Annotated in this window: 54 protein-coding genes (1 of these 54 cut by a window edge); 21 read left to right on the forward strand and 33 right to left on the reverse strand. The window is 66.4% G+C overall.

Translation table 11 applies throughout. The features are described 5' to 3' along the window. Nucleotides 1–388: 388 nt before the first annotated feature. Together tyrS and D6M19_RS24030 are read right to left on the reverse strand one after the other, a co-directional pair. Entirely contained in the window at nucleotides 389–1675 is a 1287-nt protein-coding gene (gene tyrS / locus D6M19_RS24025; RefSeq protein WP_123027785.1) for a tyrosine--tRNA ligase, read from the reverse strand. Nucleotides 1676–1693: 18 nt separating this feature from the next. Beyond that, nucleotides 1694–2305 carry a DNA-3-methyladenine glycosylase gene (locus D6M19_RS24030; RefSeq protein ID WP_123027786.1) on the reverse strand — a complete coding sequence of 204 codons (612 nt, stop codon included), beginning with the start codon at nucleotides 2303–2305 and terminating at the stop codon, nucleotides 1694–1696. Nucleotides 2306–2364: 59 nt separating this feature from the next. Here D6M19_RS24030 and D6M19_RS24035 point away from each other — a divergent pair, with 59 nt between their 5' ends. Genes D6M19_RS24035 through D6M19_RS24045 form a run of 3 tightly spaced genes read left to right on the forward strand, consistent with a single transcriptional unit; the run spans nucleotide 2365 to nucleotide 4500 of the window. Beyond that, on the forward strand, nucleotides 2365–3129 hold the full coding sequence (locus D6M19_RS24035; protein ID WP_123027787.1) for an ABC transporter ATP-binding protein: 765 nt from the start codon (nucleotides 2365–2367) through the stop codon (nucleotides 3127–3129). Further along, the gene (locus D6M19_RS24040) at nucleotides 3063–3881 is read left to right on the forward strand and encodes an ABC transporter permease (protein WP_123027788.1); all 819 of its coding nucleotides are present in this window, start codon (nucleotides 3063–3065) and stop codon (nucleotides 3879–3881) included. Before D6M19_RS24035 ends, D6M19_RS24040 begins: the two co-directional genes overlap by 67 nt. A 4-nt stretch (nucleotides 3882–3885) precedes the next feature. Next, nucleotides 3886–4500 (forward strand): TetR/AcrR family transcriptional regulator, encoded by a 615-nt coding sequence (locus tag D6M19_RS24045; protein WP_164478661.1) that lies wholly within the window; start codon nucleotides 3886–3888, stop codon nucleotides 4498–4500. 48 nt (nucleotides 4501–4548) lie between these two features. Here D6M19_RS24045 and D6M19_RS24050 read toward each other — a convergent pair whose 3' ends face one another. From D6M19_RS24050 to D6M19_RS24060, 3 genes are all read right to left on the reverse strand, one after another. After that, complete coding sequence (locus D6M19_RS24050; protein WP_123027789.1) at nucleotides 4549–4758, reverse strand: Trm112 family protein; 210 nt, start codon at nucleotides 4756–4758, stop codon at nucleotides 4549–4551. A gap of 7 nt (nucleotides 4759–4765) precedes the next feature. Further along, nucleotides 4766–5251 carry a hypothetical protein gene (locus tag D6M19_RS24055; RefSeq protein ID WP_123027790.1) on the reverse strand — a complete coding sequence of 162 codons (486 nt, stop codon included), beginning with the start codon at nucleotides 5249–5251 and terminating at the stop codon, nucleotides 4766–4768. Between the two features lie 85 nt (nucleotides 5252–5336). Then, nucleotides 5337–8303, reverse strand: a complete 2967-nt coding sequence (locus D6M19_RS24060; RefSeq protein ID WP_123027863.1) for an acyl-CoA synthetase — start codon at nucleotides 8301–8303, stop codon at nucleotides 5337–5339. An 85-nt stretch (nucleotides 8304–8388) separates the two neighbouring features. Here D6M19_RS24060 and D6M19_RS24065 point away from each other — a divergent pair, with 85 nt between their 5' ends. After that, nucleotides 8389–10137, forward strand: coding sequence for an ABC-F family ATP-binding cassette domain-containing protein (locus D6M19_RS24065; RefSeq protein ID WP_123027791.1), 1749 nt, complete (start codon nucleotides 8389–8391; stop codon nucleotides 10135–10137). A gap of 43 nt (nucleotides 10138–10180) precedes the next feature. Next, on the forward strand, nucleotides 10181–11482 hold the full coding sequence (locus D6M19_RS24070) for a hypothetical protein (protein WP_234835019.1): 1302 nt from the start codon (nucleotides 10181–10183) through the stop codon (nucleotides 11480–11482). Here the strand turns inward: D6M19_RS24070 and D6M19_RS24075 are convergent. Genes D6M19_RS24075 through D6M19_RS24085 form a run of 3 tightly spaced genes read right to left on the reverse strand, consistent with a single transcriptional unit; the run spans nucleotide 11460 to nucleotide 13134 of the window. Further along, a complete protein-coding gene (locus tag D6M19_RS24075) occupies nucleotides 11460–11969 on the reverse strand; it encodes a hypothetical protein (RefSeq protein WP_234835020.1) in 510 nt (169 codons plus the stop codon). The genes D6M19_RS24070 and D6M19_RS24075 overlap by 23 nt on opposite strands. After that, a complete protein-coding gene (locus tag D6M19_RS24080; RefSeq protein ID WP_123027792.1) occupies nucleotides 11966–12535 on the reverse strand; it encodes a hypothetical protein in 570 nt (189 codons plus the stop codon). The genes D6M19_RS24075 and D6M19_RS24080 overlap by 4 nt, the downstream gene beginning before the upstream one ends. Beyond that, nucleotides 12532–13134, reverse strand: a complete 603-nt coding sequence (locus tag D6M19_RS24085; RefSeq protein ID WP_234835021.1) for a hypothetical protein — start codon at nucleotides 13132–13134, stop codon at nucleotides 12532–12534. The genes D6M19_RS24080 and D6M19_RS24085 overlap by 4 nt, the downstream gene beginning before the upstream one ends. A 55-nt stretch (nucleotides 13135–13189) precedes the next feature. Here D6M19_RS24085 and D6M19_RS24090 point away from each other — a divergent pair, with 55 nt between their 5' ends. Further along, nucleotides 13190–13975 carry an alpha/beta hydrolase gene (locus D6M19_RS24090; protein WP_123027793.1) on the forward strand — a complete coding sequence of 262 codons (786 nt, stop codon included), beginning with the start codon at nucleotides 13190–13192 and terminating at the stop codon, nucleotides 13973–13975. Here the strand turns inward: D6M19_RS24090 and argH are convergent. Genes argH through argC form a run of 8 tightly spaced genes read right to left on the reverse strand, consistent with a single transcriptional unit; the run spans nucleotide 13970 to nucleotide 22275 of the window. Next, entirely contained in the window at nucleotides 13970–15361 is a 1392-nt protein-coding gene (gene argH, locus D6M19_RS24095) for an argininosuccinate lyase (protein ID WP_123027794.1), read from the reverse strand. The genes D6M19_RS24090 and argH overlap by 6 nt on opposite strands. After that, nucleotides 15358–16554, reverse strand: coding sequence for an argininosuccinate synthase (locus D6M19_RS24100; RefSeq protein ID WP_123027795.1), 1197 nt, complete (start codon nucleotides 16552–16554; stop codon nucleotides 15358–15360). The genes argH and D6M19_RS24100 overlap by 4 nt, the downstream gene beginning before the upstream one ends. Before the next feature lie 26 nt (nucleotides 16555–16580). Continuing rightward, nucleotides 16581–17078, reverse strand: a complete 498-nt coding sequence (locus D6M19_RS24105) for an arginine repressor (protein WP_123027796.1) — start codon at nucleotides 17076–17078, stop codon at nucleotides 16581–16583. Continuing rightward, nucleotides 17075–17998: an ornithine carbamoyltransferase gene (gene argF, locus D6M19_RS24110; protein ID WP_123027797.1), complete on the reverse strand. Its 924-nt coding sequence runs from the start codon at nucleotides 17996–17998 to the stop codon at nucleotides 17075–17077. The genes D6M19_RS24105 and argF overlap by 4 nt, the downstream gene beginning before the upstream one ends. Next, on the reverse strand, nucleotides 17998–19164 hold the full coding sequence (locus tag D6M19_RS24115; RefSeq protein WP_123027798.1) for an acetylornithine transaminase: 1167 nt from the start codon (nucleotides 19162–19164) through the stop codon (nucleotides 17998–18000). The genes argF and D6M19_RS24115 overlap by 1 nt, the downstream gene beginning before the upstream one ends. Beyond that, nucleotides 19161–20033 carry an acetylglutamate kinase gene (argB, locus tag D6M19_RS24120; protein ID WP_123027799.1) on the reverse strand — a complete coding sequence of 291 codons (873 nt, stop codon included), beginning with the start codon at nucleotides 20031–20033 and terminating at the stop codon, nucleotides 19161–19163. Before argB ends, D6M19_RS24115 begins: the two co-directional genes overlap by 4 nt. Continuing rightward, nucleotides 20030–21244, reverse strand: a complete 1215-nt coding sequence (gene argJ, locus D6M19_RS24125) for a bifunctional glutamate N-acetyltransferase/amino-acid acetyltransferase ArgJ (protein ID WP_123027800.1) — start codon at nucleotides 21242–21244, stop codon at nucleotides 20030–20032. The genes argB and argJ overlap by 4 nt, the downstream gene beginning before the upstream one ends. After that, nucleotides 21241–22275 carry an N-acetyl-gamma-glutamyl-phosphate reductase gene (argC, locus tag D6M19_RS24130; RefSeq protein ID WP_123027801.1) on the reverse strand — a complete coding sequence of 345 codons (1035 nt, stop codon included), beginning with the start codon at nucleotides 22273–22275 and terminating at the stop codon, nucleotides 21241–21243. The genes argJ and argC overlap by 4 nt, the downstream gene beginning before the upstream one ends. Nucleotides 22276–22431: 156 nt before the next feature. Between argC and lhgO the strand changes: the two genes are divergently transcribed. From lhgO to D6M19_RS24150, 4 genes are read left to right on the forward strand one after another with little or no spacing between them, the layout of a single operon-like run. Next, nucleotides 22432–23640, forward strand: a complete 1209-nt coding sequence (gene lhgO, locus D6M19_RS24135) for an L-2-hydroxyglutarate dehydrogenase (protein ID WP_123027802.1) — start codon at nucleotides 22432–22434, stop codon at nucleotides 23638–23640. Nucleotides 23641–23645: 5 nt separating this feature from the next. Then, nucleotides 23646–24542, forward strand: a complete 897-nt coding sequence (locus D6M19_RS24140) for a dihydrodipicolinate synthase family protein (protein WP_164478663.1) — start codon at nucleotides 23646–23648, stop codon at nucleotides 24540–24542. A gap of 11 nt (nucleotides 24543–24553) precedes the next feature. Continuing rightward, nucleotides 24554–25342, forward strand: coding sequence for an SDR family oxidoreductase (locus D6M19_RS24145; RefSeq protein ID WP_123027803.1), 789 nt, complete (start codon nucleotides 24554–24556; stop codon nucleotides 25340–25342). A 3-nt stretch (nucleotides 25343–25345) separates the two neighbouring features. Beyond that, a complete protein-coding gene (locus D6M19_RS24150; RefSeq protein WP_123027804.1) occupies nucleotides 25346–26185 on the forward strand; it encodes a fumarylacetoacetate hydrolase family protein in 840 nt (279 codons plus the stop codon). 9 nt (nucleotides 26186–26194) lie between these two features. On the opposite strand, the gene pheT is transcribed toward D6M19_RS24150, so the two are convergent. From pheT to D6M19_RS24170, 4 genes are read right to left on the reverse strand one after another with little or no spacing between them, the layout of a single operon-like run. Continuing rightward, a complete protein-coding gene (pheT, locus tag D6M19_RS24155; protein ID WP_123027805.1) occupies nucleotides 26195–28681 on the reverse strand; it encodes a phenylalanine--tRNA ligase subunit beta in 2487 nt (828 codons plus the stop codon). Beyond that, nucleotides 28681–29724, reverse strand: coding sequence for a phenylalanine--tRNA ligase subunit alpha (pheS, locus tag D6M19_RS24160; protein WP_123027806.1), 1044 nt, complete (start codon nucleotides 29722–29724; stop codon nucleotides 28681–28683). The genes pheT and pheS overlap by 1 nt, the downstream gene beginning before the upstream one ends. Before the next feature lie 36 nt (nucleotides 29725–29760). After that, nucleotides 29761–30567: a rhomboid-like protein gene (locus D6M19_RS24165; RefSeq protein WP_123027868.1), complete on the reverse strand. Its 807-nt coding sequence runs from the start codon at nucleotides 30565–30567 to the stop codon at nucleotides 29761–29763. 11 nt (nucleotides 30568–30578) lie between these two features. Further along, a complete protein-coding gene (locus D6M19_RS24170; protein WP_123027807.1) occupies nucleotides 30579–31445 on the reverse strand; it encodes an adenylate/guanylate cyclase domain-containing protein in 867 nt (288 codons plus the stop codon). A gap of 61 nt (nucleotides 31446–31506) precedes the next feature. On the opposite strand from D6M19_RS24170, the gene D6M19_RS24175 reads away from it, so the two are divergent. The 3 genes from D6M19_RS24175 to D6M19_RS24185 are packed head-to-tail and all read left to right on the forward strand — an operon-like array spanning nucleotide 31507 to nucleotide 34654. Continuing rightward, entirely contained in the window at nucleotides 31507–32574 is a 1068-nt protein-coding gene (locus D6M19_RS24175) for an oxygenase MpaB family protein (protein ID WP_123027808.1), read from the forward strand. Between the two features lie 9 nt (nucleotides 32575–32583). Then, nucleotides 32584–33834 (forward strand): acyl-CoA dehydrogenase family protein, encoded by a 1251-nt coding sequence (locus D6M19_RS24180; RefSeq protein WP_123027809.1) that lies wholly within the window; start codon nucleotides 32584–32586, stop codon nucleotides 33832–33834. Nucleotides 33835–33871: 37 nt separating this feature from the next. Next, a complete protein-coding gene (locus D6M19_RS24185) occupies nucleotides 33872–34654 on the forward strand; it encodes an SDR family NAD(P)-dependent oxidoreductase (RefSeq protein ID WP_123027810.1) in 783 nt (260 codons plus the stop codon). A 13-nt stretch (nucleotides 34655–34667) separates the two neighbouring features. Here the strand turns inward: D6M19_RS24185 and D6M19_RS24190 are convergent, their stop codons facing one another. From D6M19_RS24190 to infC, 5 genes are all read right to left on the reverse strand, one after another. Further along, on the reverse strand, nucleotides 34668–34994 hold the full coding sequence (locus D6M19_RS24190) for a hypothetical protein (RefSeq protein WP_123027811.1): 327 nt from the start codon (nucleotides 34992–34994) through the stop codon (nucleotides 34668–34670). A 68-nt stretch (nucleotides 34995–35062) separates the two neighbouring features. Further along, nucleotides 35063–35809: a TrmH family RNA methyltransferase gene (locus tag D6M19_RS24195; RefSeq protein WP_123027812.1), complete on the reverse strand. Its 747-nt coding sequence runs from the start codon at nucleotides 35807–35809 to the stop codon at nucleotides 35063–35065. Nucleotides 35810–35832: 23 nt separating this feature from the next. Beyond that, nucleotides 35833–36228, reverse strand: coding sequence for a 50S ribosomal protein L20 (gene rplT, locus D6M19_RS24200; protein WP_123027813.1), 396 nt, complete (start codon nucleotides 36226–36228; stop codon nucleotides 35833–35835). A 63-nt stretch (nucleotides 36229–36291) separates the two neighbouring features. Next, a complete protein-coding gene (rpmI, locus tag D6M19_RS24205; protein WP_123027814.1) occupies nucleotides 36292–36486 on the reverse strand; it encodes a 50S ribosomal protein L35 in 195 nt (64 codons plus the stop codon). A 12-nt stretch (nucleotides 36487–36498) separates the two neighbouring features. Continuing rightward, entirely contained in the window at nucleotides 36499–37104 is a 606-nt protein-coding gene (gene infC, locus D6M19_RS24210) for a translation initiation factor IF-3 (RefSeq protein ID WP_123027815.1), read from the reverse strand. 208 nt (nucleotides 37105–37312) lie between these two features. Here infC and D6M19_RS24215 point away from each other — a divergent pair, with 208 nt between their 5' ends. From D6M19_RS24215 to D6M19_RS24230, 4 genes are all read left to right on the forward strand, one after another. After that, the gene (locus tag D6M19_RS24215; protein ID WP_123027816.1) at nucleotides 37313–37675 is read left to right on the forward strand and encodes a DUF1844 domain-containing protein; all 363 of its coding nucleotides are present in this window, start codon (nucleotides 37313–37315) and stop codon (nucleotides 37673–37675) included. A 44-nt stretch (nucleotides 37676–37719) separates the two neighbouring features. Further along, nucleotides 37720–41022: a bifunctional lysylphosphatidylglycerol synthetase/lysine--tRNA ligase LysX gene (lysX, locus tag D6M19_RS24220; protein ID WP_123027817.1), complete on the forward strand. Its 3303-nt coding sequence runs from the start codon at nucleotides 37720–37722 to the stop codon at nucleotides 41020–41022. Between the two features lie 86 nt (nucleotides 41023–41108). Further along, nucleotides 41109–42437 (forward strand): alpha/beta hydrolase, encoded by a 1329-nt coding sequence (locus D6M19_RS24225; RefSeq protein ID WP_123027818.1) that lies wholly within the window; start codon nucleotides 41109–41111, stop codon nucleotides 42435–42437. A gap of 20 nt (nucleotides 42438–42457) precedes the next feature. Beyond that, on the forward strand, nucleotides 42458–42778 hold the full coding sequence (locus D6M19_RS24230) for a hypothetical protein (protein ID WP_123027819.1): 321 nt from the start codon (nucleotides 42458–42460) through the stop codon (nucleotides 42776–42778). Here D6M19_RS24230 and D6M19_RS24235 read toward each other — a convergent pair. Then, entirely contained in the window at nucleotides 42772–43860 is a 1089-nt protein-coding gene (locus D6M19_RS24235; protein ID WP_123027820.1) for a hypothetical protein, read from the reverse strand. The genes D6M19_RS24230 and D6M19_RS24235 overlap by 7 nt on opposite strands. Then, a complete protein-coding gene (locus D6M19_RS24240) occupies nucleotides 43857–45167 on the reverse strand; it encodes a hypothetical protein (protein WP_123027821.1) in 1311 nt (436 codons plus the stop codon). Before D6M19_RS24240 ends, D6M19_RS24235 begins: the two co-directional genes overlap by 4 nt. 83 nt (nucleotides 45168–45250) lie before the next feature. Here D6M19_RS24240 and D6M19_RS24245 point away from each other — a divergent pair, with 83 nt between their 5' ends. Further along, nucleotides 45251–45868 (forward strand): hypothetical protein, encoded by a 618-nt coding sequence (locus D6M19_RS24245; protein WP_123027822.1) that lies wholly within the window; start codon nucleotides 45251–45253, stop codon nucleotides 45866–45868. Nucleotides 45869–45870: 2 nt separating this feature from the next. Here the strand turns inward: D6M19_RS24245 and D6M19_RS24250 are convergent, their stop codons facing one another. The 3 genes from D6M19_RS24250 to D6M19_RS24260 form a co-directional block, all read right to left on the reverse strand. Further along, on the reverse strand, nucleotides 45871–47103 hold the full coding sequence (locus D6M19_RS24250; protein WP_164478664.1) for a CHAT domain-containing protein: 1233 nt from the start codon (nucleotides 47101–47103) through the stop codon (nucleotides 45871–45873). Beyond that, a complete protein-coding gene (locus D6M19_RS24255) occupies nucleotides 47085–48719 on the reverse strand; it encodes a hypothetical protein (protein WP_123027824.1) in 1635 nt (544 codons plus the stop codon). Before D6M19_RS24255 ends, D6M19_RS24250 begins: the two co-directional genes overlap by 19 nt. Before the next feature lie 73 nt (nucleotides 48720–48792). Further along, nucleotides 48793–49269, reverse strand: coding sequence for a lipoprotein LpqH (locus D6M19_RS24260; RefSeq protein ID WP_123027825.1), 477 nt, complete (start codon nucleotides 49267–49269; stop codon nucleotides 48793–48795). A gap of 118 nt (nucleotides 49270–49387) precedes the next feature. On the opposite strand from D6M19_RS24260, the gene D6M19_RS24265 reads away from it, so the two are divergent. Beyond that, nucleotides 49388–50554, forward strand: a complete 1167-nt coding sequence (locus D6M19_RS24265; RefSeq protein ID WP_123027826.1) for a winged helix DNA-binding domain-containing protein — start codon at nucleotides 49388–49390, stop codon at nucleotides 50552–50554. On the opposite strand, the gene D6M19_RS24270 is transcribed toward D6M19_RS24265, so the two are convergent. Both D6M19_RS24270 and uvrA read right to left on the reverse strand, forming a co-directional pair. Beyond that, entirely contained in the window at nucleotides 50537–51292 is a 756-nt protein-coding gene (locus D6M19_RS24270) for an SDR family oxidoreductase (RefSeq protein ID WP_206428623.1), read from the reverse strand. The genes D6M19_RS24265 and D6M19_RS24270 overlap by 18 nt on opposite strands. 68 nt (nucleotides 51293–51360) lie before the next feature. Then, nucleotides 51361–54261 carry an excinuclease ABC subunit UvrA gene (gene uvrA, locus D6M19_RS24275; protein WP_123027828.1) on the reverse strand — a complete coding sequence of 967 codons (2901 nt, stop codon included), beginning with the start codon at nucleotides 54259–54261 and terminating at the stop codon, nucleotides 51361–51363. An 86-nt stretch (nucleotides 54262–54347) separates the two neighbouring features. Here uvrA and D6M19_RS24280 point away from each other — a divergent pair, with 86 nt between their 5' ends. Together D6M19_RS24280 and D6M19_RS24285 are read left to right on the forward strand one after the other, a co-directional pair. Further along, nucleotides 54348–55028, forward strand: coding sequence for an MBL fold metallo-hydrolase (locus tag D6M19_RS24280; RefSeq protein ID WP_123027829.1), 681 nt, complete (start codon nucleotides 54348–54350; stop codon nucleotides 55026–55028). Then, nucleotides 55028–55891, forward strand: coding sequence for an SDR family NAD(P)-dependent oxidoreductase (locus D6M19_RS24285; RefSeq protein ID WP_123027869.1), 864 nt, complete (start codon nucleotides 55028–55030; stop codon nucleotides 55889–55891). Before D6M19_RS24280 ends, D6M19_RS24285 begins: the two co-directional genes overlap by 1 nt. Nucleotides 55892–56102: 211 nt before the next feature. On the opposite strand, the gene D6M19_RS24290 is transcribed toward D6M19_RS24285, so the two are convergent. Further along, nucleotides 56103–57037 carry the 3' portion of a cytochrome P450 gene (locus D6M19_RS24290; protein WP_123027830.1) on the reverse strand. It continues 373 nt past the right edge of the window, so only the last 935 of its 1308 coding nucleotides appear in the window; its start codon lies off the right edge, out of view; the stop codon is at nucleotides 56103–56105.

The raw sequence follows: 57037 nt of genomic DNA on the forward strand, positions 1-57037 counted from the left end.
CAACCAGTCAAAACTGGCACAAAAACAAACCACACCCCCTAAACGGGAAAAAGAGAGCATGGCAAAAACAAAAACAACAAACAAAAACCACCAAACACACTATTGAGTTCTCAAACAACACACCCGTTCCGCCCGCGCGACCAAACCCGCGGCAAGAGCCGCGTGCTAGTAGTGCGGACGTTCGGGAACCCCACCGAAGTGGAGCTTCCCTCTGGGACGCCGTCGCGCTCAGCGGCCGGACCGCGTCGCGACGACTTCAACAAGTTACGTGAGGGAAAACTCGGAGTCAAATGGGCTGATAGGCGGCATATCTCGACGATTCCGCTCATCGTGCGCACTACCCACACGCCGCTCCTCGCGCGCGCAGTCGTGCGTCAGCTCCGACGGATCAACCAACGCGGACGACGCCAGCAATATTCCGCTTCCCCCGCCGAAGCACCAACCATCGGTCGTGCAGGAAGTCTGACGGCTGCGGCGTCCAGTCGTCGCTCTCGACGCGGACGTTGTTCACGTAGGCACCGCCCTCGGCGACCGCGCGCCGGGCCGCGCCCTTGCTGTCGACCAACCCGCTGGCCACCAGCAGGTCGGTGATGCTGTTCGATCCGTCCGGCCCGAGCTCCGCGACATGGCTGTTGCTTGCCTCGCGCAACGCGGCAGCCAGCGTCGGCTCATCGAGTTGGCCGAGCTCAGCTCGCCCGAACAGCGCCTGGCTGGCGTGTTCGACAGCGGAGCACTGCGCCTCCCCGTGGACCAGGGTGGTGAGCTCTTGTGCCAGCCTGCGCTGGGCCGCCCGCTCATGTGGACGTTCGGTCGTTGCCTGCTCGAGTTCGGCCAGGTCCTCGCGCGACAGGAACGTGAACCATTTCAAGTACGGGATCGCATCGGCATCGGCCGTATTGAAGAAGTACTGATACCAGGCGTACGGGCTCGTCATCTCCGGGTCCAGCCATAGGCTGCCGCCGCCTGTCGACTTACCGAACTTCTTGCCCTCCGAATCGGTCACCAACGGCGTGGTCAGCGCATGAACCGTGACACCCTGCTTCTGTCGCACCAGCCGCACTCCGGCGATGATGTTCCCCCACTGATCCGAACCGCCGATCTGCAGGGCGCAGCCGTAGCGCTGATTGAGTTCGACGTAGTCGTTGGCCTGCAACAGCATGTAGCTGAATTCGGTGTAGGAGATGCCCTCCCCCTCGAGGCGGCGCCGCACCGTGTCGCGGTCGAGCATCACGTTGACCGAGAAGTGCTTTCCGACGTCGCGCAGGAACTCGATCGCACGCATGTCGCCGGTCCACGTCAGGTTGTTCTCGACGACTGCGCCGGACTGCGAGTCGTCGAAGTCGACGAAGCGTTCGAGCTGACGGCGGATGCGGCCCGACCAGTCGGCCACGGTGGACTCGTCGTGCATCGTGCGTTCCCCGGTGTCCCTGGGATCACCGATCATTCCGGTTGCGCCGCCTGCCAGCACGATCGGGCGATGGCCGGCCTGCTGGAACCGACGCAGCGTCAGCAGAGGGATGAGGTGTCCGGCGTGCAGACTTGGCGCCGTCGGGTCGAATCCCGAATAGACGGTGACGGGCCCCGCGGAGAGCTGGTCTCCCAGCGCATCACGGTCGGTCGACTGGGCAATCAGCCCTCGCCAGTCCAACTCGTCGAGGATGTTCGACGTTCCCATGGACTCGATCTTCCCGTATCAATCGCTCTGACCGGGCGCCGGTGCCCGTGGACTGCGGCGGTAAAGGGAAACCTCGGGGCGACCGGCCAGCCAAAATCGCCACGGTCGATCGGCGGCTTGGCTGACTCCGACCCGCGGCCCCTCGGCTGCGCGACGTTCCTCCGACAAAGTCAGGCGCACCGGGCTCCGACGGTCGAAAAGGTCAATTCCGTTGTCGTCCATCGTGATTCCCAGCGCGGAGCAGAGGTTGCCCGGGCCACGGGCAAGGGCAGCGGGACGCACCGCCTCGCCGCGGCGACCTCCCGCTACCTCGAGTCCGGACTCGACAGCCGCAGCCCGCAGCAGGACGGCCCCCGCGACTCCATCGAAGCCGCAGACGACATTGCCGCAGACGTGAATGCCATGGCTGCGGTAGGTGTACATCCGGCCCGCCGGCCCGAACATGACCGTATTGCGCCCGCGTTGTCCGCGGAATGAGTGCGACGCGGCGTCTGGCCACGGGCCGTCCAGGGGGCCGCCGTATGCCTCCACCTCGACAATCATCGCGGTCACTTCGCGCCCGATCAGCGTGGCCCCCAGTAGCCGGCGGGCCGCCTCAACCGGGTCGCCAGGCAGAAGTTTCGCGGTCACCGTGGCGATTCTGCCTACGACCCTTGACACACCCAAGCCCTGGGAGCATTATTCATCGCATGATGACTTCATCGAGTGATGAATTACTGAGACGGGGAGTCGAACCGGCCGTCGTCATCGAGCATCTGCGGGTTGTCCGCGGCAAGCGCCCGGCCATCCACGACCTTTCGGTGCAGATCGCGCGCGGCTCGATCACCGGCTTGCTCGGGCCTTCGGGCTGCGGAAAGACCACGCTGATGCGCAGCATCGTCGGGACCCAAATCATCAACGAGGGCAGCGTCTCGGTGCTCGGACACCCGGCAGGCTCCGCTCCCCTACGTAGACGCGTCGGCTATATGCCGCAGGCGCCGACCATCTACGATGATCTGCGCATCGTCGACAATGTCCGCTACTTCGGCTCGCTGTACGGCATGGACTCCACTTCCGCCGACGAAGCCATCACCGCGGTCGGCCTCGACGACCATCGAACGGCGTTGTGTAGCAATCTGTCCGGTGGCCAACGCACTCGCGTATCGCTGGCATGCGCGCTGGTGGCCGCGCCGGATCTGCTGGTGCTGGACGAACCCACCGTCGGCCTGGATCCCGTGCTACGCGTGGACCTGTGGCAGCAGTTCCACCAACTCGCAAGGCGCGGAACGACATTGCTCGTCTCCAGCCATGTCATGGACGAGGCCGATCACTGCGGCGATCTGTTGCTCATGCGGGACGGCCACCTGCTCGCCCACACCACGCCACGGAACCTACGAGAGGACACGGGATGTCAATCACTGGAGGAAGCGTTTCTGTCCGTCATCCGGCACACCACCGCAGCCGCAGCAAGCTGAGCCCGCAGAGTTATCTCGCCACCACCGGGCGAATCCTGCGTCAGCTCGCGGCGGACCACCGCAGTGTCGCGATGATTCTTGTCGTACCCAGCCTCATCATCACGCTGATGTACTTCATGTTCCAGAACGCCCCGCATCGGCCTGGCGCTCCGACACCGTTCGACAACGCCTGTCTGATCATGCTCGGGCTGTTCCCCCTGATCATCATGTTCCTGATCACGTCGATAACCATGCAACGGGAACGTGTTTCGGGGACGTTGGAGCGGATCCTGACCACGCCCCTGCGGCAACTCGACCTGCTGGCCGCCTACGGCACCGCGTTCTCGGTCGCGGCGGCAGCACAGGCAACCCTCGCTTGCATCGTGTCGTTCTGGCTACTTGGCCTCGATACCTCAGGCAGCCCGACCCTGGTGTTCATCATTGCGATCATCAACGCCATACTCGGTGTGGGGCTGGGCCTGTTGTGCAGCGCGTTCGCCCGCACCGAGTTCCAGGCGGTTCAGTTCATGCCCGTGGTTATCGTGCCCCAGCTGCTGCTGTGCGGCATCATCGTGCCCCGCGATGTATTACCAGACTGGCTGCAATGGATCAGCAATGTCATGCCCGCCAGTTACGCTTTGGAGGCGCTGCAGCAGGTCGGCGCTCACCCGGACCTGACGACGATCGCGTTGCGGGATATCGCCGTGGTGATCGGCTTTGCGGTCATCGCGATGTGCCTCGCCGCTGCGACGCTACGACGAAGGACACCGTAGGAGCTTGACAACCAACACCGAGCGCAAACGTCCCGGCCGACCGCCCGGCGCGTCCGACACGCGCGAGCGCATCCTTGCCAGTGCTCGAGAGCTGTTCGCCCGCAACGGGATCGACAAGACGTCGATTCGCGCAATCGCGGCCGATGCCGGCGTGGACCCCGCGCTGGTGCACCACTATTTCGGCACCAAGACGCAGCTGTTCGCGGCCGCCATCCACATCCCGATCGACCCGATGGCGGTGATCGGTCCGCTAAGGGAGATCCCGGTGGACCGGATCGGTTACGTGTTGCCGTCGATCCTGTTGCCGCTCTGGGATTCCGAGCTGGGCAAGGGCTTCATCGCGACGCTGCGCTCGATCCTGGCGGGAAATGACGTATCTCTCGTCCGCTCGTTCCTGCAGGAAGTCATTTCCGCAGAGGTCGGCACGCGGGTGGACAGTCCGCCGGGGACTGGCCGTATCCGCGTTCAGTACGTGGCGTCGCAGCTCGTCGGGGTGGTGATGGCGCGCTACATACTGGAATTGGATCCGTTCCGGTCGCTGCCGGTCGAACAAATCGCCGCGACAATCGCCCCGAACCTGCAGCATTACCTCACCGGCGATCTGCCGGGGTTTGCGTAAGCCCGCCCGCCTTTTCGGCTGAAATGAGCTGAAAATAGATACAGGCGCTCAAGACTTGGCGCGGCTCAACAACCGCTCGTGCTCTGCGTCGTCGGTCACCGCGGCGGCTTCGTCGACGAGCAGCACCGGGATACCGTGCTCGATCCGGTATGCGCGGCGCAGTCGCGGGTTGTAGAGCAGTTCGTCATCGCCGATCAAGAGCAGCGGCCCCCGGTCATCGGGACAGACCAGAATGCTCAGCAGTTTGTCGTCTAGCAACGCGAGATCAGCCGGGGTAGGGCATGATCGTGCCGCCCTGATCGAACGGCGCAGGCGCCCCGCCGATGGAGAAGCCCCCGCCGCCGTCGGCCTGTTGAGCTGCCGCCTGCGCCTGGATCCTGCGCTGGTAGGCGACGGTCGCCTTTAGAGCCTCCACAAGGGGCGCCTGGTTCGGCCGCTTCTCCAACGCCTCGATGATCGCGGTCTGGTTCGCCTTCGACGGCCTGAAGCCGAGATTGCGCAGCACCAGCACCTCGTGGACGAAGTTGGACAGCTGACCACCGCCGGCACCCAGGTCGTAGTCCTGCTGGATTATGGCGAGGGCCTGATCGCCCGTCATCGCCGGCTGCGCAGGGGCCTCGGTATCGGTGCTTTCATCGTCCCCTGGAGCGGCGAAGGCCGTCGGCGCGCCGATACCTGCGAACAGAGCGCCCGCGACCATGCCGCCAGCAAGGGCACCGACCAAGCGGCGCCGACCGTTCTGCGATGTCATCGATCCTCCAGTGCGTTGGCTCAAGTTGATCGTGCTCCCCACATGCGCTGCGAGCCTAACAGCGCGTCGGACACCCAGCACGACCTCAGTGTTCGTCGCCGAGGATCTCGGCGCGTACCGCGGCCGTAAGTCTTTTGTATTTATTGGTATCCGTATCCAGGTACCAGGCGTTACGGGACGGCTTCGGAATGCCCATCGCGCGCAGTTGGCTGATCAGCGGTCGATACGACGCGCTGAGCGCCATTTCCTGGACCACATGCACGATGTCGGGGGCCGCGCCGACCGGTAGATCTGCCAGCGCTTCGGACAGGTCGCCCGCCGCGACGCTGCCGCCGGGGCGCAGCGCGAGAGCGCTGACCGCGATCCGCTGGCCGCCGGATTCGACGGCGTAGGTCACCGACATGTCCACCGCGTCGATCCCGCCGATGGCGTCGTCGACGGGTGAGGCGTACACCGGTCCGCGCTCGCCGCGGATGACCAGGCTGCGGTTGTCCACCAACCAGTAGTCGCCGTCCTGATCACGCCGGAACAGGTACTCGGTGGAGACCCAGGTGTCCGCCGGGGAAAAGACACCGCGCTTGACGGATGCCGTCGGGTCGATCGGCCCGCGAGGGTGAGCCAGCATGACGCCCACTTCGTTGGTCTCGGCCTTACGCACGAAGCCGCGGTCGTCCTCGAGGATCAAGTCATCTTCGGCGTCGTATGCCGCGAGTTCGACGTCGCCGCCGCCGGGCAACGGCCTTCCCTTGCTGCCGATCTTTGCCCCGGACACATTGGCCAACACCGCCTGACCGTCGGTGGTGGCGAAGAACTCGACCACATGGGCAGGCCCGAAGATCTCGACCACGCGTTTCCAGAGTCCGGTCGGCATGCCCGAGCCGATGAACAGCCGTACCGGGTGATTGCCGCTCAGCGCGAAGGAAGGATCGTCGATCACCTCGCGAAGCATGGCCCAGGTGTAGGACACCACGGTCACGCCGTACTGGCGGATCTCTTGAACGAACCTGTCGGACACCAGGCCGCGCGACAACGCGATCCGGGCCCCGCCGACCACCGCGCCGCCCAGGGCCACCAGCAGTCCGGACTGGTGATGCAGAGGCGTGAGGCAGTAAACCGTGTCATTGCGGCCGAGGTTGGCCGCCGAGGCGGTGCCGAACGCCGACAGCGCCCAGCGGAAGTTGGTGATCTGGCGAGGGAGAACTTGTCCGCCCACCGTGCTGAACGCGACAAACGCAAGGTCGCGGGCCAACCCGGGGTTGGGCCGGTACCACCCGGGCAGGTCCACTTCGTCCGGGTCGATCTGCTCCATGTCAACGACATCGGCGTCGTCCACCAGATGCAGATCGCGCGACTCACCGCCGCCGAGGACCAGCACCCGCATGGACAGCCCGCGCGCGGCTTCGAGGTTGCTCGGGTCGGCGATGATGTCGGACACCGAACCGAGCCGAACGACGGTCGCCAGATCGACGTCGGGCGGCATCAGCACCGCGACCGCGCCGAGTCGAGACAACGCTGCGATCGCCACCAGCGCGCTGGGCCGCGTCTCCATCAGCACACCGATGTGCGCGCCCTGTCGGACGCCGGCCTCGATCAGGCCTCGCACCACGTTGTTGATGCGGCGGTCGACCGCCTCGTAGGTGTGGACCCGCCCGTCGAACAACAGGCACTCGCCGTTGGGTGCGTCACGCGCCTGCTCGGACATGATGCGGCCAAGCGACATGCGGGTGTGGTCATTGATCTGACCCAGCCGGGCCAGCCTTGGCAGCGTGCGGACCGTTTCGACAGCCAGCGCGCGGGCCGATTTGTTGGCGGCCACGAGCGCGCCTGCGGCCGATCGGGCCATGGTGAAAGCCATCTCACCGGCCGCAGTGGCGCCGTGCGCGAGCCGGGATGCCAACGGCACGCCGCTTTCGCTGGTCGCCGACGGCTGAAGCGCCATCGGGGCGACGCCATCGGGCAGGTCCGCGTCCCCGTCGATCGATTTCACCCATTGCGCCACTGTCGGCCACGTCTGCGTCGCCGCTTTTGATCCCACCACAAGACCGAAATGGCCTGCGCGGATGAGGTATTCGTACACGTCGGCCTGGGGGGCTGCGCGCTTGATGCCGCGCACCGAAGCCGGCTGGCCGATGTCGTCGACCTCGCCGACCACTGCCAGTACCGGGCAGTTGATGTCGCTCAACGTCACCAGATCGCCGTGGATGGCGAAGCCGCCGGTCATCATGCGGTTGTGGGCGATGAACTGTTTGAGCAGTTCGGCGATCGCGGGGCCGGACCAGGCGATCCATCCCTCGGACGCCAGGAATCGCCGCTGCTGCTCGCGGGGCAGCAGCGCCTCGCGGTCATGCAGCTGGCGCAGGAAGTCGAGGCGCGATTGCGCGGTCTTGATGGGGTCGAGCATCTGGAACCCGGTGCGCGCCAGCCAGCTGGGGATGTCGATGCGGCTGAAGACATGGTCGGCCATGAAGTCGGCGGCACCGGCGGCCAAGCCGGCTGGCAGGTTCATCGGCAGGGCGGCCAGCGTGTCGACCGGCGAGCCGAAGGCGACAATGCTGGCGAGGTCCTTCGACCGGCGGAACGCCGCGGTCTGGTAGCAGAACATCCCGCCCTGCGAATAGCCGGCCAGGTGGACGTCGCGGCCGGTGGTCTCCTTGACGGTGTCGATGGCCTCGCTGAGGGCCACCACGTGGTCGGCAAGGTTGCGCTGCATACCGCCTTCGACCTTGTCGGGCTCGCCGAAGTCGATGACCCACGGGTCGATGCCAGCACCGTGCAGAATGCCGACGGCGCCCTCGTTGCGGGTGACGTCCCACATGTCGGCAGACATCATCATCGGGTGCACCATGAGGACCGGCGGCCCCGGTGGTTTCGAGCCGGGCCGGGTGTCGGGCGGGAAGTACCGGCGAAGCCGGTACATCGGCACGCTTTCGATGATCTGGAACGGCGACGGAACCGCGCCGGTCTCCAGGCCGCCGTAGCGCAAGACTTCCAGACCGTTCTGCGCCGTGGCCACCAGTCGACCCACTGGCCTCGTTATTGCCGAAAGGTCCACCACCGGCGGTTCCCCTCTAGTCACACCCGTATCCCCTGATTGCCGAGGTCATCATGGCACAGCGCCCGCCTATCATCGGCGGCTGATGGCGAACTTGATCAACGTCGAACGAGCGACGGTCGGCTACGGCACCCGCACACTGCTGGCCGCCGTCAGCCTCGGCGTCGACGAAGGTGACGCGATCGGCGTGGTCGGCCGCAACGGCGACGGCAAGTCCACGCTGCTCCAGGTGCTGACCGAAGCCCGCGGGCCCGACTCAGGGCGAGTCACCCACACGTCGGGGCTGTCGGTGGGCTATCTGCGTCAAAGCGACGACTTCGCCGCCGGGTCAACCGTCCGAGAGGTCATCGTCGGCGGGCGGGCCGACCACATTTGGGCCGCCGAACCCGATACGCGTGCAGTGGTCGAGCACCTCCTGGCCGCGGTGGACCTCGACAGCGGCGTCGCAGACCTGTCCGGCGGTGAGCGGCGCCGGGTCGCGCTGGCCGCCGTCCTGATCGCCGGACACGACGTGCTGGTGCTCGACGAGCCCACCAACCATCTCGACGTCGAGGTGATCGGCTGGCTCGCCGAGCACCTTTCCGGGCTGCGATCTCAGGCTCTCGTGGTGGTCAGCCACGACCGCTGGTTCCTCGATGCCGTCACCACGAGCACATGGGAGGTGCACGACGGCGCCGTCGACGCCTATGAGGGCGGCTACGCCGCGTACGTGCTGGCCCGCGCGGAACGAATGCGGCTGGCTGCCGGGACGGAGGCTCGGCGCAGGAACCTCATGCGCAAGGAGTTGGCGTGGCTGCGCCGCGGTCCGCCCGCGCGGACGTCGAAACCGAAGTTCCGTATCCAAGCGGCGAACGATCTCATCGCCAACGAACCGCCGCCGCGGGATTCGCTTGTGCTGCAGCGGTTCGCTACGACACGGTTGGGCAAGGACGTGTTCGATCTGCACCGGTTGCGGCTGGAAGTCGGCGATCGCGTCATCCTCGAGGCGACCGACTGGTCCATCGGGCCGGGTGCGAGGATCGGACTGGTCGGTGTCAACGGCACCGGCAAGACGTCGGTGCTGCGGCTTCTCGCTGGTGAATTGCAGCCAACGGCGGGCACGATCAAACGCGGCTCAACGCTGCACATCGGATATCTCAGCCAGGCGCTGGCCGAGATGACGGATGCGGATCGGGTGATCGATGCCGTCGAAAACCGGCGCCGCATCAGCCAATTGGCGGGCGGGCGGGAAATCAGCGCAGACACCCTGCTGAAGGACTTCGGCTTCACCGGCGACAAGCTCATCGCGAAAATCACCGACCTTTCGGGAGGCGAGCGCCGCCGGTTGCAGTTCCTGCGCATCCTGCTCGACGAGCCCAATGTGCTGCTGCTCGACGAGCCGACCAACGACCTCGACATCGACACGCTGACCGTCATCGAGGACTACCTCGACGATTGGCCGGGCACGTTGATCGTCGTCACCCACGACCGGTACTTCCTCGAGCGCGTCACCGACGTCACGTATGCACTCACCGGCGCAGGGCGCGCCGACCTGCTGCCAGGCGGCATCGAGCAGTATCTCGCCGACCGCGAAGCGGCCGAACCCCCGCCGAGCCGCCAAGAGCCGCAGCGCTCGGAGTCGGCGTCGGCACGCGAGCGACGTACCGGCAAGGAGATGGCCCGCATCGAAGGGCAACTCGCCAAGCTCGACGAACGCATCGCCGCCATGCACGAAGCGATGGCGGAAGCTGCCGCAGATCACGTCAAGCTGGGTGAGCTCAACAACGAACTCAATGATTTGTTGGCAACCAAGGAATCGCTCGAAGAAGCCTGGTTGACCGCAGCGGAGGACTGACACTCACCAGGTGCCCGGCAACCCGTGCCGATCCGCTTACGATATGGCGGTGCGCGACCTGCTGCGGCCATTCGTTCTCTGGTGGCGCCACTTCCCCCAACTCGCCGCGCTCTACCTGCTCGGCTGGCTCGGCCGTAGGGGCGCCATCGAACTGGCCGCCTATGTCGGCTGGGACAACGACGTCTGGGCCTCGCTGATCATGCCGTTCGCCGGCCTGGCCCGGCTCGGTTCGTACGTGGCAATGTTCCTGGTACTGCGCTCCGCCATTCCCGCGCTTGCTGCGCTGCCGCGACGTTCGGCGCGCACCGTCGATGTTTTCGCCAACATCGTCGTCCCGTTCTTCGCCATCTATCTGGCGTGGAAGCTGTTCGCAGAGGATTGGCTCGACTACGAGTCGGCCGCGTTGACTTATCGGCTCGGTCACTCGATGACACGGGCGCTTGAGACCGGTGAGACGACTGGTCTGCATCCAGACCAGCTGCCGATCAGCGGCGTCACGTGGATCATCATCGCCTCCGCTCTGGTCCTGCGTTATGTTCTCGGCAAGTTCAAGGAGAGCTTGCCGGGCTGGGTCATCGCGGTGCGCGTCTATGTCGACGCACTGTGGGTCTTTCTCACCGTCAGTTTTGCGGCCAGCCAGGGCGCCGGCTTCCTCATCAACCCGATGGGGTGGATAGGCGAGCGCCGAATTGTCGTGTGGGCCAACACTACCCGCGCCAACCTGTTCTCTCATTTTCAGCCGCTGGAGGCACTGTGGGATGCCGCGATGTCGGTGTTGCGCACGGCGTTCGGCGGTGCCACGATCCCACTGCTATGGCTTGCCGTCGCCGGGATCATCTATGGCGTTTCCATGCCGGACTGGCGGGGCGCCGCTCGCCGCGTCGTCGGTGACCACGCCGACAAGGTGTTCGAGCGCGCCGCCGCCGGACGGAAGAGATTCACCGAGAGGGGATGGCGAGTCGACCAGACCGTCGGCGAGAGGATTCGCGAATGGGCGCGCACCAGGATGGGCAACTACGGCACCATCGTCGATTCGGCGCGGCTGATTCTGCACGGTGGCGTGCTGGGTTTGGCGCTGTACGTCTTCGGTTATCTCGGGTTGGCGTGGCTGGACATGGCGGGCGCCTTCTACCGCCCGGAGGTTGGCGCAGGGTACCTATTCCGTTTCATCGCATGGCTTTTCGGCCCGCATACTATTGAGTTCTGGATTGACTTCTACGACACGATCGCGCTGATCTCGCACGTGATTATCGAATCGCTACGGATCTGCCTGATCGCCTCGACCGTCGCTTACTGTCTCGAACAGGTGCGGACGGACGAGGCTACAGCAGCAAGCGCACCGTGATGGAGCCGTCGAACGCGGTTATGTCCATCGCTGTGGGAACCGCATCCTTGGGCAGTAGGAACGTGAATTGAAGTAGCCCCGGTTGGCTGCACAGACTGGTCACTCCGTCGGTCGGAGGCGGCGAAAATCCACCGATGTTCTCGGCCTTCCATCGGCGTTCCCCGTCGGTGATGACTCCGTAGCAGACTTCGTCTTTCACCGGCCCGGAGCGGTCGACGGTGACGACGGTCAGCACCGTGCCCGCAGGCAGTTCCGGTCCGTAGCTGAGTGGGTTGCGGTTCAGGTGCTTGACCGAGTCGATCTTCCAGGTCTGGTCCCCGGCCGAGCCGGTTTGCCCCTTGGCCACAACGGTGGCCGGAACGACGGTGTGGCGATACGTGGCCCACTGGTCACCCAGAATGGTTGTGATGATGACGCCGGTGGCGATCGCGGCAACCACTGCGCCGATGAGGTTTCGCACCCACAGTGCGGACAGTCGTCCCCTCATGAGGCGCTCCTCTCCGGTTTCTTCAGCGTGACGGTGTCGACCCTGCTGAAGCGTGAACCCTCGAGCGGAATCCGAATGGCCAGACGAGAATCCAGCCTCCCGTCGCCGACCGAGACGTGGAGGGTCATCGGGTAGGACGAGCCTGGTGCAACGAGCGCAGGTGCCACGTCGAACACCCACGAGCCGCGCAGGGTTATCCCGGGGCTGATCTCGCCCATCAGTGTGTCGAAGAAGAACACATCGCTCGGCGAGTAGGTGTTGGGCCCGACGACCAACTCGCTGCGCGGCAATTCGGTGCGTCGGGTGCCCTCGAGCGCCGTGTTGACCACCACCCAGATCCCGGCAGGCTTGACGGAGTTCACCTCGGGGGCGATGCGAACACTGGTCACGGTCGCCGTAACGGCGCGCCCTGTCGCGGGCGCTCCCGCTTCGGCGTGGACGTCGAATGGCCCGAGCACATCGGTTGGTGTTGGCAGGTGCCGCCAGACGACGGCGGCCGCCGCGACGGTGACGACAACGCCGACAGCCGCCAGCACACCGCGCGCGTTCGGGCTCCGCGGCTTCACGCCGACTCCTTGACCGGCACGACAACCTGGCCGTAGTTGTCGGTGTCCATCCACTCCTTAGTGCTGCCGACGACCATCAGCTGCGTGTACTGCTTCTTCCAAACCCGGATCGTCACCGACTCGAGGGACGCAGCGGCCGAGTCCGGGAGTAGCCAGGCGAACACCAGTTGCTCGGTGAGTCCTGGGCCGAGCGTCTGGATCGCCGAACCGTCGCGATACCGGAAGGCGCCGAAGAACTCGCCTCCGGATACCTCGCGAAGATCCAGTTGGTCACGGAGGCGTCCGGGCACGGTGCCGTCGTTGCGCAACGTGGCGACAACACCGAGGTACACCTTCCCCGGTTTCGCGGTTCCGTAGGTGCCTTTCAGCTCGTCGACCAGCCTCGCACGGTCAATGGTGACCATGAACTCGCCGTCGCTGAACTCTTCGCCGGGTTTGAACGGGGTGACTTGCGTGTCGACCGTCTGCAGGCCACCGAACGCGGCGGTCGCGGCGAGCACCAGCAGAAGCGCGATCCGCCTCGTCTGGGCAGATGTCAAGCGCGCGAACCACTGGCTCCACCGATTGGTCTGCTGGACGGGGACGGGAGGTTGGCCCATGTTGCTGGATCGTAGTGGCAACCGACGTGCCCGCCATGTACTAGCGTCTGCGGCGATGCTCGAGGTCATCGACAAGGGACATTGCACCGCGGCTCATCCCGCGCCGCTGTTGTTCGTTCACGGTGAGTGGCATTCGGCATGGTGCTGGGACGCGCATTTCTTGGATTTCTTCGCCGAACGTGGTTTTCGGGCCGTCGCGATCAGCCTTCGAGCTCACGGAAAGAGCGCCACCTCCCAGCCCCTGCGCACCTGTTCGATCGCCGACTACGTCGACGACGTGACAACCGCAGCCGATCAGCTCGACGCCCGACCGGTTATCGTCGCCCACTCCATGGGTGGGTTCGTGACACAGAAGTTCCTGCAGACCTACCACGCGCCTGCCTGCGTCCTGATGGCCTCCGCGCCACCGCAGGGCACGTTGCGGGCCGCGCTGCGGATGTTCAGGCGCCACCCGTTTACGGTCACGAGGGCGAACACGGCCGGCAGCACCGTCGACGCCGTGGGAACGCCTTCGCTGGCGCGTGACCACCTTTTCTGCGCCAAGACACCGGAAAGCGTCGTCACCGATTGCGTAGCGCGCCTTCAACCCGAGAGCGCGCTGGCAATACGCGAGATGATGTTCGGCGATCGGCCTGATCCTTCGCGAGTGACCACGCCGATCATGGTGCTCGGCGCCGTCGCAGACCGTGCATTCACTCAGGACGAAATACGCGCCACCGCAAGCGCTTACAACACCCAGCCGCAGTTCTTCGGGGATATGGGCCACAACATGATGCTGGAGCCAGGGTGGCTGGCGGTGGCCGAACAGATCATCCGTTGGCTCGGCCACCGCGGCTTATAGCCGGGCCCGGAGCGCCTCGGCGGTGTCTCGAACAACACCCAGCTGTTTGGCGACCTGGATCGGTGCCGTACCGCCGCGCGCGTCGCGAGAGTTCACCGAACCCTCGATGGTGAGCACCTCGCGGACATCGGGTGTCAGCTCGGGATGAATGCCCGCCAGTTCGGCGTCCGCCAGATCCTCGAGCCCCACTCCACGTGCCTCTGCGGCACGTACGGCCGCACCTGCCGCCTCATGGGCTACCCGGAACGGCACTCCCCTGCGCACGAGCCACTCTGCGATATCGGTCGCCAACGTATAGCCGAGCGGCGCGAGCTCGGCCATCCGGTCGACGTCGAAGCGCAGGGTCGCGACCAGGCCGGCCATCGCGGGAAGCAACAGCTCCAGCTGTGCCACCGAGTCGAACACCGGCTCCTTGTCCTCCTGCAGATCCCGGTTGTACGCCAGCGGCTGCGCCTTCAGCGTCGCCAACAAACCGGTCAGGTTTCCGATCAGCCTGCCCGATTTGCCGCGTGCCAGTTCCGCAATGTCGGGGTTCTTCTTCTGCGGCATGATCGAGCTGCCCGTCGACCACGAGTCGTGCAGGGTGACATAGCCGAACTCCGTTGTACTCCACAGGATGATGTCCTCGGCCAGCCGCGAAAGGTCGACGCCGATCATGGTGAACACGAACGCGGCCTCTGCGGCGAAGTCACGGGCCGCGGTGGCATCCACCGAATTGTCTGCGGCGGCGCTGAATCCGAGTTCCTCGGCGATGGCGTCCGGGTCGAGGTTCAGCGACGAACCTGCCAGCGCTCCTGCGCCGTAGGGCGATATCGCCGCGCGCTCATCGAAGTCGATCAGCCGGTCCACATCGCGCAGCAACGGATGCGCGTGGGCCAGCAGGTGATGGGCCAGCAGGATCGGTTGCGCCGACTGTAGATGTGTCTTGCCTGGCATGATTGCCGTCGGATGCGCGGCGGCCTGGGCGGCAAGGGCCGACACCACCTCGAAAGCACCATCGGCGACCCGGCGAACAGCGTCGCGCAACCAGAGTCGAAACAGCGTGGCCACCTGGTCGTTTCGCGACCGGCCTGCCCGCAGCCTGCCACCGAGATCATCGCCGACCCGGTCGATCAGGCCACGCTCTAATGCCCCGTGCACGTCCTCGTCGGTGACGAGCGGCAGGAAACTGCCGTCGGCCACGTCCTCCCCGAGGCTGTCCAGGCCGGCCAGCAGGCCGTCGCGCTGCTCCTCGGTCAGCAGCCCTGCCCGAAACAGCACCCGGGCATGCGCCTTCGACGCGGTGACGTCGTATGGCGCGAGGACCCAGTCGAAATGGGTGGACTTGCTCAGCGCGGCGAGCGCATCCGACGGGCCGTCCGAGAACCGACCGCCCCACAACGTCACTTCTGGTCCCGGCGCGCAGCGATTTTGGACGACAGGCCGTGCACGTGCACAAACCCCTTGGCCGCGGACTGATCGAAGGTGTCGCCCTCGTCGTAGGTGGCGAGGTTGAAGTCGTAGAGCGACTCGGAGCTGCGCCGCCCGTTGACGGCGATGTGCCCGCCGTGCAGCACCATCCGGATCTCCCCGGACACGTGCTCCTGGGTGTCGGCGACAAACGCCTCCAGCGCCCGCTTCAGGGGCGAGAACCACAGACCGTCGTAAACCAGCTCGCCCCAACGCTGGTCGGTCTGCCGCTTGAAGCGGCCCACTTCGCGTTCCAGCGTGACGTGTTCGAGCTCGGTGTGCCCGGTGATCAACACCATCGCGCCGGGCGCCTCGTAGATCTCGCGGCTCTTGATGCCGACGAGCCGGTCCTCCACCACATCGAGCCTGCCGACGCCCTGCTCGCCCGCGCGACGATTCAGCTCCTCGATGGCCTGCAGCACCGTCACCCGCCTGCCGTCGATCGAAACCGGCACGCCCGCCTCGTATCCGACAATCACCTCGTCGGGTGAGCTCCAGTTGACGGTCGGGTCCTCGGTGTAGTCGTAGACGTCCTTGGTCGGCGCATTCCACAGGTGTTCCAGGAAGCCGGTCTCCACGGCACGACCCCAAACATTCTGGTCGATGGAGAACGGCGAGCGCTTGCTGACGTTGATCGGGATCGCGTTCTCCTCCGCGAACGCGATGGCCTTCTCCCGCGTCCATGCATAATCGCGGACCGGTGCCAGCACCTCCAGATCCGGTGCCAGTGAACCGAATCCAACCTCGAAACGCACTTGGTCGTTGCCCTTGCCGGTGCAGCCGTGGGCGACGATGCCGCCGCCGTACTGGCGTGCCGCAGAAACCAGGTGTTTGACGATCAGCGGCCTACTGAGGGCCGACACCAGCGGGTAGCGGTCCATGTAGAGCGCGTTGGACTTGATGGCGGGCAGGCAGTATTCGTCGGCGAACTCATCGCGCGCGTCGATCACGATGGCCTCGACGGCACCGCAGTCCAGCGCACGCTGTCGCACCACCTCCATGTCCTCGCCGCCCTGACCGAGGTCGATCGCGACGGCGACGACCTCGCTACCGGTCTCCTTGCCGATCCAGCTGATCGCAACTGAGGTGTCCAGACCGCCGGAATACGCGAGGATGACGCGCTCGGACATGTAACCAATCTCCTTTGATAACAGCTCTATTGAAGGTGCTCGATGCGGGAGGCCAGTTCAGCGCCGGTCATCGGCTCACGGGCGACCACGAAGATGGTGTCGTCGCCTGCGATCGTGCCGACGACGTACGTGAGGGCCGCGCGGTCGATCGCGCTGGCCAGGTATTGCGCCGCCCCCGGTGGCGTGCGCAGCACGGCGATGTTGCCGCTGGCGTCTGTCGATGTCAACAGGTCACCCAGCATCCGAGACAGTCGGTCGGTGCCGCCGGAGACGCCGCGCACCGGGCTGCCGTCCTCCGGCACAACGTAGACGCCGACGCCACCGTCGGCGGCGCGCAGCTTGACCGCACCCAACTCGTCGAGGTCGCGCGACAGCGTCGCCTGGGTGACCTCGATTCCCTCCGCCGCCAGCATCGCGGCCAGTTCGGTTTGGCTACGTACCGAATTCGACGACAAGATCGCGACGATGCGGGCTTGCCTGCCTGCACGGGTACCGCTGATTTCAGGAGCCTTGCCTGCGGTCATGATCGCTCCAGCAGCCATACCAGCAGCGCCTTCTGCGCGTGCAACCGGTTCTCCGCCTCATCCCACACCGCGCTGTGCAGACCGTCGATGACCTCGTCGGTGATTTCGTGACCACGGTGGGCGGGAAGGCAGTGCAGCACAACCGCATCGGGGTCGGCGAGGTTCAGCAACTCGGCGTTGACCTGATACGGCTTGAACGGCGCGATCCGGTCGAGTCCGTCGTCCTCCTGGCCCATCGACGTCCAGGTATCGGTGACCAGCACGTCGGCCCCCGCCGCGGCCCTGGCGGCATCGCTGGTGATCGTCACCGAAGCACCGGTCAGCTGCGCCCGCTTCTCGGCGGCGCCAACGAACTGCTTGTTCGGTTCGAAGCCGGACGGAGCGGCGACGGTTACGTCGATGCCCGCCGTGACGCCGCCCAGCATCAGCGAATGGGCCATGTTGTTGGCCCCGTCGCCGAAGTACGTCAGCCGCAACCCCTTCAGTTCGCCTTTGCGTTCGGCGAGCGTCTGAAGGTCGGCCAGCACCTGGCAGGGATGGAACTCGTCAGAGAGCGCGTTGACGATCGGCACGCTCGCTCCTGAGGCCATCGATGTGAGCCGCTCCTGGCCGAAGGTGCGCCAGACGATCGCCTCGACATAGCGGGACAACACCTTTCCGGTGTCTTCGAGTGTCTCGTCGCGGCCGAGCTGCGTGTTTCGGCCGTCGACGACGACAGCGTGGCCGCCGAGCTGTGCGATGCCGACCTCGAACGAGAACCGGGTGCGGGTGGAGTTCTTGTCGAAGATGACCGCGATCCCCCGCGGGCCCTCAAGCGGCCTGCGGGAGAACGGGGCGGATTTCAGTTCCGCGGCCAACGCCAGCACCTCGGCCTGCTCGGCCGGTGAGAGGTCGTCGTCGCGCAGAAAATGGCGGGACATCACGTCACCGCCGTGTCCAGGACGCCGGGCAGCGCGGTGAGGAACTCGGCGATCTGCGCCTCGGTGATGACCAGCGGCGGGGCCAGCCGGATCAGGTCGGGCGCAGCGGCGTTGACAAGGAAGCCGGCGTCGCGGGCGGCGGCCTCCACGGTCTTGGCTTCGGGTGCGCTCAGCGCGATTCCGCGCAGCAGCCCGCGGCCCCTGACGTGGTCGACGAGGGGGTGGCGCAGCGCCTCGATGCCGTGGTGCAGGGTCTTGCCGAGCACGTCGGCGCGGGACACCAGGTCATCGTCGGCCAGCACCCGCAGCACCGCCAACGCCGCTGCGGCACAGACCGGGTTGCCGCCAAACGTGCTGCCGTGCAGCCCGGGGGTCAGTAGACCGCCGACCGGCCCGACGGCAATGCATGCACCGATCGGCAAGCCACCGCCGAGTCCCTTGGCGAGGGTGACGATGTCGGGCGTGATGCCATCGTGTTGGTGGGCGAAGAACGTTCCGGTGCGGCCCATTCCGGTCTGCACCTCGTCGAGGACCAGAAGTGCGCCTCGGGTTGTCGATAGCTCGCGGGCGGCTACCAGGTAGCCGTCGGGCGGCACGACCACACCGGCCTCCCCCATGATCGGCTCCAGGAAGACCGCGGCGGTCGAATCATCGACCGCTTCTGCCAAAGCAGCGACATCCCCGTAAGGCACATGCACAACGTCGCCGGGCAGCGGGGCGAACGGCTCCTGCTTGGCGGGTTGCCCGGTCAAAGCCAGTGAGCCCATCGTGCGCCCGTGGAAAGCGCCCTGCGCGGCGACGATTTTCGTACGCCCTGTCAGCCGGGTGATCTTGAAGGCGACTTCATTGGCCTCGGTGCCCGAGTTACACAGGAACACCCGCGCATCGGCGCCCAGCAGGCCGACGAGCGCCTCGGCCAGCGCGATTCCGGGTTCGGTCGCATAGAAGTTCGAGGTGTGGCCAAGCGTGTTCATCTGGGTGGTGACGGCTTCGATGACGGCGGGGTGCCGGTGGCCGAGAACGTTCACCGCGATGCCGCCGAGCAGGTCGATGTAGGACTTGCCGTTCTCATCGGTGACCACGGCGCCCTCCCCGCTGGCCAGCGCAATGGCCGGGGTGCCGTAGTTGTTCATCATCACGCTTTCCCAGCGCTGTTGGAGCGTCACGCATTCACCACCTTGGTGCCGGTTCCTTCATCGGTGAACAACTCGACCAACACGCAATGCTCGACGCGTCCGTCGATGACGTGGGCGCTGGGCACACCGCCGCCGACGGCCCGCATGCAGGCCTCGATCTTGGGCACCATGCCCGCCTCCAGTGTCGGCATCAGTTGCGCCAGCGCCGCGACGTCGATCTCGCTCACCAGCGAGCCACGGTCGGGCCAACTGGTGTAGAGACCTTCGACATCTGTGAGCATCAGCAGTTTTTCAGCGGCGAGGGCTTCAGCCAAGGCCGCTGCAGCGGTATCCGCGTTGATGTTGTGCACCACACCGTCGACATCGGGGGCGATGGTGGACACCACCGGAATGCGGCCTGCAGCAATGAGATCGAGGACCGCCTCGGTGTTCACCCGCTCCACATCGCCGACCAGGCCGATGTCGGTGGCCACCCCGTCGACGGTGACGCTGCGCCGCACAGCGGTGAACAGTTGAGCGTCTTCACCGGTGATGCCGACGGCGTAGGGCCCGTGCATGTTGATCAGGTTCACCAGCTCGCGACCGACCTGACCGAACAGCACCATCCGCGCAACATCGAGCACTTCGGGTGTCGTGACGCGGAAGCCGCCCTTGAAATCGCCTGCGATGCCTAGCCGTTTCAGCATCGCGCTGATCTGCGGCCCGCCGCCGTGCACGACGACGGGATGGATACCGCAGTTGCGCATGAAGACCATGTCCGCGGCGAAGGCGCTTCGCAGCGAATCGTCGGTCATCGCGTTCCCGCCGTATTTGACCACGACGATCTTGCCGTGGAGTTGTTTGAGCCACGGTAATGCCGACGCAAGCACGTCCGCCTTGGTCTGCGTGGAAGCCGTCATGAGCTGTATGCCGAGTTCTCTTCGACGTACGCGTGTGACAGGTCGGTCGTACGGATCGCGGCGCTGTCACCGCCGATGCCGAGGTCGATTGTGACCTCGATGTCGTCACCGGACAGGTCGACGTCCCGCGCACCGGCTGCACCGACGCCGTCGACGCAGACCGGGAAACCGTTGAAGGACACGCTGATCCGCTCGGGGTCGAGCCGGACCGGGGCCATGCCGACCGCGGCGAGTACGCGGCCCCAGTTGGCGTCGGAGCCGAACAACGCGGTCTTGACGAGGCTGTCGCGGGCGACGACGCGCGCCGCCGTCAAGGCGTCCGCCTCGTTGGCCGCGCCGGCAACGGTGACCACGATCCGCTTGGTGACCCCCTCCGCGTCGGCCTGCAGTTGCGCACACAGGTCGTCGCACACCCGCAGCACGGCCGCGTCGAGGTCATCCTGGCTCGGCGCGATCGCACTTGCCCCCGACGCCAAGACCAAGATGGTGTCGTTCGTCGAGCAGCTGCCGTCGACGTCGAGCCGATCGAACGTCAGGCCACTCGCCTTGCGCAATGCATGATCCAGTGCGGCCGCGTCGGCGACCGCGTCGGTGGTGATGACGCACAGCATGGTCGCCAATGACGGAGCGAGCATGCCGGCGCCCTTCGCCATCCCGCCGACCGTCCAGTTGTCGGAGTGGTGCAGCGCAACCTGTTTGGGCACCTTGTCGGTGGTCATGATGGCCCTGGCGGCCTCCTCGCCGCCGGTCAGCCCGCCTGCCATCTCGTGCACGATCTCGGTGACACCGGACAACACCTTGTCCATGGGTAGCCGATCACCGATCAAACCCGTTGAACACACCGCGATTTCGATCGCGCCCGTATCGGTGCCCCAGTCCGAGAGGGCGGCGGCGACTGCCTCGGCGGTGGCATGGCTGTCCTGGAAGCCGCCGGGGCCGGTACACGCGTTCGCGCCGCCGGAGTTGAGGATCACGGCGCGCAGCCGCCCGGTGGTCATCACCTGTTGGGTCCACAGCACCGGCGCGGCTTTGACCTGGTTGCGGGTGAACACGCCTGCGGCGCCGTAGTCCGGGCCCTCGTTGAACACCAGCGCCATGTCGAGTGCACCAGAGGCCTTGAGGCCCGCGGCAATACCGGTGGCGCGGAATCCCTCTGGCGCGGTGACGCCCTGCGTGCGCACCAGCCGTGTCGTGCTCGCAGTTTCTGTCACGGCGCCACTCCCACGATCGAAAGTCCTTCGGTCTCGGGCCAACCGAGGGCGAGGTTCATCGACTGGACGGCTGCCCCGCCAGTGCCCTTGACCAGGTTGTCGATCGCGGCGATCGCGATGAACACTCCTGCATCGTCGTCGACGGCGACCGCGAGTTGTGCGGCGTTGCTGCCGATCACCGCACCGGTCTTTGGCAGCTGGCCTTCCGGTAGCAGATGCACGAAAGGTTCGGAATCGTAGGCTTTCTCATACGCTGCACGCAGCTGCGACAACGGCGCATCCGTGCGGGCGGTGCACGTCGCGAGGATGCCCCGCGACGTCGGTATCAGCACAGGGGTGAACGAGACCGTCACATTCTTGTCGGTGACGGCGCGCAGACCCTGCGCGATCTCGGGAGTGTGCCGGTGCTTGCCGCCGACGTTGTACGCACGGGCCGACCCGATCACCTCGGAGCCAAGGAGATCAACCTTGGCCGCGCGTCCGGCACCGGATGTGCCGCTGACCGCGACGACGGTCACCGCGGGTTCCACGAGGTCCTCGGCAACGGCGGGCAACAACGCCAGCAGCGCCGCGGTGGGATAGCAGCCTGGAACGGCGATCCTGGTGGCACCGCGAAGCCGATCCCGCGCTCCAGGCAGTTCGGGTAGCCCGTATGGCCAGCTTCCCGCGTGGGTCGAACCGTAGAACCGCTCCCACGCCACCGGGTCGGTCAGCCGGAAATCCGCGCCGCAGTCGACGATCACCGTGTCGCTGCTCAGCTGATCGGCGAGCGCCGCGGAGTGGCCGTGCGGCAGCGCGAGGAAAACCACGTCGTGTCCCTCGAGTACCTCGAGGTCGGTGGCTTCCAGCACACGGCCACCGAGCGGCAGCAGGTGCGGATGGTGTTCGGCCAGCGTCGTGCCCGCGCTCGCCGCTGCTGTGAGCGCGCCGATCGTCAGCCGGCCATCGACATATCCCGGGTGACCAAGCAGCAACCGGAGGATCTCCCCACCGGCATAGCCGCTGGCACCGGCCACGGCGACAGAAGTCATGCAGTCGATTCTGCATGTTTATGCAGTGTGGTGCAAACTCACTCTTGTGGTGTTCCCCCGTTGGTCCGCTCGCCGGGTGCTCGGTCGCGGCCCGGCCCGGCTGGTGGTGAGTCCGAACTAGGCTCACTCGATGTGCCCACCCCACTTCCACAACCGGTGACCGACCGGGTCGGTGTGGTCGGTGGCGGCATCCTCGGTGTGGCGGTCGCCCGCGAGATCCTCAAGCGTCGGCCCGACACGGACGTGACGCTGTTCGAGAAGGAGGATCGCCTCGCGTCGCATCAGACAGGAAGAAACAGTGGGGTCGTTCATGCGGGCCTGTACTACGAGCCCGGCTCCAACAAGGCGGTGCTCTGCCGCCGCGGTGTCGGCCTACTCGAAGAGTTCTGCGAGCAACGCGGCATTCGGCGGATCGCCTGCGGGAAGGTGCTCGTCGCGCTCGACGAAGCCGAACGCGCCCGGCTGAACAACATCATCGAGCGGGCACAGGCAAACGGTGTGCCCGGAGTGCGCATCATCGGTCCTGACGAACTGCGCGAGCTGGAACCACATGTGCGTGGCGTCGGCGCCCTGCACTCACCGTCCACGTCGATCGTGAACTTCGCCGAGGTGACGCGGGCGCTCGCAGAAGACGCGGTCGGCGACGGCGCGACGATATTGCTCGGCCACCAGGTCGTGGGCATCCGACCGTCGAGCACCGAGGTGGTGGTAACCGCCGACAGCGCAGGCGGTTCCACCGAGGCGGCATTCGACCGGATCGTGGTCTGCGGCGGACTGCAGAGCGATCGGCTGGCCGAACTGGCCGGCGACGACCCCGACCCGGTGATCATGCCGTTCCGCGGCGAGTACTACGCGCTGAAACCCGAACGGCGCAGCCTGGTGAACGGTCTCGTCTACCCGGTGCCCGACCCTCGCTACCCCTTTCTCGGAGTGCACGTGACGCCCCGCGTCGACGGCGAGGTTCTGATCGGCCCGAACGCCGTGCTCGCCCTCGCCCGCGAGGGGTACACCTGGGGCAAGATCTCGATCCCCGATGTTGTGGAAGTGGCACGCGCACCGGCATTTTGGCGCTTTGCCCGCCGTCATTGGCGCACCGGGATCAGGGAGATGGGTGGGTCGCTGAGCAAGCGGCGGTTCATTGCGGCCGCGCGTGCCTACGTGCCCGAGCTGGGCGACGACGACGTCGTCCCCGGAGTCGCAGGCATTCGCGCGCAGGCGCTCGACTCCGACGGCGGACTCGTCGACGATTTCCGAATCAGCATTCGAGAGCGCGTCGTCCTGCTTCGCAACGCGCCTTCGCCTGCGGCGACGTCGTCGCTTGCCATCGCCGAACACATCGTGACGGCAATCGAGAACGGAAGGTGATCGGTGTGACCCATCCACTGTCCCAAGGTCTTTGGGGTGTCCTCGCGACACCCTTCGACGACAGGCTCGATGTCGACCTGGACTCGTTGCGCACCGAGGTGGCATCGTTTGCCGCCGACGGTGCGGGCGGCCTGGTGGCGCTCGGCGTCTTCGGCGAGGCGGCGGCGCTCAACCCCGACGAGGCCGACAGCGTGGCGCACACCGTCGCATCGTCGACCGACCTGCCGTTCGTGCTCGGCCTTTCTGAGCGCGACCCGGCCGCGGTCGTCGAGCAGGCCCGTCGGCTACTCGCCGCCGTACCTCGTCGGCCGGTCGCCCTGATGGCGCAGATCGGCGACGCCGACCCGGCCGCCGCAACCGCGGCGCTGCACCGCCTGTACGACGCGACGGGAGTCGGCATCCTCATTCAGGACTATCCGGTCGTCTCGGGGGTCAGCGTCACCGACGAGCAGGTCGTCGAGATCGCGTCGGCCTGTCCTTTCGCGGTCGGGGTGAAATCGGAGACGCCGCCGACATCAGTCGCGGTGGCACACCTGGTTTCCAACCTCGACGTCCCGGTCTTCGGCGGTCTCGGCGGCGTCGGGCTTCTCGATGAGCTGGCCGCAGGCTCGGCGGGCGCGATGACCGGATTCAGCCATCCGGCCGCATTGGCGGCCGTCCTGCGGGCTCATCGAGACGGCGGATTCGCCGCTGCCCGCGATGTCTGGGCGCCGTGGCTTCCGCTCGCCAACTTCGAGGGACAGCTGCGGGTGGGCCTTTCGATCCGCAAGGAACTGCTCCGGCGACGCGGCGTGATCGCCTCCGGCGGGGTGCGCCCGCCGGCACTCAGACTGCCGGATACGTTGATTGCACTGCTGGAGATGCACCTCGCGACCTTGCCAACCAACACTGCAACCCGCTGAAGGAGCCGATTATGGATCTCGGCATCACCGGACGTACCGCCCTCGTCCTCGGTGCCAGCGGCGGCCTTGGCGGCGCGATCGCCGTGCGGCTCGCCGAAGAAGGCGCGAACGTGGCGGCCGCCGGGCGCTCAGCAGACAAACTCGCCGACACCGCCGAGCGCATCGAAGCCGCAGGCGTGAAAGCGCTGCCGCTCACCTGGGATCTGGGCGATCTCGACTCTGTGGACACCCACGTCAGCGCGATCGAGAACGCCCTCGGGCCGGTGGACATTCTCGTGAACAACACCGGCGGGCCGCCGCCGACGCCAGCGGCGGGTCAGGACGCCGCCACCTGGCGCACCAGCTTCGAGCAGATGATCCTCTCGGTCATCGTCATCACCGACAGGGTGCTACCAGGCATGCGCGAGCGGGGCTGGGGCCGCATTCTCACGTCGACATCGGGCGGAGCGCTCAGCCCGATCCCGAACCTCGCGATATCCAACACGCTGCGCGCCAGCCTGCACACCTGGTCGAAGACGCTCGCCGACGAGGTGGGTCGCGACGGCGTGACAACCAACATCATCGTGCCCGGCCGCATCGAGACGGCCAGGACGAGATTCCTGGACGAGCGCAGGGCCGAACGCGAAGGCAATACCAGCGACGATGTGGTGGCGGCCAGCGCCAAAACGATGGCACTGGGTCGGTACGGCCGGCCTGACGAGTACGCCGACGTGGCCGCATTCCTGTGCAGCGAGCGGGCCTCGTATGTGACCGGCTCCGTCATCCGCGTCGACGGCGGACAACTCAAGAGCGTCGGATAACGCATGCGGCTCCGGACTCTTCAGTCAGATGGCGCCGCCTGCGTCGCGCTGCCGGACGGCAGCCTCGCCAGGATCGACCGCATCCTCGACAGCGCGCCGTCGGATCTACTCTCGCTGCTGGCGGTCGGAGCGCTGGATCCGCTGGCCGATGCCATCGCGGCCGGCGTCGACTCCGCTGCATTCGTGGACCCGCAGTCACCGGTCGCCGCGCCGTGGACCAGGCCGCGCAAGATCCTCGGCATCGGGCTCAACTACGGCGCGCATGCGGGTGACCTCGGCGAGCAGGCCCCCCGCACGTCGCCCGCGTCGTTCATCAAGGGTGACCACACCATCGTCGGTCCCGGGGAGCCGATCGTGGTGCCGCAAGGGATCGGCCGCGTGACCGCGGAAGCCGAACTCGGTCTTGTCATCGGGCGTACCTGCCACCGCGTCGGGGTTCACGACGCGATGTCCTACGTGGCGGGTGTGGTGCCGGTCCTCGACCAGACCGCCGAGGAGATCTTGATGGAGAACCCGCGATACCTGACGCGGGTGAAGAACTACCCCACCTTTTTCTCGTTCGGACCCGATCTGATCACCCTCGACGAGGTGGCCGCGCATGGTCCGCTCGCGGATCTGCGGGTCGCGACCGTGCACAACGGCGCGGCGCACCGCGCGGACACGGTTGCAGGCATGACGTTCTCCCCCGCCGAACTGCTCAGCTTCCACAGCCAGGTGATGCCGTTCTACCCCGGTGACATTCTGTCGACGGGGACGCCGGGAGCCGTACCGATCGTGGCGGGCGACGTCGTTTCGTGCGAACTGGGCGACGGGCTGGCATCGCTGACCAATCCGGTTGCTTAGCAGCCGATCTCAGCGCCGCTGCTCGGCGCCGACACGCTGCGCGGCGTTCGCGACTGCGGCGTCACGGGCGGCGCTGGCCTCGTCTTCGGTCAGCGTGCGATCCCCGGCACGAAAGCGCAGCGCCAACGCGATCGACTTGCGGCCCTCGCCGATCTGCGGTCCGGTGTACACATCGAACAACCGGACGTCCTCGAGCAGCTCACCGGCGCCCTCTCGGACAGCGTCGACCACACTTTGTGCGGCGACCTCGGCGTCGACGATCAGCGCGACGTCCTGGAACACCGCGGGAAACGGCGACACCGCGGGAGCGGGCAGCGTCTCGGTGATCGGGACGGCGTCGAGATTCAACTCGACGGCGCAGGTGCCCTTCGGCAGACCCGACCGCTCGATGACCGCTGGATGCAGTTGGCCTGCGTGGCCGACGACGGTGTCGCCGACCAGCACCTCGGCGCATCGGCCGGGGTGCCACGGCAGATACTGCGCGGGGCGCAATGTCAGCTCGACGCCTGCCGCGCGGCCGACGATACGGACCGCTTCGAACGCGTCGGTGGCGTGGACCGGCCGCCCAGGTCCCCACGGACCGGCGAGCTCGCGCAGCCCTGTCAGCACCGCACCGACGTGCTGCGGCTGATTCGGCAATGACGCGTCGAGCATCGCGATCTCGGCGTCGGTGGGCCTGCGATCGGTCGGTATCAACTCGACGGCGCGCGTCTGCGATGTCGGCTCGACCACCTGCTCGATCGCGAAGAGTGCGGTGTCGACGGCGCCGCGGGACACGTTGCGGGCCAACGATTCCAACAGCCCTGGCAACAATGTGGTGGCCAGGCCGGGACGATCGGCCTCGAGTGGGTTGAGTACGTGCGTTGCGGCGCGGCGCGGATCGTCGCTCGGCAGGCCCCACTGGTCGAACACCCCCGCGGGCAGGAACGGACTGGGCAGGACCTCCACATATCCATTGAGCGCCAATGACTTTCCGACGGCACGGCGGCGCTTCTGCGCCGGCGTCAGACCGCGTCCGGCGGGTGCCTGCGGCAGCACGGATGGAATGCCCTCAAGGCCCTCCAGCCGCAGCACCTCCTCGACGAGGTCGGCAGGCTGCCGGATGTCGGGCCGCCAGCTCGGCGGCGTCGCCGTTATCAGCCCGCCGTCGTCGGTCACGTCGGCGCCGATCTGGGTGAGCCTTCGCCGCGTGGTGCCCTCGGCGTAGGTCACCCCGGCGGTACGGTCCGGCAGATCGCTGGCCATGCTGACCGGAGGCGGCGACCAGTCCGATCGCGGCGGATCGCCCCGCCAGTCCGTCAAGGTGGGTTCGACCGTGCCCCCGGCAATGTCAGCGAGCAGTGCGGCGCATCGGTCCAGTGCGGCGACCGAGACGGCGGGGTCGACGGCGCGTTCATAGCGGCGGCCTGCCTCGCTGTTGAGGTGCAGCCGCCGCTGGGTGCGCGACACCGATGCGGGATCCCATACCGCCGCCTCGAGCAGCACGTCGGTGGTGCTGTCGCGTACCTCGGTGGTGCCCGCGCCCATCACGCCGCCGATCGCCGCGGTTGCGACGTCGTCGACGATGAGCACGTCGCCCGGATCCAACGTTCGGGTGATGTCGTCGAGGGTGACCACCGTCTCCCCCGGCTCGGCGAACCGGACCCGGAAGCCACCGGTGATCAGGCTGCGGTCGTGGGCGTGCATCGGGTGCCCGAGCTCGAGCATCACGTAGTTCGTCACGTCGACGGCGGGCGAGATCGCCCGGATGCCGCTGAGCAACAGCCGCCTCTGCAGCCACCAGGGCGACGCCGCCGCCGGATCGATGCCGGTCACTGGCCGCAGTCCGAACCTCAGGACACCGGTGCCTGGCTCGATCGTCACCGGCAGCGCATCGCCGTCGACGGGTAACGGAGCGACGTCGGCGGGGTCGACATAGTCGAGGTCGTAAGCGTTGGCGATCTCGCGGGCCATGCCGCGCACCGAAAGGCAGTAACCACGGTCCGGGGTGATCGCCAGGTGGAACACGGTGTCGTCGAGTCCGAGCACATCGGCGGCGGGCGCACCCGGGTCGGCGGTGCCCGGCGGCAACACGAGAATTCCGGAATGGTCGGTGCCGAGGTTCAACTCGGCCGTCGAGGAGATCATCCCGTCGGAGGTGCGGCCGTATGTCTTCTGCGCCGTAATGGTGAAGTCGCCCGGCAACGTGGTTCCCGGCAGTGCCACCACAACCAGGTCCCCGACGGCGAAGTTCGTTGCGCCGCAGACGATATCGCGGGGATCGGCTTCACCGACGTCCACTTTCACCGCGCGGATCGGCTTCTTGAAGTCGGTGAGCTCCTCGATCTCGAGAACGCGGCCGACGGTGAGCGGACCGCTCACCGGGCCTACCGGGATGATCTCCTCGACCTCGTGGCCGATGCGGATCAGTGTCTTCTCGAGTTCGCCGACGGGAACGTCCCACCCGGGTGCGCCTGCCGCCACGACGTCCCGCAGCCAGCTGTAGGGAAGTCGCATCAGGCGCCGACCCCGAACGGCAGCGAGAACCGGACGTCACCCTCGACCATGTCGCGCATGTCGGGGATGCCGTTGCGGAACTGCAGCGTGCGCTCCATGCCCATGCCGAATGCGAAGCCGGAGTAGATCTCGGGGTCGATACCGCAGGCGCGCAACACATTCGGATTGACCATGCCGCAGCCGCCCCACTCCACGAAGCCGGCCCCGCCCTTCTTGTTCTCGAACCACACGTCGACCTCGGCAGACGGCTCGGTGAACGGGAAGAAGTGCGGGCGGAACCGAGTGCGGGCCTGCGGTCCGAACTCCGAGCGGGCGAACGCGTCCAGCGTGCCGCGCAGGTTGGCCATCGTCAGCCCCTTGTCCACCGCGAGGCCTTCCACCTGGTGGAAGACCGGGGTGTGCGTCGCGTCGAGTTCGTCGGTGCGGAAGGTACGGCCGATCGAGATGATGTAGACCGGCAGGTCGCGTTCGAGGAGTGCCCTGATCTGTACGGGCGACGTGTGGGTGCGCAGCACCTGCCGCGATCCCTCCGGCGCAACGTAGAAGGTGTCCTGCTCGCTGCGCGCCGGATGGTCGGGCGGAAAGTTGAGCGCGTCGAAGTTGAACTGCTCGGTCTCGACCTCCGGCCCCTCGGCCAGCTCCCAGCCCATCGCCACGAAGGTGTCTGCGATGTGTTCGGCGAGGATCGTGATCGGGTGCCGGGCGCCGATGGGCTGACGCGTCGACGGCAGCGTCACGTCGATTCTCTCGGCGACCAACACCGCGGCGTCGCGTTCGGCGCGCAGCACCTCGAGCCGCGCGTCGTAGCTGCGCTGCGCTTCGGCGCGCACGACGTTCACCCGCTTGCCCGCGTCGGCTCGGTCGGCCTTCGGCAGCGATCCGAGCGCCTGCCGAGCCAGCGAAAGTGGCGCGCGGTCGCCCAGGTGCTCCGTCTTGGCCCGCGCAAGAGCGTCAAGGTCCCCAGCCAGATCGAAGGCGTGCTGGGCCGCGCTGACCAGCTTGGCCAGCGCTTCCTCCGACAAATCTATAGGCTGATCAGCCACCCGGCGATCATAGGTGATCGCTAGGTGAGAGCCGCGTCACGCGACACCAGTGGTGAGTGCGCAGCCCGGGGCGACCGATCGCGACGCCCGCCGACGAGCGGGCCTGCGCCCCACCGCCGCCTCCGATAGCACGGCACCGACGAGGCCAAGCCCGGACGCCGCGACCAACGTCGGGGTGTTGTTAGCCAGCATCAGAAAGCCGAATGCCGCTGCGACGACGAGCAGCAGACACCGCACCGGGGTCCACTCGGCGGCCCGTCCGAACCGGGTCGAAACGAGAATGCCGAGCACCAGCGCCACCGCGTGACCCACATCGGTGAAGTCCCTGTTGACGGCCACCACCGCCGCGGCAACCGCGAGCCACCAGCCCGTCCATGCGGGCCGCAACCGCCGCGGAATCGCCCCACTGAGGGCACCAAGGACGGCCGAGGCGCCGTAGCTCATCCCCACGTCGGTGGCCCGGGTCACGTCCGTCGTCAGCCAGCCGAGCTCGACCGCCGCGGTGAGCCCGACCGCGACCAGGAGTGTGGCGCCGATGTGGCCCGCCGCGAACGCCACCACCAGACGACGGCTGCGCCACATCAACTCGGCGACCGCCAACAGGCACATCAAGCCGGGCAACCAGACATAGATGGGCCCCGCCTCGATGACGAATGCACTGAAGAGCAAAGTGCCGAGATGGCCGTGGCTCAGGTTGTGCAGGTTTGTGCTGGCATGGCTGATGACGCGGGTCTGCACCCGTGGCCCGAGCGCCATCAGAACGGAGGTCACGCCGGTCAGAATCGCCGCATAGGCGACGGTGACACGGATCCGGGCCAGCGCCCGCAGCAAGCCGAACAACATCTCACCGACCACTATGCGTCGGCGACGTCGTCGCTCTCCTCGTCCTCTCCTGGCAACTCTCTGCGAGTTTTCACGCGATACATGGCCAGATCAGCGGGCACGCCATCCTGCTTCGGCGAAAACACTTGCTTACGTATCCGTTTGGCGGACAAGCCGAGCGCATCGAAGTCCGCTTCGGGGATTCGGTCCATCGTGGCCTGCGACACGACCAGCCCGCCCCTGGCCGCACGCTGCATCACCCGGGCGGCGATGTTGACGTCGACGCCGAGCCAGTCCGAGCCGATCCGCTGCGGCCTGCCAGTGTGCACCCCGGCACGTATCCGCGGTGTATAGCCCTGGACCTCAACATCTTTGACCGCATCGAGACTGGTACGCACGGCACGAACCGCGGTGGCGGGGTCGGCGAACACCGCCATGGTGCCGTCGCCCATCCGCTTGACGATATGACCGCCCGCTTCCAGCAGTGGCGGTTCGACGACCTGTGCGACCCGCCGAAGCAGCTTCAGCGTGGCGTCGTCGCCGGCCTTCAACGCCCATGACGAGAAGCCGACCAGGTCCGTAAAAACCAGCGTGACCTCGCGATTGGCGGGTTTGCCCGAGACGCGCTCGGTGAGCGCCTGCCACACCTGCAAACCGGCGAGGCTGACCTCGCGTGACGCCGCGTCGCGTTGCAACAGTCGGTCGGCCGCTCGCGCGGCGGCACTCGGTCCGCCAACTCCCGCTGCCGACAACGGATCTCCGAAATCGGGGTCGCCGGGTAGTGCACGGCGTGCTCGTCGGATGAATGACACAACTCCGGGACTGTGGTTGGTGCTCCGCAGCCAGTCCCGCGGTCGCGATGACGCGCCGGACCGTTCATCGAACGATTCGGCATCCATTGCGCAAGGTTAGATGCCCGCTCTTTCGGCGGGCAAACACGGTGCGACGCGCCCCGAAATAATGGACAACGTGCGTTGTCAAGTTTATCGTGAACTTGTGACGGTCAGCTCGACGACGAGACGAACCAAACGATCCGATCCGCTCGGTCCGGACTCCCTGACCTGGAAGTACTTCGGCGATCTGCGCACCGGAATGATGGGCGTATGGATCGGCGCACTGCAGAACATGTATCCCGAACTGGGCGCGGGCGTCGAGCAGCATTCCATCCTGCTGCGGGAGCCTCTGCAACGGGTGGCGCGGTCGGTGTACCCGATCATGGGTGTCGTCTACGACGGGGATCGGGCGTCCCAAACCGGTCAGCAGATCAAGGGCTTCCACGCCACGATCAAGGGGGTCGACTCCGCCGGACGGCGCTACCACGCACTGAACCCCGAGACGTTCTACTGGGCGCACGCCACCTTCTTCATGTTGGTGATCAAGGTGGCCGACTACTTCTGCGGCGGGCTGACCGAGGCCGACAAGCGCCAACTCTTCTCCGAGCACGTGCAGTGGTATGCCCAGTACGGCATGAGCATGCGGCCGGTGCCCAAGTCGTGGGAGGAGTTCTGCGAGTACTGGGACCGCGTCTGCAGCGACGAACTGGAGATCAACCGCGCGACCCTCGACATCTTCTCGATCCGGATTCCCAAACCGTGGTTCGTCCTGATGCCGACCCCGATCTGGGACCAGCTGTTCAAACCGATGGTGGCCGGGCAGCGCTGGATCGCCGCTGGGATGTTCGACCCTGTGGTGCGGGAGAAGGCAGGCATGCGCTGGAGCGCGGGCGACGAAGTGCTGCTGCGACTGTTCGGCAAGCTGGTCGAAATGGCGTTCGTCGTCGTGCCCGATGAGATTCGGCTGCACCCACGTGCGCTGGCCGCCTACCGCCGCGCGTCCGGCCGCAGCGCCGACGATGCACCGCTGGTTGAGGCGCCCGCGTTCATGGCCCCGCCGCGCGATCGCAGAGACATGCCGATGCACTACGTTCCGCGGCGCAAGACCCTGCTCGACCGCGCTGGCTCGCTGGTGCACACCACGTTCTCGCTGGCGGGCCTACGCCCGGCGCGCGGCCGAAGCACCGCCGCATAGGCTCCAGGCATGCTCGATTGGTCTGATGTCGATATCGCCGTGCGCGACGCCGTGCGGGAATTCGTGGACAAAGAGGTCCGCCCCCACGTCGACGCGCTGGAAAGCGGCGAGATGGAGCCCTACCCCATCATCCGCAAGCTTTTCGCGACCTTCGGCATCGATGCACTGGCCCGCGATTCGTTGGACAAGCGGCTGGCCCGGATGCGCGATGGCACCCAGAAATCGGGCGACGCGTCTGGTGGCATGTTCGGCGGCGACGGCGCTTCGGCAGGCATGGGATTCGTGGTCGTCAGCGAGCTCTGCCGCGTCTGTATGGGGGTGGTTACCGGTATGGGGGTCAGCCTTGGCCTGACGGTGCCGACCATCGCAGGACGAGGCACACTCGCGCAGCAGGAGCGTTGGCTGCCCGGCCTTGTCACCTACGAGAAGGTGGGCGCGTGGGCGATCACCGAACCCGACTCCGGCTCAGATGCGTTCGGCGGCATGAAGTCCTATGTGGTGCGCGATGGCGACGACTACATCCTCAACGGGCAGAAGACGTTCATCACCAACGGGCCTGATGCCGACGTGGTCGTGGTATACGCCAAGCTGGACGAGGGCGACGGCGTCGACAAACGCGATCGCAAGGTGCTGACCTTCGTGCTCGATCGCGGCATGGAGGGCTTCGTGCAATCAAAGCCGTTGCGCAAGATGGGCATTCACAGCTCGCGCACCGGCGAGTTGTTCTTCAGCGATGTCCGGCTTGGCCGCGACCGGCTGCTGGGCGAGACCGAAGGAGATCCCGCCGATTCCGCCAGCGACGGCCGCGCCAGCGCACGATCGAACTTCTCCGCTGAGCGGATCGGAGTGGCCGCGATGGCGCTCGGCGTCATCGAAGAGTGCCTGAAGCTGTGCGTCGACTACGCCAAGGGCCGAAAACTGTGGGGTCAGGAGATCGCCCAGTTCCAGCTGATCCAGCTGAAGTTGGCGAATATGGAAGTGGCGCGAATGAACGTGCGCAACATGCTGTTCCGGGTGATCGAGGCGGCGCAGACCGGCGCCCAGATCTCGCTGCCCGAAGCGTCGGCGATCAAGTGGTATTGCTCGCAGGCCGCGACTGACGTCGCGATGGATGCCGTGCAACTGTTCGGCGGCAACGGGTACATGACTGAATATCGCGTCGAGCAGCTGGCCCGCGACGCCAAGTCGCTGATGATCTACGCGGGAAGCAACGAGGTGCAGATCACCCACGTTGCGCGGGGTCTGCTGAACGGCGGTTAGCCTGGTCTGGTCTGGCCTACTACTAGGGGAGGACCTGGTGGAGTTCAACAACGGAACCGCGCTGATCACCGGTGCAAGCGGCGGAATCGGTGAGGAATTCGCCGTCCAACTGGCTGGTCGCGGCGCCAATCTCGTGCTCGTCGCACGGCGCGCCGACAAACTCGCCCAGCTGCACGACACGCTGGTCGGCAAGCATCCCGACATCACCGTCGACGTCATCGCCGAGGACCTCGCGGTACCCGGTTCCGGCGCGGAACTCGAGAACAAGGTCCGCGACCTCGGACGGACGATCGATGTGCTGGTGAACAACGCCGGAGTTGGCCTGCATTCGAAGTTCGTCGACCAGGCGCCCGAACCCAACGCCGCGCAGATCCAGTTGAACTGCGGCACCCTTGTGGATCTGACCGCGCGCTATCTCCCGGCCATGACGCAGCGGGGACGCGGTGTGGTCATCAACGTGGCCTCAACGGCATCGTTTCAGCCGACGCCCGGGATGGCGGTTTACGGCGCGACGAAAGCGTTCGTGTTGTCCTTCACCGAGGCCCTGTGGCAGGAATGCAGAGGCACAGGGGTGAAGGTCCTCGCGCTCTGCCCCGGTGCGACGGAGACGGAGTTCTTCGAGCGCACTGGTGAGGATTTCCTGACCGATGGCAGGCAGACGGCCCGACAAGTCGTCGGGACCGCCCTTGGCGCACTCGACAGATCCGGACCTACCGTCGTATCCGGCTGGAAAAACTCACTCCTGGCGAGTGGCTATCGCGTCACGCCACGGAGACTGATGCTCGCGGTGTCCGAGCGACTGCTCAAGTCGGCCAACTAGCCTGCGCTGTGCGCTAGGCGGAGAGGCTCGCATCTCCCCCGACGGCTAGGGCAGCGACCTCGTCGTGCAGCGCCCGCACCCGTCGACGGATCCGGTGTTGGGTCGCCCGCGACATCGCCCCGGGGCGGTAGTGGCCGCGGCGGAGTCGAATCGCCCGACCGTGCGTCATCTCCCACCGCAGTGCGTCGGAGACAGACTTCGAATGCCGTCCAACGGGATCGAAGCCGTGGTAGGCGAGCGCGTCGACCAATTCCTCGACCGTCGCCGGGCCATGGTCGAACAGGTACGCGGTGAGCAGGTAGCGGAGATCGGTGCCTTTGACCGTCAGTAGTTGGCCCATCGTCAGACCATGACATGACGGTCTGACACCAACCGGCATGTCGCGAACGAATCCGCACACTCGGCGGCCTAACCGGCGCGGTGCGCTTTTGCGCTCTGGTAGAGGCAGATCGCAGCGGCGGCCGCCACGTTCAGACTCTCGGCCCCGCCTGACATCGGGATCCGAACGCGGTGAGCCGCCATCGCCGCCAACTCCGCGGGCAGGCCATGGGATTCGGGCCCGAACAACCATGCGGTCGGCCCGGAGAGATCGGTGTCGTCGAGGCTGACTTCACCGTCGACGGTGGTCGCCAGCACCCGCAGACCCGCACTGCCGAGTGCGGAGACCGCTGCCCCCGCATCGGCTTCGCTCACCACCGGCACCGCGAAGATGCTTCCCGCGGAGGCGCGCAGACACTTGCCGTTGTAGGGATCGACGCTGTTGCCTGCCAACACGACCGCGTCTGCTCCCATCGCGTCGGCGATTCGGATCAGCGTGCCCGCGTTGCCTGGCTCGGAAATCTCGGCAGCGACAGCGACGAGCCGTGGCCGGTCGGCCAGCACTTCGTTCAGGCTCGTCGACGGCGCTTCGCACACCGCGACCAGCCCGACCGGTGTCACGGTGTCCGACAGTGCTTTTGCGGCGCGGTCGGTGACGACATGGACGGGCACGTCGGCGAGCATCGACTCAAACCGGCTCAACGCGGCTTCGGTGACGAAGACCTCGATAACGAGGTCGCGCCGCAGCGCCGCCTCGACGAGGTTCGGTCCCTCGGCGAGGAAGCGTGCGGCGCGGCGTCGGCCGACGTGGCGGTGCAGTTTGATCGCTGCCGCCACCCGGTCGGAGCGCTCGGTGAGCGTCAGGCAGCCTCGCCCGAGCCTGTTGGGGCGTTCACGTCCTCGGGCAGCGCGCCCTTCGCGACGTCCACCAGTGCGGTGAACGCAGCCGGGTCGCTGACCGCGATCTCGGCCAGGTTCTTGCGGTCGACCTCGACCCCGGCGGCCTTGAGCCCCTGAATGAGCCGGTTGTAGGTGATGTCATTGGCGCGGGCAGCCGCGTTGATCCGGGAGATCCACAACTTGCGGAACTCGCCCTTGCGGGCACGCCGGTCGCGGTACGCATAGTTCAGCGAATGGAGCTGCTGCTCTTTGGCTTTGCGATAGAGCCGGGACCGCTGGCCGCGGTATCCCTTCGAGGCCTTGAGTACTGTCCGCCGCTTCTTCTGGGCGTTGACTGCGCGCTTCACGCGTGCCATGGGGGTGTTCCTATTCTCGTTCGGTTCAAAAGGTCGGTGCAGGCTCGGAAAACAGCCCGAAAACTAGCCGTTCAGCAGCTTCTTGACGCGCCTGGTGTCGTTGGCCGACACGTCGGTGCGCCCTTCGAGCCGACGGGTGCGCTTGCTCGACTTGTGCTCGAGCAGGTGCCTGCGGTTGGCCTTCTCGCGGACGATCTTTCCGGTGCCGGTTTTCCGGAACCGTTTGGAAGCGCCACTGTGGGTCTTCGCCTTGGGCATGTGTCCTCAGTTCTATGGTGTGTCGGTCTGTGCTTCGCTGGGCTGAGCGCTTGCGCGCTGCGCAGCCGGTGCGTCTGCGTCGTGCGCCGCCTTGGCGCGAGTCTTCGCGCCGCGATGCGGTGCCAGCACCATCGTCATGTTGCGCCCGTCCTGCTTGGCTGACGTCTCGACGAAGCCGTAGTCGGCGACGTCGGCGCCAAGGCGCTGCAACAGCCGGTAACCCAGCTCGGGCCGCGACTGCTCGCGTCCGCGGAACATGATCGTCACCTTGACCTTCGACCCCGCTTGCAGGAAGCGGACCACGTGGCCCTTTTTGGTCTCGTAGTCGTGCGGGTCGATCTTGGGGCGCAGCTTCTGTTCCTTGACGACGGTCTGCTGCTGGTTCTTGCGAGACTCGCGTGCCTTCTGGGCCGTCTCGTATTTGAACTTGCCGTAGTCCATGATCTTGCAGACCGGCGGCTTGGCGTCCGGCGCTACTTCGACAAGGTCGAGATCGGCATCCGCGGCGACGCGGAGGGCGTCTTCGATGCGCACGATGCCTACCTGCTCGCCACCTGGTCCTATCAAGCGGACTTCAGGTACTCGAATGCGCTCGTTGACGCGGGTCTCAGTGCTGATGGGGCCTCCTATGTTGTCCTCTTTTCAGGAGCCCACACCATCAGCACAAAGGCCCTGCATTAAGCAGGGCCCGAAGCCGACCAGGACAGACATCCGCGAGAATGTCTGAGACCGGACCGCTGAGCCGGTGTGGCCAACGGTGGGAGCGGGACTCCACTTGCTGTCCCTGGCGTACGCCGGGACGGTCGCGCGTGCCACTCTACCAGCCATGACCGAAATTCCTGCATCGCCCGAACCGACGGCTCAGCCGTCCGTCCGTGAGCTGGCCGAAATTCCAGCGGTGGAAATCATCACCCGTGCCGCGGTGATGCTGATGAGCGCGGCCGCGGAGAAGCTCGGTCTTTCGGCAACCGATCCCGACGATAGTCCGCACCGGGATCTCGACGAGGCACGCAGATTGATCACCGCCCTCGCCGGTCTGGTGACCGCGTCGGCCGAATACCTCGGCCCGCATGCGGGACCCGTCCGCGACGGGCTCAAGAGCCTGCAGTTGGCATTCCGCGAGTCCAGCGCCGCCCCCGACGAACCCGGACAGGGGCCCGGCGAGAAATACACCGGCCCGGTCTGGTAGCGGTCACACCCATTTCCGGGGTTGAGCGAATATCCTCGCCGCCTATGACCCTCACTAGCCCACCGCGGGTTCGGCCCACCTCGAAATTCTCCTGGGTGCCCGCGGCCGCAGGCTGGACCGTCGGCATCATCGCGACCCTGTCGCTGATCGCGAGCGTCTCGCCTCTGGTGCGGGTGATCATCAAGATCCCGCGGGAGTTCGTCAACGACTTCATCTTCAACTTCCCCGACACCAGCTTCGCCTGGGCCTTCGTGCTGGCACTCCTGGCCGCCGCGCTGGCGGCCCGCAAACGGCTCGCCTGGCTGATCCTCGTGCTCTACATGGTCGCCTCGATCGTGTGGAACATCGGCGACATCGTCACCGGCGACGAGACGTGGATGGAGGAGAGCGGCGAGATGATCGGTCTCGCCTTCCACATCGCCGCGGTCGCATTCCTGGTTCTCGCTCGCAAGGAGTTCTGGGCGAAGGTGCGGCGCGGCGCCCTGCTCAAGGCGGCGGTGACGCTGGTCGCCGGGATGGCCGTCGGAATCCTGGTCGGGTGGGGACTGCTGGAACTCTTTCCCGGCACGCTGGAACGCGACTACCGGCTTGGCTACGCGGTCAACCGAGTCGCAGCGTTCGCCGGCGTGGGTTCCAACGCGTTCGACGGCCAGCACCCGCACGTGTTCGTCAACGCCCTGCTCGGCCTATTCGGCGCGCTCGCCCTGATGGTCGCCGCGACCGTGTTGTTCCGCTCGCAGCGGTCAGAAAACGCGCTCACCGGTGAGGACGAATCCGCCATCCGCGGCCTGCTGGAGCTGTACGGGAAAAACGATTCGCTCGGTTACTTCGCCACCCGGCGGGACAAGGCGGCGGTGTTCGCGCCGAACGGACGCGCAGCGATCACCTACCGCGTCGAGGTGGGCGTGTGTCTGGCCAGCGGCGACCCGGTCGGCGACCCGAAGTCATGGCCGGCGGCGATCGAGGCGTGGCTCCGGCTGTGCCAGGAGTACGGCTGGGCGCCCGGCGTGATGGGCGCCAGTTCGACGGCGGCCCAGGCGTTCCGCGAAGCCGGGCTCAGCGCACTGCAACTCGGCGACGAAGCGATCCTCTACCCCGACAAGTTCCGGCTGACTGGCCCGGACATGCGTGCCGTGCGTCAGGCTGTGACCCGCGCACGGCGTTCGGGGCTGTTGGTGCGGATGCGGCGGCATCGCGACATGACGGTCGAGGAGATGGCAGCGGTCGTGAAACGCGCCGACGCATGGCGTGACACCGACTCCGAACGGGGCTTTTCGATGGCCCTTGGCCGGCTCGGCGACACCGCCGACGGCGACTGCCTGCTCGTCGAAGCGGTATACACCGGCGACGACGAGGTGGTCGCGATGCTCTCGCTGGTCCCGTGGGGAAGCAACGGCCTGTCACTCGACCTGATGCGACGCTCACCGAAGTCGCCGAACGGCACCATCGAACTCATGGTCAGTGAACTGATCCAGCAGGCCGAAGGCATTGGCGTGAGCCGGGTCTCGCTGAACTTCGCCATGTTCCGCTCGGCCTTCGAGCAGGGCGCCCAGCTGGGCGCAGGCCCGGTGGCCCGGCTGTGGCGCGCCCTACTGGTGTTCTTTTCCCGGTGGTGGCAGCTGGAGACGCTGTACCGGTCGAACATGAAATACCAGCCGCAGTGGGTGCCGAGGTACGCCTGCTACGAAGATGCCCGGCTGATACCTCGCGTCGGCGTCGCGTCGGTGATCGCCGAGGGGTTTCTCGTCCTGCCGTTCTCCCGGCGCAACAAACAGCACACCGGCCATCACTCTGCGGTGCCCCACGAGTTGGTCGCCACCGGCGGCCTGCATGCCGACGGCAGCGCACCGGACGTGACCGCGCTCGCCGAGGAGATGGGCGCAGATGACGGCCCCCGCGTTCCAGAGCAGGTGCAGGTCCGGATGGCCAAGCTGAAAGCGTTGCAGGACAGCGGTGTTGACCCATATCCGGTCGGCAAGCAGCCGAGCCACACCGTCGCCGAGGCGCTGGCCGAGGACGACGACACGACCGTCACGATCGCGGGCCGGATACTGCGAACCCGCGATTACGGCGGCGTGCTGTTCGCGCAGCTGCGCGACTGGTCCGGTGAGTTGCAACTGCTGCTGGAGGATTCCCAAGTCGACGGTGACTCACCGGATTTCACGGCGGTGGACCTTGGCGACCTCGTCGAGGTCAGCGGCCACATGGGGTACAGCAAGAACGGCACCAGGTCGTTGATGGTCAAGCAGTGGCGGCTGATCGGCAAGTGCCTGCGCCCGCTGCCCGACAAATGGAAGGGGCTGACGGATCCGGAGGCCAGGGTGCGGGCGCGCTATGTCGACCTCGCGATCAACACCGAAGCGCGAGAGCTGATCCGCGCCCGCAGTGGTGTCCTCCACGCGATTCGCGAAACATTGGTCGGCAAGGGCTTTTTGGAGGTGGAGACCCCGATCCTGCAGCAGATCCACGGCGGCGCCAACGCCCGCCCGTTTCTCACCCACATCAACGCATACGACCTCGACCTGTATCTGCGCATCGCCCCTGAGCTGTATCTCAAGCGGTTGTGCGTTGGTGGTGTCGAGCGGGTGTTCGAGCTGGGCCGCGCGTTCCGCAACGAGGGGGTGGATTTCAGCCACAACCCGGAGTTCACGCTGCTGGAGGCCTACCAGGCGCACGCCGATTACAACGTGTGGATCGACGGCTGCCGCGAGTTGATCCAGAACGCGGCACTGGCCGCCAATGGCGAACAGGTGTTTCTGCGCCCCGGCGATGGCGGCACGTTGGAAAAGGTCGACATCTCGGGACAGTGGGCGGTCAAGACCGTGCACGGCGCGGTCTCCGACGCGCTCGGCGAACAGATCGGGCCCGATACCGACCTGATCACATTGCGCAAGCTGTGCGACGCCGCAGACATCCCCTACCTCACGCACTGGGATGCCGGCGCGGTCGTGCTGGAACTGTACGAGCGGCTCGTCGAGGACCGCACCGAGGAACCCACGTTCTACAAAGATTTCCCGACCTCGGTGTCGCCGCTGACCCGACCGCACCGCAGCATCCCCGGGATTGCCGAACGCTGGGACCTCGTCGCATGGGGCGTCGAGCTGGGCACCGCCTACAGCGAACTCACCGACCCCGTCGAACAGCGCAGGCGGCTGCAGGAACAGTCATTGCTGGCCTCTGGTGGCGATCCCGAGGCGATGGAACTCGACGAGGACTTCCTGCAAGCAATGGAGTACGCGATGCCCCCGACGGGCGGGTTGGGTATGGGAGTCGACCGGGTGGTGATGCTTATCACTGGCCGAAGCATCCGCGAAACGCTGCCATTCCCGTTGGCCAAACCTCGCTAGCAGCTAACTCACAGCCGGCCACAAGGTAGGCACGCCACCATGTTGCCGTGACGTTACCCGACTCGTTGCGCCACCATCTTTCGCTCATGCACGGTTGGCTTCCGGTCACCGTGCAAGTCATCGCTGCCGTCGCACTGATTGCCGCGGTCAGCCGTCGCAGTGGACGCTGGCAGGTGCGCTGGCTGCCGTGGGCGCTGATCGTCGGCGCCGCCATGGCCACATCGGCCTACTGGTATGTCGCATCTCAGGGATTGTCCGATAACCCCGCGCCGCATGCATTGTGGATCTGGGTCGGGCTCACCGGTTTCGCGGCTGCCGTACTGGTGGCCGGTTGGCGGAGGTCGGGGTGGTTGCGGCGCGGCGTCTCGGTGGCCGCGCTGCCGCTGAGCCTGCTGTGCGCTGCGCTGGCACTGAATCTGTGGGTCGGCTACTTCCCCACCGTGCAGACGGCATGGAACCAGCTGACTGCCGGGCCGCTGCCCGACCAGACCGACGAGGTCACCGTGATGGCCATGCAGCAAGAGCGCAAGATCCCGCCGAAAGGCACCGTGGTTCCAGTCGATATCAGCGACACGGCGTCGGGCTTCCGTCACCGCGGCGAGCTGGTCTACCTACCGCCGGCCTGGTACGCCACCAACCCCGCGCCGAAACTGCCGACGTTGATGATGATCGGCGGTGAGTTCAACACTCCTGCCGACTGGCTGCGCACCGGTGGCGCGGTGAAGATGCTCGACGACTTCGCCGCCGCACATCACGGCAATGCTCCTGTCGTCGTGTTCGTCGACCCGGGTGGCGCTTTCAACAACGACACCGAATGCGTCAACGGCAGCCGCGGGAACAGTGCCGACCATCTCACCAAAGATGTTGTCCCGTACATGGTCTCGCACTATGGCGTGAGTGCCGACCGCTCCAATTGGGGTATCGTCGGCTGGTCGATGGGCGGCACATGCGCCGTCGACCTCACAGTCATGCATCCGGACATGTTCAGCGCATTCGAGGACATCGCGGGCGACATCGGACCCAACTCGGGCAACAAAGACCAGACCATCGCGCGACTGTTCGGTGGAAACGCCGACGCCTGGGCGGCGTTCGACCCGACGACCGTGATCACCAGGCACGGCCCGTACACGGGAGTGGCCGGGTGGTTCGATGTCAACGGCTCGACGGCGACCATCCAGCGTGCCAAGAACGACCAGGCCGCGGCCGCGAACTCGTTGTGCGGGCTCGGCGCCGCAAACGGGATCAGCTGTGCCGTCGTGAGCCAGCCGGGCAAGCACGACTGGCCGTTCGCATCGCACGCGTTCGCCGCTGCCCTGCCGTGGCTGGCTGGCCAGATCGGCACACCCGACGTGCCACCGACGCCGTTTCCACCTGCGGCGGGAAGCCCGACGTTCGAACAAGCCGCCGCGAGGTAGCCAAAGAGTACGGTGGCGGCATGCCCGACGAACCGACTTCCGAACCGGCGCCTGCCGACTCGGAACCGGCCGCCGCCGACTCACAGCCAGGTGCGGCGCCACCCCCGCCCGCCGATGCCGCCGACGCCGGGTACACGCCGGGCGGCGTGCCGACCTTCGAGTCGGTCCGGGAAAAGATCGAGACGCGGTACGGCACCGCGATCGGGGCCAGCGAGCTGGCGGCCGAGACCCCGGAAGGTCGGTCCGTCGAGGAGCAGTACGAAGAGCGTCAGCGCGCGGCCGCCGAACGCCTCGAACTTATTCGCAAGTCGATGCACTCCGAAAAAGACGAGCCTCAGTAGTCGGATTCGGCGGCGAGGATCTCGGCGAGGTAAGCATCGCCCCCAGGCGCCGCCAATCGTGCCCGGGCGAAATCCCGAACCCGCTGCCGCGTCTGTGGTGATTCATCGATGTCAGCCCCGACCGTCACCGTCGTGCGCTCCCAATCATGGTTCCAGGCAGTTGATTCCGCTAGCGGCTGTCGCTGTTCATCGACCAGGGCAAACCTCGCCTGTCCGCGGTCGTCCAGGACGCCGGTACCGCTAATGGACCCCGCCCGCAGCCGCACCGGGATACCGCTCGGCGAGTCACCTCCCGACAATTGCGCGCCGACAACGGCATTCGCCCCTGACCCCACCGGCTCGATGAGCCAGTCGATCGTGTTCTCAGCCGCGTCGAAAACTGTAGGCGGAACACCGGCCCAGGCGATCGAACTGGTCCCCCTTGCGATCGCGCCCGGTCCGCGTTGGCCGCGATCCGCGCCCGCTGCGAGCGCGTAGTCATCGCGACGCTGTGCCACCGGCACCGGCTCGGCGAGCACGATCCCGACGTCGTCGGTCAACTCGCTCACCGCTCGCACCAACACCACAACGCGCGGATCTCCGCCTTGGACATAGACATTCAGCGCCACCGAATGCGGCGCGAGCAGCTCCGTCACATCCGAGTCGAGGGTGTCATCGGCGAAGAAGTCCTGTGCCGCCGCGGTCAGCAGCGCGATCTCGGCGTCGACCAGTGCAGCATCGAGGGCGACGATGCCGTCGCGGTGACTCGCGGGCCACCAGCGTCGCATCCAATGCCCTAGTGCCAGCCGTCGCAGCTGATCGACCGACCCGGGCAATACGGCGACACCGTTCACGTCGATCGTCTGCTCATCGCCCGGTACGCGTCCCTCCACCGCCGCCGCCAGTGCGCTGTGACCGGATTCGCCGAGCACCCGCCACAGCCAGTCCGCCCGCGCCAGATCCGTGAAGGTGATCGATGCCGGACCGGGCTCGTCGATCGGCCAGGACAACACGGCGCCGCTCACTTCCAGCACTGCGACCAACGGACTCGGCGCCACCAACGGGCCGGTGCTCCAGAGTCCGGAATCGGCGACCAGCTTCATCCCGCCACCTGCAACATCGACTTGATCCGCTGCCGGTGATCGAGGCTCACCGACCGCGCCACCCCCTCGAGCAGGGACCGGACGTCGTCCACATCGCTGCACGGCTCCTGCCAGACGTCACGGCCATGCAGACGCGCCCACAGCCGGCTCAGGTACGGGCGGGCGAACGCGGAGAGGTCGTCGATCACCTGCTGCTGGCGAGGGTGAATCGGGCCGCCCCCGGCCAGATATCGGCGTGCGTGCATCACATACGCCTCTTTGCGCAGCCGCGCCTGGATCAGGCTCGCAAGTTGGTAGCGGGGGGCGACGTCGGTCAGCGGTGCGAGATTGACCGCGATCTCGATCCCCGCTATCAACGCGGCCTGGTTGTCCTCAGCGAGCAGACCCCACGGCGCACACGACCTGTCGACCTCCTCCGCGCACAGCAGCGGCACGTCAGGCAGTTCGTCTCGATCGAGCGCGCGCCGCAGGGTGGCCCGGACACGGTCGACGACGCAACGATTCAGCGGGCGATCGCCCGCGGCCCCCCCGACTATCGTCGGCGGAAGCTGTGGCTCAACCGAACTCAAGCCGAGATCGACGATCGACCACGGCAGCGATGTCGTCGCCTCATGCGCATTCGCCCCGAGGTTGTATGGCGCCGCATCGGCGATCAGCGCCGACCAGACCCGCTGACGAGCGACCGAATCGCGGTGGCTCTCGGCAGGTCCGAGCACCGTTGTCAGGCCCGCCAGGAACGGGCCGGTGATCTCGGTGCCTGCACGCACGTCCCGCCAACTGTGCCGGAGCTGTTCGGCGAGCTTCGCGACGACCTGCTGATCGCTGACGAACTGGTTGAGTACCTCAATGGCGGTGCGGTCGCGGTCGTCATGAATGCCCTGCAGCACCGTTGTTGCCGCGTCGTGATCCTCGTCCGAGGGTGCTCCCCTGGTCACCGCAAGCTCGAAACAAACCGGGAAATACAGTTCCTGCGCGTTGCCGGTGGTGATGCGTTGCCTGCGGCGCTCGCGTTTGAGGACCTCGAACCACGCCGCGGCGGCGCGCAACGCGGGCCCATGGCCGACGATCAGTTCATGTATCGCCGCGGCAACGGCGGCATCGACGAACGGCGCCGAATACTGCGTGTTCGACCGGAGCCGCAGCACCAGCGGGTCGATGATTCGCTTGACTGTTCTGCGCAACGGGCCACCGTCGTCACCGCTGAGCACCTCGACGCCGGGACCGATCGCCCGCCACGCCCCGTCGATCACGGCTTGGCGCGGCCGCATGACGGCGATCGCCGTGTCGGCTCTGGCCTCCGTGGTCATCCCTAGAGGATAGAAGTGGGTTCGAACATCTCCTAGCGGAAAAGTTGGGTTCGGTAGCCGATGCGCTGTCAGAACCTGATGGCATGCCTGATGCGTTGTTGCTCACTGTTCTGGCCGTTATCGGAGTCGGCTTGGCGGCGACTCGCTTACTTTCCCGGCCCGTCGCATCGGTGAAACCGAATGTCGCACCCGGCGTCGGAATCGGCACAGTTCGGCAGATCACCGACGTGATCACCATGGAGGTGGAGAGCGTGACGGGCGTGAGGTTCACCGGCCGGCTTCACGACGACTCGGTCGCCGGGGTGTTGCGTCCAGGGGCCGTTTTGATGGTCGCATTCGACCCGGCTGCGCGCGAACACCTTTCGCTGGCCGACGACATGTTGGCCGTCCGTGCCGTCTTCGACCAGATGCTCGTCGACAAGGGTCTGCTCACCTGCCGCCAACTCGACCTGATCCGGCACGGCACCCGATCACACGGTGTGGTCACCGGGATGCAGGCAACCGGCGAAACCCGAGAGGACTATCGGGAAGTCGAGCTCGACGTGATGGTCAGCAGACCCGGCGGCGGCCAGTTCGCGGCGCACGAGACCGCACTGATACCGGCTTCGTCCATGGCGAAGGTGTCACCCGGCAGCGTCATCGACACCTACTATCGGCCCGGCGACGAGACTGAGATCGCCGTCTCCGTGCCGCCCAGTTGATTTCAGCGTGCCCCGTCGACGGCGAAGGTGACCAGCGCAGCCCAATACAGGGGGCTGGCGGTCACATCGCCGTCGCGCCAACGCCGCAGCTGCTCGCGCTGCCAGCGGTTCACCGCGCTCCCCGCCTCGGCGTCCTGATGGGCCCGATCTACCGCGACGATCGCGTCCACCATCGGATCAGCGTTCGGCTCACCAGGAGTCGGCGCGAACTGCCGGTAGCCGGCCGCTGTTGGCAGGGACCACAGTGTCGCGGTCACCAGTTGCGCGCCACCCAGGATCATCGCGGCGACCAGCCCCGTCGCCTCGTCGAACTGGTAGTCGCCACCGGATGCGCAAGCCAGCAGTGCGACCCTTGGCGGGAAAGGTAGCTTGGCCGACATCAGATCCGATGCAGTCAGTGGACGGTCGTCAGCAAGATGCAGCGCGGCGCGGTCGGCGTGACCGATATCCCCGTCCGCCGCCGTCGCGTGGCCGACGTAGAGCAGCCTGCTCGGCGACTGCGCGAGCAGACCAGCCAACCATGCGCGGCCCGCATCGGTGCGCCGGAACAGCTCGACCGCCGTTGAGACACCGGGAAGGACGGGCCGCCGTTGCATCAAGTCGCCGAAATGAACCGCCAACGGCATCTCCGGGGACGGCCGGCCGAGAACGGAGCCGAGCGGCGAGTCGGGCCGCTGCCCCGGCACCCGCGGATCGAGTACCAGCAGCGGCGGACCGCTCTTCGTGCTGTTCCAGTCGACGGGCGCGCGCGAAGCGTTGACGATGTTTGGCGGTGCCGCCATCAACACGTCGACGAGCTCGATCAGCCGAAATCCTTCGTCGCCTGGCATCGCAAGGGCGGCCCACGGAACCCGCGCGAGCCGTGCGCTTGGCGAGACGAACAGTGCAGCCCGCGGAGACGACATGCACTCGGTCAACAGTTGCCACGCGGGTGCGGCGAGCAGTTCGGAGCCAAGGTCGCGGGCGATCTCCAGCTCGGCGGACGGTGACGCGAACGGACCCGTGGCGATCGCGCGTTGCACGGCGTCCCGCTGAGTTTCGGAACCGCGCGGGTCGGGCAGCGCCTGTTCGAGTTGCGCCAGTGCCGCAACCAGAGTCGGCTCCTCCACCACCCAGGTGACGGTCCGCGACGGCGCTCCGACGACACGCAGGCTGGCATACGTGGCGACGCCGACGTCGGCGAACCGCAGAACCAGCGTCTGCCGCTGAGAGGCGCTCACGGCCACGTCGACCAAGCGACCTCGTCGGCGGTGATGTCGCGGCCGTACCGCTGATACGCCAGCTCGCGATACCGGCTCATGATCGGCGGCGTCTCCGGATCCATGCGCAACGGCGGCAATGGCCCCAGCCGCGTCAGCCCCCCGGCGACCGAAGCCGACCACGAGCCCGCAGCCACCAGTGCGTACTCATCATCAGCCTCTATCGGCACGGCAGCGGTCGCGGCGCCCATCCATTGCTCCGCGGCGCTCTCTGTCGGCTCGGTACTGAAAGCGCCTCGCGCACAATGGTACTCGACGAGCTCGCTGAGGAGGTCAGCGTTCCCCCACTCATAGGCCACGGCGAAAGCGCCTGCCAGAATCCGTGCCGACACCAAAGTGGCCCAACGCATCCTGGCGTCGGCGTCGACGATCGCGTGCCGCACCGAGTCCACCGCCAGTGCGGCGGGCACCTTGAGGTCGGCGGCCTGCTGGAGTTTGTCCGCCGCATTCGCGGGGTCGGCCAGCGCCTCGGCGCGCAGGATGCTGCCCACGTGGTCGTCCAGCCTCGCGTACTGCAGCCAGCTGTGCCGCGGCCACGAATCGAGCAGTTGCCGCGCCTCGGTGGCCCTCTCGGCCGCCGCATCGAACCGGCCGCGCAGGATGTCGACCCAGCTGCGCTGCAGCAGAATACGATGGATGTGCAGCGGCTTCTCCACCTCACGCCAATGCCGCTCAGCGTGCCCGAAACGCTCGTCGGCGTCGTCGAGCTTGTCCAGCGACATCGCGATCAGACCGAGATACAGCCAGCTCCGGGAGACGTCGTGCGCACGGTAACCCTCCGCTATCGCCGGATAGGCCTCGTGCACCAACGTCTGGGTCTGCCACACATCGCCCGACGCCCACGCCGCTGTGCCGCGTTCGAGTTGTGTTCTCGCTTTTGCCAAGTCCCATCCTCGGCTTTCGGCCCGGGCCCCGGCCCGCCGCAGCCAGGGCTCGGCTTCGGGCAGCCGGCCCGTCTCGACGCAGAAGCGACCGTATCCGGTGGCACCCTGGACCAGCAGATGGTCATCGGCTTCACCGCCGTCTCCCGGCCGGTCGATGGCCTCGATCACCTTCTCCCACAGTGGAATCGACTGTACATGGAGGTCGTCGTCACACAACGCATTTGCACAGAAGATCTGCGCGTAGGTGATCAGGAACCGATGCTCGTCGGCGAGGTCGGGGTGGGCCACGCCAGAATCGTCTGTGCACAACACGAACAGGGCGAGCTCGGCACCCTCGTGGTCGCCGTGCGCCGCGGCCGCTAGTCCAGTCCGCAGAAACTGTGCGCGACGCGAATACCTGCACAGCATATGGTCGATCTCGGCATCCGACATCGCCGCCCGCGAAGCGGCTTCGGGGTTTGTGCCCGCCCGAATGGACCGGTAGACGGCCAAAAGGTTGTCGATACGGCGGATGCACTCCTCGGTGCCGTTGTATGCGGTGCGCACCAGATAGATCTCGCCGAGCAACGCGAAGATCTCCAGCAGGAGATCGTCGCGCTCGCCGTCCTCGATCTGTTCACCGAGGCCGACCAGCAGGTCCTTCGCCGTCACCTCGTCGGCGGCGAAGATGAGTTGACGCGCTCGGTCGAGCTCGCCCGCTGTGCTCAATGCTCGGCTCCCATGGCGCAATCTTAGGAAGCGGCGGGCGCGCAATGCACGCCCGCCGCCCGGCTGGAGCCGCTTATTTGCAGCTCACCGTCACGGTGAACGGCTTGGTGACCATGCCTGCCATCGGGTTCTTGATGTCGGCTCCGGTCGCTTCGCCGGTGATGGTGTAGGTGCTGCCGTCGACCTTGACGTCTGCCGAACCGCTCTTCACGCCGCCCATCTGGCTGACGGCGAGGGCGCTTCCGTCGACCACCATGGCCAGCGACTCCACGGTGGGCGTTGCCTCGTCGGTCATCAAGATGCCAAGGCCTTGTTGGCCACCGATGGCCCCGCTGGCAACGGTGATCTTGCCGCCCTGCTTGACGCAGGTCACGGAGTTGAGATCCAGGCCGGCCAGGTCCTTGCCGTCGACCTTGACCTCGGTGCTGCCGCCCGTGCTGGCCTGCGTGTCGCCGGCACTCGCCGTCGAAGCGCCCTTGTCGTCCGAACATCCCACCAGCAGTGCAGCTCCTGCGAGCAGCCCCAGTGCACCCGCGACAACTCGGTTCATTGTCCTGATCCCTTCGTTTGTGCGTCGCCTCGATGGCGGCGTCGTGATGAAGTCAAGACGGGCCGGATCGCTACCGATCCCAAACTTTGTCGGGCGGCGACGGTACGGTTCCCAGTCGATGCGGTCTTTCACGGGCGCCGAACGGCGGGCACGTCTGGCGCGGCGGCATTTTCTGGCTGCGCCCGCGGGCTCGATGGACCGGGTTGTCGCCGACCTCGTCGGGCTGCACGCCACCGACCCCGCCACGCCCTATCTTTCGCTCTGGGCCCGGCTGCCCGGATTCACCGTCGCCGACCTCGACGCCGCGCTGTATCAGCGGCGTAGCCTGGTCAAGCATCTGGCCATGCGCCGCACGCTTTGGATGGTCACCGCCGACGACCTTGGCCACATTCAGGCCGCGGCGAGTGACCGGGTGGCCGACACAGAGCGTCGCAAACTCGTCGCCGATGTGCAGAAGGCCGGCATCGCCACCAACGGGGAGAAATGGCTCGACCGCGCGTGTGACGCGGTATTGAGCCACCTGGTCGAAAACGGCCCGACCAACGCCAGGCAACTGCGCGCGGCCCTGCCCGAACTGGCGGGCAGCTACGATCCGGCACCCGGAAAGCGTTGGGGCGGAGACACTCCCCTGTCCCCCAGGGTGCTGACTGTGCTGTCCGTTCGCGGCGACATCATCCGCGGCCCGAACGAGGGAACGTGGACGACATCACGGCCGCAGTGGACCGCGGCGACTGACTGGTTGACCGATTCACCCCGTGCCGCCGCGCTCGAAGCGGCGAGCGCACAGTTGGTTCGCGCCTGGCTGCGCACTTTCGGGCCGGCGACGGTCACCGACATCAAGTGGTGGTTCGGCAACACCCTGACCTGGGCGCGGCAAGCACTGCGCGACGTCGACGCGGTCGAAGTCGACATGGACGGGACACCTGGTTTCGCGCTGCCCGACGACCTCGAGATGGAACCCGAACCCGACCCGTGGGGCGCGCTGCTGCCCAGCCTGGACGTGACCACGATGGGTTGGTATGACCGGAACTGGTATCTCGGTGAGCACCGCAGCCAGGTTTTCGACACGAATGGCAATGCAGGACCTACCGTCTGGTGGAACGGCCGGGTGGTGGGCGCCTGGACTCAGGACGACGACGCACGCGTCGAGCTCAGGCTGCTTGATGACGTCGGACGCGGTGCACGCAAGGCGCTGGAACGACAGGCCGACGATCTGACCGAATGGCTCGACGGGGTGCGGATCAGCCCGCGCTTCCCGTCGCCGCTGTCACGTGCTGGTCGGTGACGGGCGGGCAGGCGCACCCCGCGCGACCACGACAGGCATGGACGTCGACGTGTTGGTGCGCAGGATCGTGTGCACGACGTCGACGAGGTCCTCGACCGGCATCAGCTGGCCGGGCATGCAGCCGCGCGAAATCCACTGCGGATAGAACTCCCCTGCGAGCTCGAGGTCCCAGCCGGTGCTGAATCCGGTGGCGGAGTCACCGTCGCCGCCCGCGCATTCGCCGACGATCAGGTTCGTGAATCCGATATTTGGATGCTCGGCGCGCCACGCCTCGATGAGCCTCTCGAGTGCGGCCTTGCTGACGCCGTATGCGGCCAGCCCCGGCCAGGGCGGGCCGAAGGTGCCAGCGTCGGAAGACAGATAGACGACCTTGCCTGCCGATTCGGTCAGATACGGGACGGCCGCCGCCGTCGCAATGGCGGCACCGGTGACATTGGTGGCGAACACGCTGCTCCAGGTGTCGGCGTCGGTGTCAACGAGCCGCATCACCGAACCGATCGCCGGCGTGTAGATGAGGTTGTCGATGCCGCCGAGTGCTTTAGCGGCGGCGCTGATGGCCGACCGCACCGACGCCTCGTCGGTCACATCGCAAACGACTGCAACCGAATCCGCCCCGGCCTCCTTGGCGGCGTTCTCGATGCGGTCGCGACGGCGGGCCAGCAGCGCCACCCGGTCGCCGCGTTCCGCCAGCCCGATTCCTATGCAACGCCCGAGCCCGCTCGATGCGCCGATCACCACCGTTTTCGACATGGTCTCCTCGCTGGTCGATGCCGGGTAATGGCATTCTCAGTTCAGGAGAAGATACCTCACGCGCTGACCTTGCGGCGCCGCCGCGTCGGCTTGGCCGGCACAACATCGAGCACCTCGGACAGGAACTTTCCGGTGTAGCTCTCCGGCACCGCGGCGACGTCCTCGGGCGACCCCTGTGCGACGACGGTCCCACCGGCCGAGCCGCCCTCCGGACCGAGGTCGATGATCCAGTCGGATGTCTTGATCACGTCGAGGTTGTGCTCGATGACGATGACCGTATTGCCCTTGTCGACGAGGCCGTTGAGGACGGTGAGCAGCTTGCGGATGTCTTCGAAGTGCAGGCCGGTCGTCGGTTCGTCGAGGATGTAGACGGTGCGACCGGTCGACCGCTTCTGCAGTTCGGAGGCCAGCTTGACCCGCTGCGCCTCACCACCGGACAGCGTCGGCGCCGGCTGCCCGAGCCGCACGTAGCCCAGCCCGACGTCGACCAGTGTCTGTAGATAGCGGTGGATCGAGGAGATCGGCTTGAAGAATTCCGCCGCGTCCTCGATCGACATGTCGAGCACCTCGGAGACAGTCTTGCCCTTGTAATGCACCTCGAGGGTTTCCCTGTTGTACCGGGCACCGTTGCACACCTCGCACGGCACGTACACATCGGGCAGGAAGTTCATCTCGATCTTGATGGTGCCGTCTCCCGAGCATGCTTCGCAGCGACCGCCCTTGACGTTGAACGAGAACCGGCCCGGCTGGTAGCCGCGGACCTTCGCCTCGGTGGTGGCCGCGAACAGCGAGCGGATCTTGTCGAACACCCCGGTGTAGGTCGCCGGGTTCGACCGCGGTGTGCGACCGATCGGCGACTGATCCACCCGCACCAGCTTGTCCACATGGTCGAGACCGTTGACCCGGGTGTGCCTGCCGGGAACCTGCCTGGCGCCGTTGAGCTTGTTGGCCAGCACGGACGCCAGGATGTCGTTGACCAAGGTCGATTTGCCCGAGCCGGATACGCCGGTGACCGAGGTCAGCACCCCGAGCGGAAACGACACGTCGATCTCGTGCAGATTGTGCTCCCGCGCGCCGACAACCGTCAGCTGCCGTTTGGGGTCGACGGGCCGCCGGATGGCGGGCACCTCGATACGTTCTCGGCCGGAAAGGTATGCACCGGTGAGTGATTCGCGGTTTTGCAGCAGTTCTTCGTAAGGCCCGCTGTGCACGATCCGCCCGCCGTGCTCGCCCGCCATCGGGCCGATGTCCACCACCCAGTCGGCGTGCGCAATCGTGTCGAGGTCGTGCTCGACGACGATCAGCGTGTTGCCGAGGTCCTTCAGTCGCAGCAGCGTTTCGATCAATCGGCGGTTGTCGCGCTGATGAAGGCCGATCGACGGCTCGTCGAGCACGTAGAGCACCCCGACCAGACCTGAACCGATCTGGGTGGCGAGCCGAATGCGTTGTGCCTCACCGCCGGACAGTGTCGCCGCCGCGCGCGACAGGGACAGGTATTCAAGCCCGACGTCGAGCAGGAAGCCGAGCCGCGATTGGATCTCCTTGAGCACCTGGCCCGCGATCGCCTGTTCGCGCGAACCCAGCGTCAGCGAGTTGAGGAAGTCCGACGCGTCGGCGATCGACAGCTCCGCCACCTCTGCGATGGACTTCTTGCCGTGCTTGCCCGCCGATAGCGTGACGGCCAGGATCTCCGGCTTCAGCCGGGTGCCGTTGCATTCCGGGCAGGGCACGTCGCGCATAAAACCCTCGTAACGCTCCTTCATCTGTTCGGAGTCGGTCTGCTCCATGCGGCGCTGAAGGAACGCCATCACGCCCTCGAAATCGGCGTAGTACGAACGGGTTCGGCCGTATCGGTTCTTGTACCGAACATGAACCTGCTCATCGCAGCCCTCGAGAAGCGCTTTACGCGCCTTGGCGGGCAACTTCTTCCACGGGGTGTCGACATTGAAGCCGAGCTGGTCGCCGAGGCCGGCCATCATGCGGGTGAAGTACTCGGCCGTCTGGCCCATCGACCACGGCGCTATCGCACCTTCGGCCAGCGTGAGATCCGGATCCGGGACGACGAGGTCGGGATCCACCTCCTTGCGAATGCCGAGGCCCGAGCATTCCGGGCAGGCGCCGTAGGGCGAGTTGAAGGAGAACGATCGCGGTTCGAGGTCGTCGACGGCAAGCGGATGTCCGTTCGGGCAGGCCAGCTTCTCGGAGAAGCGCTGCTCCCGGTGCGGGTGGTCGTCCTCGCGGTCGACGAATTCCAGCACCACGATTCCGTCGGCAAGGTTCAGCGCAGTCTCCACCGAATCGGTCAGCCGCTGCTTGGCGGACGCTTTGACCGTCAACCGGTCGACGACGACCTCGATGTCGTGCTTTTCCTGCTTTTTCAGCGTCGGCGGGTCGGTGAGCGGATACACCACCCCGTCGACGCGGACTCTGCTGTAGCCCTGCGAGTTCAGTTTGTCGAACAGATCGACGAACTCGCCCTTCCTGGTACGCACCACCGGGGCAAGCACCTGAAAGCGCAGGCCTTCGTCCATCGCGAGTACCTGGTCGACGATCTGTTGCGGGGTCTGCCTTGCGATGCGCTCACCACAAACCGGGCAGTGCGGCGTCCCGGCTCGCGCGTACAGCAGACGCAGATAGTCGTAGACCTCGGTGATGGTGCCGACCGTTGACCGCGGGTTGCGGTTGGTGGACTTCTGGTCGATCGACACCGCGGGCGACAGGCCTTCGATGAAGTCGACGTCGGGTTTGTCCATCTGTCCGAGGAACTGTCGGGCGTACGCCGAAAGCGACTCGACGTAGCGCCGCTGACCCTCGGCGAAGATCGTGTCGAACGCCAGCGACGACTTGCCCGAGCCGGACAGGCCGGTGAAGACGATCAGCGCGTCGCGGGGTAGGTCGAGGTCGATGCCTCGCAGGTTGTGCTCGCGCGCACCCTTGACGATCAGGCGGTCAACCACCCGTTTTTCCTCCCGAAGACATAGTTGGTGCCCATGCTATGTGCCGCCTACGACAAGCCCCAGCCAAGGCCGATACCGTGAGCACCATGACTGTCGTCGACGATAACTACACCGGCCATGTCGAACCCCGGACCGCCGCCCGGCGCAACCTCCCCGGTGCGTCGATCGTCAAGGTTTCGGTGGGCCCGATGGACAACAACGCGTACCTGGTCACGTGTTCCCAAACCGGCGAAACGCTACTCATCGACGCCGCCAACGACGCCGAGATCCTGCTCGAGCTGATCGAGCGGTACGCCCCCAAGCTGTCGCTGATCGTGACCAGTCACCAGCATCAGGACCATTGGCTGGCCCTGTCCGAGGTGGCCAAGGCGACGGAGGTGCCGACGGCGGCCCACCAGCTCGACGCCGACCCGCTCCCGGTGAAGCCGGACCGGATCCTGGCCAACGGCGACACCGTCGAGATCGGCGAGCTGTCCTTCGATGTCATCCACCTCCGGGGCCATACCCCGGGATCAGTCGCGTTGGCGCTGGACGGCGCCGACCCGGAAGCCGGGGCCACCCACCTGTTCACGGGCGACTGCCTGTTCCCCGGCGGGGTCGGCAAGACGTGGCAGGAAGGTGACTTCGAGAAGCTGCTGGGCGATGTGACCACGCGGGTGTTCGACGTCTACGGCGACTCGACGGTCGTATACCCAGGTCACGGCGACGACACCACGCTTGGCGCCGAGCGACCACACCTCGCCGAATGGAAAGAGCGCGGTTGGTGATCGCCACCGACAAGACGGTCGCCGTCGTCACGGGGGCCAGCCGCGGCGCGGGCCTCGGCATCGCCCACGCGCTCGGCAGCCACGGGTGCACTGTCTATGTCACCGGGCGCACCACGCAGCCCGGCCAGTCGTCGCTCGCGGGCACGATCGGAGAGACCGCCGAACTGGTGACCAGGGCAGGCGGCGAGGGTATCCCGGTCGCCGTCGACCACGCCGACGATGATCAGACGAAGGCGCTCTTCGACCGAGTCCGGGCCGAGCAGGGCAAGCTCGACATCCTGGTCAACAACGCGGCGATCATCCGCGACGAGATAATGGGCCCGACGCGGTTCTGGGAGGAGCCCGTCAACGTCATCGACATCCTCGACGTCGGGCTTCGCAGCAGCTATGTCGCCACCGTCTACGCCACACCCCTGATGCTGCCGCAGCGCAAGGGTCTTGTCGTCTTCACGTCGGCACCTGGCGCCGCCCATTACGTCTTCGGCCCGTCGTATGGCGTGCACAAGGCCGGCATGGACAAGATGGCCGCCGACATGGCGGTGGACTTCGAGGAGTTCGGCATCGCGTCGGTGTCCATCTGGATGGGCATCCTGCTGACCGAACGGCTCAAAAACATCGTCGCCGGTGCCCCAGAGAAGTTCGCGCGCATGCTCGATATCGCCGAGACTCCCGAACTGACAGGCCATCTCATCTGGGCGCTGTTCAACGATCCCGACCTCATGCAGAAGAGTGGCCAGACATCGGTCGGTGCGGAGCTCGCACGTGAGTACGGCATCGAAGACGACGGCGGCAGGCAGCCCCCGTCGTACCGCGACCTGTACGGAATTCACCCAATCAGGCAGTTCACTCGCGTCCTGAGGTGACAATGGTCGCGTGGGCGGCACGCCACTGGTGGCCGCCGTCAGACCGGCCGATACAAGCAGGTAATTGCCGACGTCGCGTTCTCCGATACGCGATCACCGAGATCTTCCCTAGGGCTGTGGTCGAGCCCGAAACGACCACCCTCCTGCAGATTTCGCTGCATCTGCCCGAACTGCGACAGGCTACTCCTGGAGCGCCGAGGTGGCAGCTACCTTAGGCGGGCACCGACCAGGCGACCGGTAACCGCTTGATGCCGTGGAGAAACGCCGAGTGCAGGATCGCGGGCTCCTCGGCCGCGACGATGTCGGGTATCTGGCGGTGCAGTTCTTCGAACAGCACTCGGATCTCCCGACGCGCCAGGTTCGCGCCCAGGCAGAAGTGTGCACCGCCGCCCCCAAAGCCCATGTGCGGGTTAGGATTCCGGGTTACATCGAACAACCACGGATTGATGAACTTGGCCTCGTCGCGGTTGCCCGAGTTGTACCACAGGGAGATCTTGTCATCGGTCTTCATCTCGATGCCGTGCAACTCGATGTCCTGAGTCAAGGTGCGCCGCATGAAGATAACCGGGGACGCCCACCGGACGATCTCCTCGACCGCGGTGCCGGCCATCCCATCGAAATCCGCCCACCACTTCTCCCGCTCCTCGGGATACCGGGTGAGTGCCACCATGCCGTGGCTGATCGCGTTGCGCGTTGTCTCGTTGCCGGCAGCGGACAACAGAATGAAAAACGATGCGATCTCGCTTGACGTCAGGCGCTCACCGTCGACTTCGGCCTGCACCAGGCTGGTGGTGAGGTCGTCGCCGGGGTTCGCCCGCCGTTCCTCCGCGAGGCGCATCGCGTAGTCGACGATTTCGTTCACCACCATGAGGATCTCGGCGAATTCACCGGATACTTCGTCGTCGCCGAAGCCCAACATCACGTTCGTCCAGTGAAAGATCTTCGCCTCGTCGTCTTCTGGAATGCCCATCATGTCGCAGATGACCTGCAGCGGCAGCAAGCCGGAGGCCTCGGCGACGAAGTCGGCTTCGGCGTCGGGATGGTTGGCGATCATGTTGGTCACGATCGCGCGGGCCCGGTCTCGCACGCTGTCCTCGATCCGGGCCACCACCTTCGGCGTGAACGCGCGGTTGACGATTGTGCGCA

The organism is Mycolicibacterium stellerae (assembly GCF_003719305.1).
Taxonomy (GTDB): Bacteria; Actinomycetota; Actinomycetes; order Mycobacteriales; family Mycobacteriaceae; genus Mycobacterium; species Mycobacterium stellerae.

Excerpts from the sequence above, each read along its gene's own strand:
- tyrS (WP_123027785.1), bottom strand. The coding sequence starts at position 1,675 with ATGGGAACGTCGAACATCCTCGACGAGTTGGACTGGCGAGGGCTGATT.
- D6M19_RS24100 (WP_123027795.1), bottom strand. The coding sequence starts at position 16,554 with ATGTCCGAGCGCGTCATCCTCGCGTATTCCGGCGGTCTGGACACCTCA.
- D6M19_RS24175 (WP_123027808.1), top strand. The coding sequence starts at position 31,507 with ATGGACAACGTGCGTTGTCAAGTTTATCGTGAACTTGTGACGGTCAGC.
- argB (WP_123027799.1), bottom strand. The coding sequence starts at position 20,033 with ATGACGGCTTCCACGCAGACCAAGGCGGACGTGCTTGCGTCGGCATTA.
- D6M19_RS24165 (WP_123027868.1), bottom strand. The coding sequence starts at position 30,567 with ATGTTGTTCGGCTTGCTGCGGGCGCTGGCCCGGATCCGTGTCACCGTC.
- D6M19_RS24065 (WP_123027791.1), top strand. The coding sequence starts at position 8,389 with ATGGCGAACTTGATCAACGTCGAACGAGCGACGGTCGGCTACGGCACC.
- D6M19_RS24075 (WP_234835020.1), bottom strand. The coding sequence starts at position 11,969 with ATGAGGGGACGACTGTCCGCACTGTGGGTGCGAAACCTCATCGGCGCA.
- D6M19_RS24230 (WP_123027819.1), top strand. The coding sequence starts at position 42,458 with ATGCCCGACGAACCGACTTCCGAACCGGCGCCTGCCGACTCGGAACCG.
- D6M19_RS24040 (WP_123027788.1), top strand. The coding sequence starts at position 3,063 with ATGTCAATCACTGGAGGAAGCGTTTCTGTCCGTCATCCGGCACACCAC.
- D6M19_RS24180 (WP_123027809.1), top strand. The coding sequence starts at position 32,584 with ATGCTCGATTGGTCTGATGTCGATATCGCCGTGCGCGACGCCGTGCGG.
- D6M19_RS24235 (WP_123027820.1), bottom strand. The coding sequence starts at position 43,860 with ATGAAGCTGGTCGCCGATTCCGGACTCTGGAGCACCGGCCCGTTGGTG.
- pheT (WP_123027805.1), bottom strand. The coding sequence starts at position 28,681 with ATGCGACTTCCCTACAGCTGGCTGCGGGACGTCGTGGCGGCAGGCGCA.
- D6M19_RS24085 (WP_234835021.1), bottom strand. The coding sequence starts at position 13,134 with ATGGGCCAACCTCCCGTCCCCGTCCAGCAGACCAATCGGTGGAGCCAG.
- D6M19_RS24215 (WP_123027816.1), top strand. The coding sequence starts at position 37,313 with ATGACCGAAATTCCTGCATCGCCCGAACCGACGGCTCAGCCGTCCGTC.
- D6M19_RS24260 (WP_123027825.1), bottom strand. The coding sequence starts at position 49,269 with ATGAACCGAGTTGTCGCGGGTGCACTGGGGCTGCTCGCAGGAGCTGCA.
- D6M19_RS24035 (WP_123027787.1), top strand. The coding sequence starts at position 2,365 with ATGATGACTTCATCGAGTGATGAATTACTGAGACGGGGAGTCGAACCG.
- D6M19_RS24225 (WP_123027818.1), top strand. The coding sequence starts at position 41,109 with ATGCACGGTTGGCTTCCGGTCACCGTGCAAGTCATCGCTGCCGTCGCA.
- D6M19_RS24190 (WP_123027811.1), bottom strand. The coding sequence starts at position 34,994 with ATGGGCCAACTACTGACGGTCAAAGGCACCGATCTCCGCTACCTGCTC.
- D6M19_RS24090 (WP_123027793.1), top strand. The coding sequence starts at position 13,190 with ATGCTCGAGGTCATCGACAAGGGACATTGCACCGCGGCTCATCCCGCG.
- D6M19_RS24055 (WP_123027790.1), bottom strand. The coding sequence starts at position 5,251 with ATGACATCGCAGAACGGTCGGCGCCGCTTGGTCGGTGCCCTTGCTGGC.
- rplT (WP_123027813.1), bottom strand. The coding sequence starts at position 36,228 with ATGGCACGCGTGAAGCGCGCAGTCAACGCCCAGAAGAAGCGGCGGACA.
- D6M19_RS24240 (WP_123027821.1), bottom strand. The coding sequence starts at position 45,167 with ATGACCACGGAGGCCAGAGCCGACACGGCGATCGCCGTCATGCGGCCG.
- D6M19_RS24145 (WP_123027803.1), top strand. The coding sequence starts at position 24,554 with ATGGATCTCGGCATCACCGGACGTACCGCCCTCGTCCTCGGTGCCAGC.
- argC (WP_123027801.1), bottom strand. The coding sequence starts at position 22,275 with ATGACTTCTGTCGCCGTGGCCGGTGCCAGCGGCTATGCCGGTGGGGAG.
- D6M19_RS24105 (WP_123027796.1), bottom strand. The coding sequence starts at position 17,078 with ATGACCGCAGGCAAGGCTCCTGAAATCAGCGGTACCCGTGCAGGCAGG.
- D6M19_RS24170 (WP_123027807.1), bottom strand. The coding sequence starts at position 31,445 with ATGGATGCCGAATCGTTCGATGAACGGTCCGGCGCGTCATCGCGACCG.
- argF (WP_123027797.1), bottom strand. The coding sequence starts at position 17,998 with ATGTCCCGCCATTTTCTGCGCGACGACGACCTCTCACCGGCCGAGCAG.
- D6M19_RS24070 (WP_234835019.1), top strand. The coding sequence starts at position 10,181 with ATGGCGGTGCGCGACCTGCTGCGGCCATTCGTTCTCTGGTGGCGCCAC.
- rpmI (WP_123027814.1), bottom strand. The coding sequence starts at position 36,486 with ATGCCCAAGGCGAAGACCCACAGTGGCGCTTCCAAACGGTTCCGGAAA.
- lysX (WP_123027817.1), top strand. The coding sequence starts at position 37,720 with ATGACCCTCACTAGCCCACCGCGGGTTCGGCCCACCTCGAAATTCTCC.
- D6M19_RS24265 (WP_123027826.1), top strand. The coding sequence starts at position 49,388 with ATGCGGTCTTTCACGGGCGCCGAACGGCGGGCACGTCTGGCGCGGCGG.
- D6M19_RS24245 (WP_123027822.1), top strand. The coding sequence starts at position 45,251 with ATGCCTGATGCGTTGTTGCTCACTGTTCTGGCCGTTATCGGAGTCGGC.
- D6M19_RS24280 (WP_123027829.1), top strand. The coding sequence starts at position 54,348 with ATGACTGTCGTCGACGATAACTACACCGGCCATGTCGAACCCCGGACC.
- D6M19_RS24150 (WP_123027804.1), top strand. The coding sequence starts at position 25,346 with ATGCGGCTCCGGACTCTTCAGTCAGATGGCGCCGCCTGCGTCGCGCTG.